Origin of the sequence: Nonomuraea endophytica (genome assembly GCF_014203235.1) — a bacterium.
Taxonomy (GTDB): domain Bacteria; phylum Actinomycetota; class Actinomycetes; order Streptosporangiales; family Streptosporangiaceae; genus Nonomuraea; species Nonomuraea endophytica.
The window spans coordinates 575271-630902 of record NZ_JACHIN010000005.1 but is presented as its reverse complement, the minus strand read 5'-3'; the positions used below and the strand labels follow the sequence as shown (position 1 = coordinate 630902).

At 69.2% G+C, this 55632-nt stretch carries 52 protein-coding genes and 2 pseudogenes (2 of these 54 running past the window's edge); 24 read left to right on the top strand and 30 right to left on the bottom strand.

The features are described from left to right. Positions 1–336, top strand: partial view of an IclR family transcriptional regulator gene (locus HNR40_RS21640; protein WP_184963995.1) — the 3' portion only. The gene continues 447 nt to the left of window position 1, outside the view; the window shows 336 of its 783 coding nt (coding positions 448–783); its start codon lies beyond the left edge, outside the window; its stop codon occupies positions 334–336. 4 nt (positions 337–340) lie between these two features. Here HNR40_RS21640 and eda read toward each other — a convergent pair whose 3' ends face one another. Genes eda through zwf form a run of 4 tightly spaced genes read right to left on the bottom strand, consistent with a single transcriptional unit; the run spans position 341 to position 5381 of the window. After that, entirely contained in the window at positions 341–955 is a 615-nt protein-coding gene (eda, locus tag HNR40_RS21635; RefSeq protein ID WP_184963993.1) for a bifunctional 4-hydroxy-2-oxoglutarate aldolase/2-dehydro-3-deoxy-phosphogluconate aldolase, read from the bottom strand. Beyond that, a complete protein-coding gene (gene glk / locus HNR40_RS21630; protein ID WP_184963990.1) occupies positions 942–1913 on the bottom strand; it encodes a glucokinase in 972 nt (323 codons plus the stop codon). Before glk ends, eda begins: the two co-directional genes overlap by 14 nt. Next, positions 1906–3867 carry a phosphogluconate dehydratase gene (edd, locus tag HNR40_RS21625; RefSeq protein WP_184963988.1) on the bottom strand — a complete coding sequence of 654 codons (1962 nt, stop codon included), beginning with the start codon at positions 3865–3867 and terminating at the stop codon, positions 1906–1908. Before edd ends, glk begins: the two co-directional genes overlap by 8 nt. Further along, positions 3867–5381, bottom strand: coding sequence for a glucose-6-phosphate dehydrogenase (gene zwf / locus HNR40_RS21620; RefSeq protein ID WP_184963986.1), 1515 nt, complete (start codon positions 5379–5381; stop codon positions 3867–3869). Before zwf ends, edd begins: the two co-directional genes overlap by 1 nt. Positions 5382–5522: 141 nt before the next feature. Here zwf and HNR40_RS21615 point away from each other — a divergent pair, with 141 nt between their 5' ends. Beyond that, positions 5523–6692, top strand: coding sequence for an ROK family transcriptional regulator (locus tag HNR40_RS21615; RefSeq protein WP_184963984.1), 1170 nt, complete (start codon positions 5523–5525; stop codon positions 6690–6692). A gap of 38 nt (positions 6693–6730) precedes the next feature. Next, positions 6731–8284 (top strand): OmpA family protein, encoded by a 1554-nt coding sequence (locus HNR40_RS21610; protein ID WP_184963982.1) that lies wholly within the window; start codon positions 6731–6733, stop codon positions 8282–8284. A gap of 23 nt (positions 8285–8307) precedes the next feature. Here the strand turns inward: HNR40_RS21610 and HNR40_RS21605 are convergent, their stop codons facing one another. From HNR40_RS21605 to HNR40_RS21570, 8 genes are all read right to left on the bottom strand, one after another. Next, complete coding sequence (locus HNR40_RS21605; protein ID WP_184963980.1) at positions 8308–8661, bottom strand: arsenate reductase family protein; 354 nt, start codon at positions 8659–8661, stop codon at positions 8308–8310. Positions 8662–8792: 131 nt separating this feature from the next. Then, positions 8793–10085 (bottom strand): Dyp-type peroxidase, encoded by a 1293-nt coding sequence (locus HNR40_RS21600; protein WP_184963978.1) that lies wholly within the window; start codon positions 10083–10085, stop codon positions 8793–8795. After that, positions 10078–10647, bottom strand: a complete 570-nt coding sequence (locus HNR40_RS21595) for a copper chaperone PCu(A)C (protein ID WP_184963976.1) — start codon at positions 10645–10647, stop codon at positions 10078–10080. Before HNR40_RS21595 ends, HNR40_RS21600 begins: the two co-directional genes overlap by 8 nt. Positions 10648–10854: 207 nt before the next feature. Beyond that, positions 10855–11400, bottom strand: coding sequence for an MFS transporter (locus HNR40_RS21590; RefSeq protein WP_184963974.1), 546 nt, complete (start codon positions 11398–11400; stop codon positions 10855–10857). A 70-nt stretch (positions 11401–11470) separates the two neighbouring features. Beyond that, entirely contained in the window at positions 11471–12031 is a 561-nt protein-coding gene (locus tag HNR40_RS21585; protein WP_184963972.1) for a hypothetical protein, read from the bottom strand. Between the two features lie 274 nt (positions 12032–12305). Beyond that, positions 12306–13691 (bottom strand): xylulokinase, encoded by a 1386-nt coding sequence (xylB, locus tag HNR40_RS21580; RefSeq protein WP_184963970.1) that lies wholly within the window; start codon positions 13689–13691, stop codon positions 12306–12308. Continuing rightward, complete coding sequence (gene xylA / locus HNR40_RS21575; RefSeq protein ID WP_184963968.1) at positions 13691–14839, bottom strand: xylose isomerase; 1149 nt, start codon at positions 14837–14839, stop codon at positions 13691–13693. Before xylA ends, xylB begins: the two co-directional genes overlap by 1 nt. A 40-nt stretch (positions 14840–14879) precedes the next feature. Next, positions 14880–15581: a DUF2470 domain-containing protein gene (locus HNR40_RS21570; RefSeq protein WP_184963966.1), complete on the bottom strand. Its 702-nt coding sequence runs from the start codon at positions 15579–15581 to the stop codon at positions 14880–14882. Between the two features lie 78 nt (positions 15582–15659). On the opposite strand from HNR40_RS21570, the gene rpsD reads away from it, so the two are divergent. Next, positions 15660–16274, top strand: a complete 615-nt coding sequence (rpsD, locus tag HNR40_RS21565) for a 30S ribosomal protein S4 (protein ID WP_184964250.1) — start codon at positions 15660–15662, stop codon at positions 16272–16274. Positions 16275–16276: 2 nt separating this feature from the next. Continuing rightward, a complete protein-coding gene (locus tag HNR40_RS21560) occupies positions 16277–17497 on the top strand; it encodes a low temperature requirement protein A (protein WP_184963964.1) in 1221 nt (406 codons plus the stop codon). Between the two features lie 4 nt (positions 17498–17501). Here HNR40_RS21560 and HNR40_RS21555 read toward each other — a convergent pair whose 3' ends face one another. After that, positions 17502–19538, bottom strand: coding sequence for a spermidine synthase (locus HNR40_RS21555; protein WP_184963962.1), 2037 nt, complete (start codon positions 19536–19538; stop codon positions 17502–17504). Between the two features lie 182 nt (positions 19539–19720). Here HNR40_RS21555 and HNR40_RS21550 point away from each other — a divergent pair, with 182 nt between their 5' ends. Both HNR40_RS21550 and HNR40_RS21545 read left to right on the top strand, forming a co-directional pair. Then, positions 19721–21079: a S8 family serine peptidase gene (locus HNR40_RS21550; protein WP_184963960.1), complete on the top strand. Its 1359-nt coding sequence runs from the start codon at positions 19721–19723 to the stop codon at positions 21077–21079. Positions 21080–21084: 5 nt separating this feature from the next. Beyond that, a complete protein-coding gene (locus tag HNR40_RS21545) occupies positions 21085–21351 on the top strand; it encodes a hypothetical protein (protein WP_184963958.1) in 267 nt (88 codons plus the stop codon). Here the strand turns inward: HNR40_RS21545 and HNR40_RS21540 are convergent. Both HNR40_RS21540 and HNR40_RS21535 read right to left on the bottom strand, forming a co-directional pair. Further along, complete coding sequence (locus tag HNR40_RS21540; RefSeq protein ID WP_184963956.1) at positions 21296–22033, bottom strand: ABC transporter permease; 738 nt, start codon at positions 22031–22033, stop codon at positions 21296–21298. The two genes, HNR40_RS21545 and HNR40_RS21540, sit on opposite strands and share 56 nt — an antisense overlap. Then, on the bottom strand, positions 22030–22767 hold the full coding sequence (locus HNR40_RS21535; RefSeq protein WP_184963955.1) for an ABC transporter ATP-binding protein: 738 nt from the start codon (positions 22765–22767) through the stop codon (positions 22030–22032). Before HNR40_RS21535 ends, HNR40_RS21540 begins: the two co-directional genes overlap by 4 nt. 55 nt (positions 22768–22822) lie before the next feature. On the opposite strand from HNR40_RS21535, the gene HNR40_RS21530 reads away from it, so the two are divergent. Next, on the top strand, positions 22823–23458 hold the full coding sequence (locus tag HNR40_RS21530; protein WP_184963953.1) for a TetR/AcrR family transcriptional regulator: 636 nt from the start codon (positions 22823–22825) through the stop codon (positions 23456–23458). On the opposite strand, the gene HNR40_RS21525 is transcribed toward HNR40_RS21530, so the two are convergent. After that, positions 23448–23753, bottom strand: a complete 306-nt coding sequence (locus HNR40_RS21525; RefSeq protein ID WP_184963950.1) for a DUF4190 domain-containing protein — start codon at positions 23751–23753, stop codon at positions 23448–23450. The two genes, HNR40_RS21530 and HNR40_RS21525, sit on opposite strands and share 11 nt — an antisense overlap. 64 nt (positions 23754–23817) lie before the next feature. Between HNR40_RS21525 and HNR40_RS21520 the strand changes: the two genes are divergently transcribed. Further along, positions 23818–24279 carry a nitroreductase family deazaflavin-dependent oxidoreductase gene (locus HNR40_RS21520; protein ID WP_312896460.1) on the top strand — a complete coding sequence of 154 codons (462 nt, stop codon included), beginning with the start codon at positions 23818–23820 and terminating at the stop codon, positions 24277–24279. A 75-nt stretch (positions 24280–24354) separates the two neighbouring features. Then, the gene (locus tag HNR40_RS21515; RefSeq protein WP_184963948.1) at positions 24355–25176 is read left to right on the top strand and encodes an ion transporter; all 822 of its coding nucleotides are present in this window, start codon (positions 24355–24357) and stop codon (positions 25174–25176) included. A 72-nt stretch (positions 25177–25248) separates the two neighbouring features. On the opposite strand, the gene HNR40_RS57280 is transcribed toward HNR40_RS21515, so the two are convergent. Together HNR40_RS57280 and HNR40_RS21505 are read right to left on the bottom strand one after the other, a co-directional pair. Then, positions 25249–26805, bottom strand: a complete 1557-nt coding sequence (locus tag HNR40_RS57280) for an LCP family protein (RefSeq protein WP_312896459.1) — start codon at positions 26803–26805, stop codon at positions 25249–25251. Positions 26806–26936: 131 nt separating this feature from the next. After that, the gene (locus HNR40_RS21505; RefSeq protein ID WP_184963944.1) at positions 26937–27929 is read right to left on the bottom strand and encodes a neutral zinc metallopeptidase; all 993 of its coding nucleotides are present in this window, start codon (positions 27927–27929) and stop codon (positions 26937–26939) included. 644 nt (positions 27930–28573) lie between these two features. Between HNR40_RS21505 and HNR40_RS21500 the strand changes: the two genes are divergently transcribed. From HNR40_RS21500 to folP (HNR40_RS21490), 3 genes are all read left to right on the top strand, one after another. Next, positions 28574–29443 carry a LysR family transcriptional regulator gene (locus HNR40_RS21500; RefSeq protein ID WP_184963942.1) on the top strand — a complete coding sequence of 290 codons (870 nt, stop codon included), beginning with the start codon at positions 28574–28576 and terminating at the stop codon, positions 29441–29443. Between the two features lie 583 nt (positions 29444–30026). After that, positions 30027–31130 carry a tetratricopeptide repeat protein gene (locus HNR40_RS21495; RefSeq protein ID WP_184963940.1) on the top strand — a complete coding sequence of 368 codons (1104 nt, stop codon included), beginning with the start codon at positions 30027–30029 and terminating at the stop codon, positions 31128–31130. 7 nt (positions 31131–31137) lie between these two features. Further along, entirely contained in the window at positions 31138–32043 is a 906-nt protein-coding gene (gene folP, locus HNR40_RS21490) for a dihydropteroate synthase (protein ID WP_184963938.1), read from the top strand. 533 nt (positions 32044–32576) lie between these two features. Here the strand turns inward: folP (HNR40_RS21490) and HNR40_RS21485 are convergent. Further along, positions 32577–32906, bottom strand: a complete 330-nt coding sequence (locus HNR40_RS21485; RefSeq protein ID WP_184963936.1) for a hypothetical protein — start codon at positions 32904–32906, stop codon at positions 32577–32579. A gap of 178 nt (positions 32907–33084) precedes the next feature. Then, entirely contained in the window at positions 33085–33840 is a 756-nt protein-coding gene (locus HNR40_RS21480) for a GntR family transcriptional regulator (protein ID WP_184963934.1), read from the bottom strand. 332 nt (positions 33841–34172) lie between these two features. Here HNR40_RS21480 and HNR40_RS21475 point away from each other — a divergent pair, with 332 nt between their 5' ends. Both HNR40_RS21475 and HNR40_RS21470 read left to right on the top strand, forming a co-directional pair. Then, the gene (locus tag HNR40_RS21475; RefSeq protein ID WP_184963932.1) at positions 34173–34358 is read left to right on the top strand and encodes a hypothetical protein; all 186 of its coding nucleotides are present in this window, start codon (positions 34173–34175) and stop codon (positions 34356–34358) included. After that, a complete protein-coding gene (locus HNR40_RS21470; protein WP_184964271.1) occupies positions 34355–34534 on the top strand; it encodes a hypothetical protein in 180 nt (59 codons plus the stop codon). The genes HNR40_RS21475 and HNR40_RS21470 overlap by 4 nt, the downstream gene beginning before the upstream one ends. Positions 34535–37030: 2496 nt before the next feature. On the opposite strand, the gene HNR40_RS21465 is transcribed toward HNR40_RS21470, so the two are convergent. After that, entirely contained in the window at positions 37031–38608 is a 1578-nt protein-coding gene (locus HNR40_RS21465) for a recombinase family protein (protein ID WP_184963930.1), read from the bottom strand. A gap of 68 nt (positions 38609–38676) precedes the next feature. Between HNR40_RS21465 and folP (HNR40_RS21460) the strand changes: the two are divergent. Then, positions 38677–39432, top strand: a pseudogene (folP, locus tag HNR40_RS21460) (dihydropteroate synthase); the annotation flags it as partial. A gap of 84 nt (positions 39433–39516) precedes the next feature. Further along, positions 39517–42372 carry an AfsR/SARP family transcriptional regulator gene (locus HNR40_RS21455; protein WP_184963929.1) on the top strand — a complete coding sequence of 952 codons (2856 nt, stop codon included), beginning with the start codon at positions 39517–39519 and terminating at the stop codon, positions 42370–42372. 4 nt (positions 42373–42376) lie between these two features. On the opposite strand, the gene HNR40_RS21450 is transcribed toward HNR40_RS21455, so the two are convergent. From HNR40_RS21450 to HNR40_RS21440, 3 genes are all read right to left on the bottom strand, one after another. Continuing rightward, on the bottom strand, positions 42377–42550 hold the full coding sequence (locus HNR40_RS21450) for a hypothetical protein (protein ID WP_184963927.1): 174 nt from the start codon (positions 42548–42550) through the stop codon (positions 42377–42379). Positions 42551–42670: 120 nt separating this feature from the next. Further along, on the bottom strand, positions 42671–44020 hold the full coding sequence (locus HNR40_RS21445) for a sensor histidine kinase (RefSeq protein ID WP_312896458.1): 1350 nt from the start codon (positions 44018–44020) through the stop codon (positions 42671–42673). Further along, positions 44013–44687, bottom strand: coding sequence for a response regulator transcription factor (locus tag HNR40_RS21440; protein ID WP_184963923.1), 675 nt, complete (start codon positions 44685–44687; stop codon positions 44013–44015). Before HNR40_RS21440 ends, HNR40_RS21445 begins: the two co-directional genes overlap by 8 nt. 447 nt (positions 44688–45134) lie before the next feature. Here HNR40_RS21440 and HNR40_RS21435 point away from each other — a divergent pair, with 447 nt between their 5' ends. The 3 genes from HNR40_RS21435 to HNR40_RS21425 are packed head-to-tail and all read left to right on the top strand — an operon-like array spanning position 45135 to position 48110. Next, on the top strand, positions 45135–46226 hold the full coding sequence (locus HNR40_RS21435) for a LolA family protein (protein ID WP_312896457.1): 1092 nt from the start codon (positions 45135–45137) through the stop codon (positions 46224–46226). Then, complete coding sequence (locus HNR40_RS21430) at positions 46223–47170, top strand: ABC transporter ATP-binding protein (RefSeq protein ID WP_184963919.1); 948 nt, start codon at positions 46223–46225, stop codon at positions 47168–47170. The genes HNR40_RS21435 and HNR40_RS21430 overlap by 4 nt, the downstream gene beginning before the upstream one ends. Further along, positions 47157–48110: an ABC transporter permease gene (locus HNR40_RS21425; RefSeq protein WP_184963917.1), complete on the top strand. Its 954-nt coding sequence runs from the start codon at positions 47157–47159 to the stop codon at positions 48108–48110. Before HNR40_RS21430 ends, HNR40_RS21425 begins: the two co-directional genes overlap by 14 nt. 367 nt (positions 48111–48477) lie before the next feature. Here HNR40_RS21425 and HNR40_RS21420 read toward each other — a convergent pair whose 3' ends face one another. Both HNR40_RS21420 and HNR40_RS21415 read right to left on the bottom strand, forming a co-directional pair. Next, positions 48478–49194, bottom strand: a complete 717-nt coding sequence (locus tag HNR40_RS21420; RefSeq protein WP_184963914.1) for a YcnI family copper-binding membrane protein — start codon at positions 49192–49194, stop codon at positions 48478–48480. A gap of 55 nt (positions 49195–49249) precedes the next feature. Continuing rightward, positions 49250–49789 carry an MFS transporter gene (locus tag HNR40_RS21415; RefSeq protein WP_184963912.1) on the bottom strand — a complete coding sequence of 180 codons (540 nt, stop codon included), beginning with the start codon at positions 49787–49789 and terminating at the stop codon, positions 49250–49252. Between the two features lie 121 nt (positions 49790–49910). Here HNR40_RS21415 and HNR40_RS21410 point away from each other — a divergent pair, with 121 nt between their 5' ends. Next, positions 49911–50384 (top strand): hypothetical protein, encoded by a 474-nt coding sequence (locus tag HNR40_RS21410; protein WP_221340630.1) that lies wholly within the window; start codon positions 49911–49913, stop codon positions 50382–50384. A gap of 50 nt (positions 50385–50434) precedes the next feature. On the opposite strand, the pseudogene HNR40_RS21405 reads toward HNR40_RS21410, so the two are convergent. The 4 genes and pseudogenes from HNR40_RS21405 to HNR40_RS21390 all read right to left on the bottom strand — a co-directional run. After that, positions 50435–51115 (bottom strand): annotated as a pseudogene (locus HNR40_RS21405) (ABC transporter ATP-binding protein); the annotation flags it as partial. Positions 51116–51117: 2 nt separating this feature from the next. Continuing rightward, positions 51118–51906: an ABC transporter permease gene (locus HNR40_RS21400; RefSeq protein WP_184963908.1), complete on the bottom strand. Its 789-nt coding sequence runs from the start codon at positions 51904–51906 to the stop codon at positions 51118–51120. Further along, positions 51899–52684: an ABC transporter permease gene (locus HNR40_RS21395; protein ID WP_312896456.1), complete on the bottom strand. Its 786-nt coding sequence runs from the start codon at positions 52682–52684 to the stop codon at positions 51899–51901. The genes HNR40_RS21400 and HNR40_RS21395 overlap by 8 nt, the downstream gene beginning before the upstream one ends. A gap of 108 nt (positions 52685–52792) precedes the next feature. Further along, positions 52793–53179, bottom strand: coding sequence for a DUF3052 family protein (locus HNR40_RS21390; RefSeq protein WP_184963906.1), 387 nt, complete (start codon positions 53177–53179; stop codon positions 52793–52795). A 108-nt stretch (positions 53180–53287) separates the two neighbouring features. On the opposite strand from HNR40_RS21390, the gene HNR40_RS21385 reads away from it, so the two are divergent. From HNR40_RS21385 to HNR40_RS21375, 3 genes are all read left to right on the top strand, one after another. Next, complete coding sequence (locus tag HNR40_RS21385) at positions 53288–54256, top strand: alpha/beta hydrolase (protein WP_246509284.1); 969 nt, start codon at positions 53288–53290, stop codon at positions 54254–54256. 72 nt (positions 54257–54328) lie between these two features. After that, positions 54329–55144, top strand: a complete 816-nt coding sequence (locus HNR40_RS21380) for a siderophore-interacting protein (protein ID WP_184963904.1) — start codon at positions 54329–54331, stop codon at positions 55142–55144. Positions 55145–55332: 188 nt separating this feature from the next. After that, on the top strand, positions 55333–55632 hold the beginning of the coding sequence (locus tag HNR40_RS21375; protein WP_184963902.1) for a serine/threonine-protein kinase. It continues 1167 nt past the right edge of the window; the window shows 300 of its 1467 coding nt (coding positions 1–300); the start codon lies at positions 55333–55335; its stop codon lies beyond the right edge, outside the window.

Below are 55632 nucleotides of genomic sequence, written 5' to 3'. Positions count from 1 at the left end.
GCCATCGGCAAGACGCTGCTCGCCTACGACTCCGGGCTGCGCCAGTCGTTCGCCGACCAGGGCAGCCCGCCACGCCTGACCCGCCGCACGATCACCAGCCTGACCGGCCTGGACCGCGAACTCGCCCGGGTCCGCCACTACGGCGTCGCCTACGCGCAGGAGGAGTTCGCCGACGGGGTGGCCTGTGTGGCGGCGCCGGTGTTCGACGCGGCGGGCAAGGTGGCCATGTCGATCTCGGTGGCCGGACCGGCGGTCGCCCTGCCCCTGGCCCGCCTCGGCATCTCCGTCAGAGGCGCCGCCCAGGCCATCTCCGCCGCCCTGGCCCGCCTCGGCTGACCTTTCAGGGACGCAGCGCGGCCGCTTCAGCCGCGAGCTTCTCCACCCTGGCCCAGTCTCCCGTGGCCAGGGCGTCGGCGGGGGTGAGCCACGTGCCGCCCACGCAGCCCACGTTCGGGAGCGCCAGGTAGTCGGGAGCGGTGGCCGGCTTGATCCCGCCGGTCGGGCAGAACCGCACGTCCGGTAGCGGCCCCGCCAGGCTCTTCAGGTACGGCAGGCCGCCCGCCGCCTCGGCCGGGAAGAACTTGAGCTCCTTGAGGCCCCGCTCCGCCAGCGCCATGACCTCGGAAGCGGTCGCCGCCCCCGGCAGGAACGGCACGCCGGACCCCAGCAGTGCCTCGGCCAGCGCCGGCGTCGTTCCGGGCGAGACCAGGAACTTCGACCCGGCCCCCACGGCCGCCGCGATGTCGGCCGCCGACCGGATGGTCCCGGCGCCGATCACCGCACCGGGAACCTCCGCCGCGATGCGCGCGATCGACTCCAGGGCGGCGGCCGTACGCAAGGTCACCTCGATGACCGGAAGCCCGCCCGCGACGAGCGCCCGCGCGAGCGGGACGGCCGTCTCCACGTCGTCGATCACCACGACGGGCACGACAGGGGCGAGATCAAGCAGGCTCATAGACACTTCTCCTCGAAAGCTGCTGGGTCAGCCAGGCCGCCGCCCCCGTCAGCGCCGGCTGCGGCGCGACGATCAGCGTGGTGGCGATCGACGACAGGTACCCGGACATGCTGGGACTGGCGGCGAACCGCCGGCGGAAGGCGCTGGCTCGCACGCGGTCCACGATACGGGGGAGCACTCCGCCGCCGATGTAGACGCCTCCCCTGGCGCCCAGGGTGAGCGCGACGTTCCCGGCGAACGTGCCGAGCATGGCGCAGAAGACGTCCACGGTCTCGGCGCACAGCGGGTCACCGGCACGGGCGACGATCTCCGAGGCGGTCATCCCGTCCTCGGGGGCGGCGCCGTTGACCAGCGCCAGCGCCCGGTACAGGCGCGCCAGCCCGGGACCCGACAGCACGTGCTCGGCCTCGACGTGCCGCAGCCCCTGCTCGCGCAGCGCGGCGACGATCTCCTGCTCGCGCTCGTCGTGCACCGGGACGCTGACGTGGCCGCCCTCGCCCGGCACCGGGATCCAGCCGTGGTCGCCGGGCACCAGCCCGGCCACCCCGAGCCCGGTCCCCGGCCCGAGCACCGCCTTGATCCCGTCGCCGGGCACCGGCCCGCCGAGCCCGACCAGGTCGTCCGCGCCCAGGTGGGGCAGCGACACGGCCAGGGCCTCGAAGTCGTTGAGCAGCACCGCGTACGGCACGCCGAGGTCGCCGACCGACCCCGACCAGGGCAGGTTCGTCAGCTGGTAGGAGTCACCGCCGATCGGCCCCGCGACCGCCACGCACGCCGCCCCCGGCCGCACTCCGCCCGCGTGGTCCGCGAGATAGGCGGCTACGGCATCCGGAAGGCTCGCGTGATCGGCTCCGGCCAGCACCGCGACCTGCGAGGGAGCCTCGCCCGGCGCGGTGACCAGCCCGAACCTGGCATTGGTGCCGCCGACGTCGGCGACCAGCCACGGCAGCTCAGCCACCGGCGTGCTCCGCGGCGTGACGGGCGTGCTCTTCCATGACCTTCAGCCGGGACGGCGTGGCCTCCGCGTGCGCGGCCCCGGCCGGCGCGGCGAAGCCCAGGCCGGGCCCGTGCTCGGGCTGCTCGGCCCCGCTCACGCCGAAGACGCCCGCCCCGTACTCGGCCGGCCCGGCCATCCGCCGGAAGGCGGCGAACAGCTCACGTCCCGTCCCCACCCACTCGGCGTCGCTGAGCGCCCGCCCCTGCGGCTCGCGTCCCGACAGGTCCGCCAGCACCTCCAGGGTCCCGGCGGTGGAGTCGAGCCGGATGACGTCCCCCTCGCGCACGAGCGCGATGGCGCCGCCGTCGGCGGCCTCAGGCGACAGGTGGATGGCCGCCGGAACCTTCCCCGACGCGCCGGACATCCGGCCGTCGGTGACGATCGCCACGTTCTGCCCCCGATCGAGCAGTACGGCCAGCGGCGGCGTCAGCTTGTGCAGCTCGGGCATGCCGTTGGCCGAGGGCCCCTGGTAGCGGATGACCGCCACGAAGTCCTGCCCGTCCAGCGCGCCGGCCTCGAAGGCGGCCAGCAGTTCGAGCTGGTCGTCGAAGACCTTGGCCGGCGCCTCGATGACCAGGTGCTCGGGCTTGACCGCCGACACCTTGCTGACGGCGCAGCCGAGGTTGCCCTCGACCATGTGGATCCCGCCGTCGGCCGAGAACGGCGCCGACACCGGCGCCAGCACGCCCAGGTCGGAGCTGCCCTCGGTGCGCTCCTCCCAGACCAGCACGCCGTCCTTCAGCGACGGGGCCGAGCGGTAGTGGTCGAGCCCGCGCCCGGCCACGGTCAGCACGTCGCCGTGCAGCAGCCCGTGGTCGAGCAGGTCCCCGATGAGCACCTGCATGCCGCCGGCGTCGCGGAAGTGGTTCACATCCGCCTGGCCGTTGGGGTAGATCTTGGTCAGCGACGGCACGACCTTCGACAGGCAGGCCAGGTCGTCCCAGGTCAGCACGATGCCCGCGGCGGCGGCCATGGCCACCAGGTGCAGCGTGTGGTTGGTGGACCCGCCGGTGGCCAGCAGCGCCACGCAGGCGTTGACGATCGACTTCTCGTCGACGAGCTCGCCGATCGGGGTGTACTCGGAGCCGTGCGCGGTGATCTCCACGGCCCGCCGCCCGGCCGCCTCGGTCAGGGCGTGGCGCAGCTCGGTGTGCGGGTTGACGAACGTGGAGCCGGGCAGGTGCAGGCCCATGACCTCCATGAGCGCCTGGTTGGAGTTGGCGGTGCCGTAGAAGGTGCAGGTGCCGGGGGAGTGGTAGGACGCCGACTCGGCCTCCAGCAGCTCCGTGCGGCCGACCTTGCCCTCGGCGAACAGCTGCCGGGTGCGCGCCTTGACCTTGTTCGGCAGCCCGGAGCCCATCGGGCCGGCCGGGACGAAGATCGCCGGCAGGTGCCCGAAGTGCAGCGCGCCGATGAACAGGCCCGGCACGATCTTGTCGCAGACGCCCAGCAGCAGCGACGCGTCGAACATGTCGTGCGACAGCGCGATGGCCGTGGACATGGCGATCACGTCGCGGCTGTAGAGCGACAGCTCCATGCCGGCGCGGCCCTGGGTGATGCCGTCGCACATGGCCGGCACGCCGCCCGCGACCTGCGCCACGCCGCCGGCCGCGCGCACGGCCCTCTTCAGCTCCGGCGGGTAGGTCTCGTACGGCTGGTGGGCGCTGAGCATGTCGTTGTAGCTGGTGACGATGGCGATGCCGGGCTTGGCCGTACCGCGGAGGAGGGGCTTGTCCTCGGCGGGGGCGGCCGCGAAGCCGTGCGCGAGGTTCGCGCAGCCGAGGTGCGCGCGGGCGGGGCCGTTCGCGCGGGCGGCCTCGCCGTCGCGGCGGACGCGCGCCAGATAGGCGGTACGGCTGGCGGCGCTGCGCTCGGCGATCCGGTCAGTGATCTCCTGGATCTCCCGGTTGGTCATCACGCCTCCTCGTGCCAGGCCCGGCCGCTGCGGCCGAGCAGTTCGTGGGCGCCCGCGGGGCCGGCGGTGCCGGCGGGGTAGGGCTCGGGCGGTTCGGGAGAGGACTCCCAGGCGGCCAGGATCGGGTCGATCCAGCGCCAGGCGGCCTCGACCTCGTCGCGGCGCATGAACAGCGTCGGGTTGCCGGCCAGCACGTCGGTCAGGAGCCGCTCGTAGGCCTCGGGGACGCGGGCGGTGAAGGTCTCGCCGAAGCTGAGCGACAGCGGCACCGGCTTGAGCGTGGTCTCGCCCGCGCCCGGCTCCTTGGCCATGATGTGCAGCTCGATGCCCTCTTCCGGCTGCAGGCGCAGCACCAGGCGGTTGGGCGAGCCGCCGGGGTAGATGGAGTGCGGCACGTCCTTGAACTGCACCACGATCTCCGAGACGCGGCGCGGCATGCGCTTGCCGGTGCGCAGGTAGAACGGCACGCCCGCCCAGCGCCAGTTCTTGATCTCGGCGCGGATGGCGGTGAACGTCTCGACCCGCTTGGAGTCCTCGGTGGGCGGGGTGGAGGCGGGCTCGTCGAGGTAGCCGACCATCGGTCCCGCCGCGCCGGACTCGGGCGCATTGGACGCGCCGGTGTACTGGCCGCGGACGGTGAAGCGGTCGACCTCGCTGCCCTCCTGGATGGGGCGCAGCGCCTGCAGCACCTTCACCTTCTCGTCGCGGATGGCCTCGCGGTCGTTGCGCGCCGGGGGCTCCATCGCGGTGAGCGTGAGCAGTTGCAGCAGGTGGTTCTGGACCATGTCGCGCAGCGCGCCGGCCTGGTCGTAGTAGCCGCGGCGGCCGGGCGTGCCGACGGTCTCGGCGACGGTGATCTGCACGTGGTCGATCCAGAGGGAGTTCCAGATCGGCTCGAGGAAGGCGTTGGCGAAGCGGAGCACGAGCAGGTTCTGCACGGTCTCCTTGCCGAGGTAGTGGTCGATGCGGAAGATCTGGCGCTCGTCGAAGATCGCGCCGACTTCGTCGTTGATGCGCTGGGCGCTGGGCAGGTCGCGGCCGAGCGGCTTCTCCAGCACCACCCGCGACTGCGGGGTGACCAGGCCGGCCTCGTGCAGTTCGCGGCAGAACGGGCCGAACGTCATCGGCGGGCTGGCCAGGTAGAAGACGCGGTCGCGCTGCTCGTGCCCGGCGAGCTGCTTGGACAGCTCGGCCCAGCCGGACTTGTCCGGGTTGCCAGAGGGGCCGCCGACGTCCACCGACACGTGGTGCAGGCGGCCGAGGAAGCGCTGCCAGACGGCCGGGTCGTCGACGGGGACCTGGTCGCGTACCTCGGCGTCGACCTTCCCGCGGAAGTCGGCGTCGGTGAGCCCGCCCCGTGACATGGCGATGACGCGGGTCTCTGGCGCCAGGCGGCCGTCCCTGTCGCTGTGGTACAGCGCCGGGATCAGCTTGCGCATGGACAGGTCGCCGGTACCGCCGAAGACGACGAGATCGGCGGCGTGGACGGCGGCGGGAGACGAGAGGGGGGACACGACACGAGCTCCGATGATCAGCCAAGCAAGGACAGAACGGACATTAGCCAGAGTTTGGGTCTTGCACAACCCGAGTTTTGCTATTTGAGATAAGAAAGTCGGGACTGTTCATGACTTAAGCAGGTGTGGTTCACTAAGTCGATGCCTCGACGTACCGCCGCGCCCCTCGCCACCAGTGGCGAGTTCTTGCGGCTCATCCGCACCGGAGAGGCCGTGACGCGAGCGGACCTCGGCCGGGTCACGGGCCTGTCCCGGCCTGCCGTGCAACTGCGGGTGGGCGAGCTGATCGAGCGCGGCCTCGTGGTGGAGCGCACCGACGCCCCATCCACCGGCGGGCGGCCGCCGGTCAGGCTGGAGTTCAACGCCGGAGGCGGCGTGGTGCTGGTGGCCGCGCTCGGCGCCAGCCGTACCCGGGTGGCGGTGTGTGACCTGTCCGGCGCGGAACTGGCCGCGCGGCGCTTCCACATCGACGTCGAGCAGGGCCCCGACGTCGTGCTGCCGCTGCTCATGGACACCTGGGACGAACTACTCGGCGACACCCCGCGCTCACGGGTGCGCGGCGTGGGCATGGGCGTGCCGGCGACCGTCGAGTTCGCCCAGGGGCGCACCGAGAGCGCCCGGGTGATGGCCTCCTGGACGGGCGTGGTCATCCCGCCGCTGATCAGGGCCCGCTTCGACGTGCCCGTGCTGGTCGACAACGACGTGAACGTCCTGGCCATCGGCGAGCACCGCGGCGCCCACGCGAACGTCACCGACCTCATGTTCGTGAAGATCTCCACCCGGATCGGCGCCGGGATCATCTCCGGCGGCGAGATCCTGCGCGGCGCGCTCGGCGCGGCCGGGGAGATCGGCCACATCCCGGTACGCGACGGCGGCGGCGTGCTGTGCCGGTGCGGCAACATCGACTGCGTCGACTCGGTGGCCAGCGGCACCGCGCTGCTGCGCGACCTGCGCGCCGCGGGCAAGGACGTCAAGACCATCGAGGACGTCACCGCGCTCGTGCGGGCCGGCGACGCCCAGACGATGGCGACGGTACGCGAGGCGGGCCGGCGCATCGGCGAGGTGCTGGCCTCCGCGGTCAACATCCTCAATCCGTCGGTGGTCGTGCTCGGCGGCGACGTGGCCGAGACGTTCGGCCCGCTGGTGTCCAGCATCCGCGAGGTCGTCTACCGCCGCTCCACCGCCCTCGCCACCCGCACGCTGCGGATCGAGGCGAGCAGGATGGGCGCGGGGGCGGGCATCACCGGCTGCGCGGTGATGGTCCTGGACCACGTCCTGTCGCCGGACGCCGTGGACGACGCCCTGAGTTAAAAGTGGTCGGGCGTTTCGGTCATGGCACAATCTCCGCCATGTCTAACCGGATCCTGGCCCTGGCCGCCGTCATGACGCTGGCCGCCACCGGCTGCGGAATGCTGCCCCAGCAGCGGCAGGCCGCACCAGCCACGACGGCCCCCGCCGCCCCCACCACCCCGGCGGCGACGACGCCCGCGGCCACCCCCACCGCCACGCAGGACGACCGCCCAGCCCTGGCGGAGACCCGCAGCACCATGACCCCCGACCTCAAGCTCGAGGTCGTCGGCCTCAACCGGGTCAAGGGCAAGCACCTGGTGGTCCAGATCCGCCTCACCAACACCGGCGACGGCAAGGACCTGCCCTGGACCGGCCAGATGGGCGACCACACCCGCAAGCTCGGTGAGATCAAGTGGGCCTCCGGCATCGGCGTGCTCGACGAGCGCGCCCGCACCTGGATCCTGCCGTACAAGCCGGAGAGCAGCCCCTGCCTCTGCACCGACCAGAAGCGCGACGGCGTCGGCTACTTCATCGACCCGGGCGCCTCCATCACCGTCTACGCCGTCCTGCCCGCCCCCAGCGGCAACCCGGAGACCGCGACCGTCGTGACCCCGGTCGCCGCGCCCATGCTCAACGTCCCCATCAGCGACGAACCGCCGCAGGGCGACTTCCCCGACCCGGACGCCGAGCCCGTCACCCCGGTCACCCGCCGCATCGTGCTGCCGTCGGAGTCCGCCGACCGGACCGAGGAGACCTCCGACGACGGCAAGGACCTCCAGGTGAACCTGTCGGCCGACGTCCTGTTCGCCGTGGACAAGGCGGTGCTGACGCCGCGTGCCAAGGCCGTGCTGGCGCGTACCGCCAAGCTCATCGACGCCTCGCCCTCCACCCAGGTCAAGGTCGAGGGCCACGCCGACTCCTCCGGCACCGACGCCATCAACGACCCGCTGTCCGCGCGCCGCGCCCAGGCCGTGCGGGCCGCCATCGCGCCGCTGCTGTCGCGCGACGGCGTCGCCTTCCAGACCAAGGGGTACGGCTCCCGCCGCCCGCTCTACAGCAACGACACCGACGAGGGCAAACGCCGCAACCGGCGCGTCACGGTCACCTTCGCCAAGCCGGAACCCGCGTCGGCCCAGCCGTCACCCTCCGAGGACGTCGTCTCCACCGTGGGCCCCGACGCCGACCTGACGGGCAGCGCCAAGGCCGACGGCCAGCCCATCGCCATGGAGATCACCGGCCTGCGCCGGCTGCCGGGCGGGCTCGGCCTGCTCACCTACACCGTCGCCAACGAGGGCACGGCCGAGGCGTGGTTCAACGACCTGCACAACGGCCAGGACTGGCAGTCGTACAAGTACCAGGCCGCCAGCGCCGTCGTCCTGACCGACCAGGCGAACCGCCGCCGATACCTGCCCGGACGCCTCCAGGTGCCGACCGGGGACGAGGCCGGGTCGTACTGCGCCTGCACCGACGTCTCCGGGGTCCGGCTGAGCACCGAGAAGTTCGGGCCCGGGCAGAAGAGGGAGTTCTGGGGGCTGTTCGCGCTGCCGGACTCCGCCTCGGCGCTGAGCGTCAAGATCGCCGGGTTCCGTGAGCTGCAGGTGCCGATCCAGTAGCTTCGGCGGTACGGCGGTGATCGTCAGGACCTGAGCACGGAGCGGACCGCCTCCTCCGTGCGGCCGATCACCGCGTGGCCGTCGTCGGCGGTGATGATGGGGCGCTGGATGAGGATCGGGTGCTCGGCCAGCGCCCGGATCCACCGGTCGCGATTGGCCGGATCGCGGGGCCAGGAGGTCAGCTCCTTGGCGGCGTCCTCGCCGGTGCGGGTGATGTCCCAGGGCTCCAGGCCGAGACGGGCGAGCACCTCGCGGATCTCCGCCTCGGTGGGCGGGTCGTCCAGGTAGCGGCGGACGGTGTAATCGGCCTGCTCGGCGTCCAGCAGGGAGATCGCCGACCGGCACTTCGAGCAGGCGGGATTGATCCAGATCTCCATGCCGGAAGAATAGGGCTCCTCCCCGGTCCTCGCGGGGAGTCGCCCTATCCTCCGACCCTGCGCGCCGTTCCTGCGCGGCGGTCTTGCGCCTTTCCTGCGCGTCGGCCTTGTTCCCGTGCGTCAGGGCGGCGTCAGGTCAGCAGGCTCTGGCCCACCCAGCCGGACTCCTCGCAGCCCGGCGGGATGTAGAAGACCGCCGAGCCGATCGGCGTCGTCCACTCGTTGAGCAGATCCGCCTTGGCCAGGCGGCGCTGCACCGGGGTGAACTGCCGGGCCACGTCCGCCTGGTAGGAGGCGAAGAGCAGCCCGGTGTCCCCGTCGTCGTAGTTGTACACGCGGCGGAACATCCGCAGCCCGGGATCCTGGGTGTGGGCCCGCCGGATGTGCGCGTACTCCGAGATCACCGGGAAGCCGATCGCGTTGAGCTTGGCGAAGTCGGCCTCGTCGTGCTCGGCCCGGCCGCTCAGCGGGGCGCCGTTGTCCAGCCGCCGCCCCACCGTGAACTCCTTGGCCACCCGGTCGGCGGCGTCCCAGGAGTCCATGAGCATCCGGATCCGCCGCAGGACCAGCATGGTGCCACCGGCCAGCGGCCCGTCCGCGATCCACACGGCCCGCTCGAACTCCGGCGTCCCCGGCTTGGGGTTGACCGTGCCGTCGAGCTGCCCCATGAGGTTGCGCTGGGTCAGCCCCGGCCGCTGCACCGCCTGCCGGAACCCGCGCTGCACCCACCTGACCTTCGTGAACGACGCGGTGTCCTTCACGATCATGCGCAGCGCGTGGGCCAGCGTGACCGGGTCGTCGCAGCAGATCTGCAGCAGCAGATCGCCCCCCGACCACCGATCCTCCAGCCGGTCCACCGGGAACCTCGGCAACTGCTCAGGCCCGCCCTTGACCTTCGCCGCCCGGAACAGCCCCGGCCCGAACCCGAACGTCACCGTCAGCCGCGCGGGCAGCGCCGCCAGTTCGGGCTCGGTGTCGGCCAGCGCGCCGCGGCCCTGGGTGAGCCGCCGGGCGTCATCGGTGAGCAGCCGCATCAGCCTGCCGAGCGCCTCCCTGCCGACGTCCTCGCGCAGATCGAGCCCGACGAAGGCGGCGTGGGCCTGGGGCGCGGTGGCGACACCCGCCTGCCGTACCCCATGAAACGGCTCCACGGCCGCACCGTCGCCGTAGACGCACTGCCCGGGCGGGGCGGTGGCCGGCCCCGTAGCCGAGCTCGGCTCAGCGGCGGCCTGACCGGTAACGCCCTGCCCTGCTCCTGTTCGCTCAGCCACAGTCTGATCCGAGGGGCCTGAGCCGGCGGCTTGGGCGTCGGTGGGGAGACCGGCGGTGAGAGTACCGGTCGCGACCAGGCCGCCCGCCGCCGCGGCGCCACCGGCGAGCAGGCGGCGGCGGGAGATCCCGGACGGACGCTCGCCGTCACTCATGGCCGGGCTGGTACTTCTCGTTGGCGCCGGCGAAGTCCTTGCCCACGGCCTTGAACTCCATCGTGCCGCCGTCCTTGAACTTCAGCGTGAAACCCACCTCCGAGCCCGGCTTCACCGGGGTGGTGACGTCCATCAGCATGATGTGGTCACCGCCGGGCTTGAGCTCCAGCTTCCCGCCCGCCGGGATCGTGAAGCCGCCCTCCTTGGGCCGCATGGTCATCTGAGTGCCCTCGCCGACCGTCTCGTGAAGCTCCACCGTGGGCGCGCCGGTGGAGGTGGCGGAGACGATCGTGATCGGGGCGGCGGAGGGGTTGGCGATGGTGCCGAAGGCGGCGGTCATGCCGCTCTTCGTGGTCTTGATCCAGGGGTCGGCGATGGTCAGCGGGCCCGTGGTGCCGGGCGCGGCCTCCCCGGCGGGAGCGGTCGCCGCAGCCGTGGGCGCTCCGGAGGCGGTGCCGGTGGGCGCGTCGTTGGCGGGGGCGGCGGAGGTGCTCTGCTGTCCACCACAGGCGGCCAGCGCGGCGGTGGCCACGACAGCCAGGAGGGCATGACGAATACGCATGATGAGGTCTCTCTTCCAGAAGTCCAGAAATTTCGGCAATAAACACCCACGACAGGCGCGCCTGCGGCCTGCCTGTCTGCCGGGCAAGCCGGGCAGCCTGGTCACCGCTGTTGCCGGGTTTGGGCAACGTCAGCTGAGCCCCGGCAGCAGGATGCGTGCGGGGGAGGCGCCAGAGGGCGGGGGCTCCGGACCAGAGGTCCGGGAGGGTCAGGCGGGGAGGAAGAGAGGCGGGCCCCGGCCTGAGAGGGTGTGTTCGAGGAGGGCGGAGCGGGGAGTGGGTGGCTCCGCGTGCCGTACGGGAGGGGCGGGGTCTCGCGTCACGGGGACGGCGGGAAGCAGGCCGAGCCGGACCAGCACCCGGCGGAACAGGCCCCACAGCGCGGCCTCGCCCCGCGACAGCCACAGCGCCGTCAGCACGATCGCCCACCCGTGCATCACGAGCATGCCCAGCCCCGGCACCAGCCCGGAGTGCGCGTGCCCGCCCTGGACGGCCACCGGCGCCGCGCCGTGCAGCATCGAGAACATCACGTGCAGCACGGCCTGCAGCACGACCAGCAGCGCCAGGATCCCACCGGCCGAACGTTCCCGCCCGGTCAGCGGCAACGCCGCCAGCAGCGACAACGCGATGGCCGCCACCGCACCGGGCAGCGCCACGGTGGCGCCGGCCACGACGTGTGCGCCCATGCCCAGCCCCGCGCACACCGCGGCGAACGCCACGGCGCGCACCAGGCGGAACGGCAGGGAGGCAGGCATAGTGCCCGCCATCATCCCAGAGCCACCCCTCACCCGCGACCCCGCCCCGGACCCACGCCTGTTGGGGTGGCTAGCGGTTGTGGGGCTGGTTGCCGGGTTTCTTGCCCGGGGTGCGGGTCTTGGTGGGCTTGGGCTTGGTGGGTTTGGTCTTGCTGGGGGTTGGGGTGGCGGATGGGTGGTGGTCCGCGGGAGGGAGGGTGGCCGGGGGTGGGGCGGCGGTGGTCTGGGCGCTGGGGCCGATGGGGGTGACGTCGGCGGGGGAGTTCGCGCCGGTGTTGGCCGGGCTCGGGGCCACCAGCGTGGGGCGGCGGGATTCGCGGGCCGGCATGGGGGTGCGGGTCGGGGGATGGCCGGCTACCGGCGTCGCGTGCCGGGTGTGGGGCTGGGAGGTGGCCGGGGCGGGGTGTGTGCGGGAGGGGCGGGGCGTGGACGAGGGGGTGGCCTCCACGCGGGCGGTCTTCTGCCCGGGGTCGCCGGGATGGCCGGGGGAGCCCGGCCAGCCCACGGCGTTCAGTGAGGCTCCGCCGAGCGCGCCCCTGGAGAGGATGGCCGCCGTCGCCAGCAGGAGCACCCCTAGGAGTACTCCGGCGATCATCAGGGCCCGGCTCGCGCGAGGACGCGTCTCGTTCACAGCCGCCGATGGTAGTCACTCGCGGGGCGAATGCACACACAAGGCTCACAGCGGGCCGTGATCGAGGGCTGGCATTCTGATAGATCCGCGCGGGCCGGGCGTGGTGCGGACAGGTCCGGCCCGTGCGCCCACCAGCCCATACCGCTCCGTCACCTTCCCTGTCGCCGTGCGTGGACAGGGGGTGCGGCGGGCGGGTGGGGCGTGAGAAGCTCCACGAGGTACGGCAGGCGGTCAGCCGTGACGCCTGCCGTACCCCATGCCTCCCGAAGCCCGCCTAGAGGCCGAGGACCTGCCGGTAGCGGTCGCGGACCGCCGGTTCGGGGGCCGCCTCGTGCTCGGTGGTTCCCGGGGTGGGCCAGTCCGGTGGCTCGGAGGCTCCGGACAACGCCCAGGCGGCCTGGCGGGCGGCCCCCCGGGCCACGTACTCCTGCGGCGCCGGAACCGCCACCGGACGGCCGAACACCGCCGGAGCGATCTCCCGCACCGCACGGGAACCCGCCCCGCCGCCGATCAGCAGGACACGTTCGCCCTTGACCGGCAGCGCCTCCAGCGCGTCGGCCAGGTGGCAGAGCAGGCCCTCGACCGTCGCCCTGGCCAGGTGTCCGGGCGTGGCGGTGCGCAGGGTGAGTCCGTGCAGGGAGCCGGTGGCGTCGGGGAGATTCGGGGTGCGCTCACCCTCCAGGTACGGCACGAGCACCAGCCCATCAGCCCCACCCGGAGCGGACAGGGCCAGCGAGTCCAGGCGCGCGAGGTCGGTCCCGAGCATGGCGGCGGCGGCCTCCAGCACCCGGGCGGCGTTGAGCGTGCACACCAGCGGCAGGAAACGCCCCGTGGCGTCGGCGAACCCGGCCACCAACCCGCCCGGGTCCGCGCCGGGCCGGTCGGCGACGGCGAACGCGGTCCCCGAGGTGCCGATCGACACGACCACGTCACCGGGGCGCAGCCCGAGCCCGAGGGCCGCGGCCATGTTGTCACCGGTCCCCGCCGCGACCAGCAGCCCGCCCGCCTCCCCGGCCGCCTCGGCCGGTCCCAGCACCCGGGGCACCGCCGGGCGGCTCCCCATGGCCAGCTCCAGCAGGTCATACCGGTACGACTCGGTGAACGGCGACCAGTACCCGGTGCCGGACGCGTCCCCCCGATCGGTGGTGAGCCGCTCCAGCGGCAAACCGGCAGGGGACGACCGGCCCAGTAACCGCCAGGTCAGCCAGTCGTGCGGCAGGCACACCGCGGCCGTCCGCCGGGCGTGGTCCGGCTCGTGCTCGGCCAGCCACCGCACCTTGGAAACGGTGAACGAGGCCAGCGGCACGCTCCCCACCGCGGTCGCCCACGCCGCGCCCCCGCCCAGCTCGCCGACCAGATCGCGGGCGGCACCGGCCGAGCGGGTGTCGTTCCACAACAACGCGTCCCGCACGACATTTCCGGACTCGTCCAGGCAGACCATCCCATGCTGCTGCCCGGCCACCCCGATGGCGGCCACATCGTCAAGCCCGCCCGCCTCGTGGACGGCCCGGGTCAACGCCTCCCACCAGGCCGCCGGATCCACCGAGGTCCCCTCCGGATGAGCGGCCCGGCCCTGCCGTACCACCTGGCCGGAGGAGGCGTCGAGAACCACCACCTTGCAGCTTTGCGTGGAGGAGTCCACCCCCGCCACGAGCGGCATCAGCGCACCCCGAGCAGATGCTCCAGCGCGAGCTGGCCGAGGCGCGAGGCGTGCAGCCCGCGCGCCGCGGCGCCGTCGAGGTCGAAGCCGGGATCCTCCAGCGTGGCCAGCGTCTCGCCGGGCGCCAGCGTCGGCTCGGCGAGCTGCTCGACCCGGGCGTCGCGCAGCGCCTCCAGCACCTCGGGGTCGGCGCGGTAGCGGCGCGCCTTCTCGCGCAGGATCAGGTACGTGCGCATGTTGGCCGCGGCCGAGACCCAGACGTCCTCGGCGTCCTCGGTGCGCGCGGGCTTGTAGTCGAAGTGCCGGGGCCCGGTGTAGCCGCCGTGCTCCAGCAGGTCCACCAGGAAGAAGGCGTTCTTGACGTCGCCGTGGCCGAAGACCAGGTCCTGGTCGTAGCGGGGGCCGTGCTGGCCGTTGAGGTCGATGTGGAAGAGCTTGCCGTGCCAGAGGGCCTGCGCGATGCCGTGGGCGAAGTTGAGCCCGGCCATCTGCTCGTGGCCGACCTCGGGGTTGAGCCCGACCATCTCCGGGCGCTCCAGCTCGCCGATGAACGCCAGCGCGTGCCCGATCGTCGGCAGCAGGATGTCGCCACGCGGCTCGTTCGGCTTGGGCTCGATGGCGAAGCGCAGATCGTAGCCCTGCTCGACCACGTACGCGCAGAGCAGGTCGAGCGCCTCCTTGTAGCGTGCCAGCGCCGAGCGGACGTCCTTGGCCGCGTCGGACTCCGAGCCCTCGCGCCCGCCCCAGCAGACGTACACGCCGGCGCCGAGCGAGGCGGCCAGGTCGAGGTTGCGCCGGACCTTGCGCAGCGCGTAGCGGCGGATGTCGCGGTCGTTGCTGGTGAACGCGCCGTCCTTGAAGACCGGGTGGGTGAACAGGTTCGTCGTGGCCATGGGCACCTTGAGCCCGGTCTCGGCCAGCGCCTTGGTGAACGCGGCCACGGCCCGGTCGCGGTCCGGCTCGACGGCCAGCAGGTCGTCGTCGTGGAAGGTCACGCCGTAGGCGCCGAGCTCGGCCAGGCGGTGCAGGCTCTCCACCGGGTCGAGCGGCGCCCGTGTGGCGTCGCCGAACGGGTCGCGGGCCGGCCAGCCCACGGTCCACAGACCGAAGGTGAAGCGGTCGTCGGGGGTGGGGGTGTAGGCGTCCAAGGTGGCCTCCCGATCATGTGCGCTTCAGCACTTCATATCATCAGCAGGCGCAGATCAGCCCTCTCAGGGCGGTCTCCAGGCAGGTGCCGGTGCGGGCGGGCACGGGCCAGGGGAAGCGCACCAGCGTGTCGTCCACGCGCACGGTCGCGCCGTAGCGGTCCAGCTCCCACAACCACGCCTCGCCGACCGGGGTGCCCAGGTGCGCGGCCACGGCGCCCTGGAGCTGTGCGCGGTGCGACTCGTTCAGGTGGGCGAGCACCCGCTCGGCGGTCTCGGCCAGCGGGTCGGGCTCGGCATCCAGGTACTCGTCGGCGTCGAGCACGCCGGAGTCCTGGCCGGTCAGGTAGACGACCTGGGCGACGTCCATTCTCATGAGCTGGGGAGCGCCGGGCTCGCCGTACCGCTCGATCGCCTCGAACAGGTCCTCGTCGGCGCACGCCGCGGCGACCGCGACGGCGGCGGCGCGGGCGTCCTCCTCCGGTACGGCCAGCACCCACCCCTGAACCTCGACCAGACCCCGGGGATGCTCGACGGCGCCCAGCAGCCGGGTGGCGGTGAGGTTGACCGCGATGACCGCGTCGCCCTCCAGGCCGTGCAGGCGCTCGCCCGGCTTGACCAGCAGCACGGGACGGCCCCGTTCGTCCACGCCGCCGCGGGCGGGGAAGGGGACGCCGTCGAGGGTGAGCCTGGCGACGCCGGCTCCGGAGGCGAGGGTGCGGATGCGTTCCGCGATCGGCGGCATGCAGGTCTCCTTGAGTTCACACGCTGTAGTAGGTTAGCCTTGCCTAAGTAAGTATTACCTAACCACATTGAGGTGAACATGCGCTACACCGGGCCGAAGGTGCGGCTGTCCCGACGGGCAGGCGTCCCTCTGACCAGGAAAGCCGTGCGGTACTTCGAGGCGCGGCCGTACCCGCCCGGAGAGCACGGCAGGAAGACCAGCCGCCGCAACACCGGCGACTACGGCATGCGGCTCATGGAGAAGCAGAAGCTGCGCTGGTACTACGACGTCTCCGAGCGCCAGCTGCGCCGCTACTGGGACCTCGCGGTACGCAAGGAAGGCGCTTCGGGCGCCGAGCTGGTGACCCTGCTGGAGACCCGCCTGGCCTCCCTCGTGCTGCGAGCCGGGCTCGCTCCGTCGATCTACGCCGCCCGCCAGTACGTCAACCACGGCCACATCACCGTGGACGGCCGCAAGGTCGACATCCCGAGCTACCTCGTCAAGCCCGGCCAGGTCATCGCCGTGCGCCAGAAGTCGCGCACGATGCAGCCGTTCGTGGCCGCGGCCGAGGGCGTCTACGCCGACGACCGCCCCGCCGGATACCTCTCCGTCGAGCTGTCCGACCTGCGCTTCACGCTGGTGAGCAAGCCGCAGCGCGAGCAGATCGCCATCCCCGTCGAGGAGCAGCTCGTGGTGGAGTTCTATTCTCGGTAGGCGTGACTGACGTAGGCGCGACTGAAACGGCGGACCGCCACGCGAGCTGGCTCGAGCTCTTCTTCGACCTGGTCGTCGTCGTGGCGGTGGCCCAGCTGGCCCACCGCCTGCTCCATCCGACCTGGGCGGACGTCGCGCTGTTCGTGATGCTCTACTACGCGATCTGGAGCATCTGGACCTCCTTCACGATCTACGCCAACGTCCGCGCGGACAAGACCCGCACCCGCGCGATGCTGATCGGCATGTTCGGCATCGCGGTGATGGCCGCCGCCGCGCCCGACGTGGCGCACGCCGTGCCCGGCGGCGGCAACCACGACAACTGGTTCGCCGCCGCCTACGTCGTCTGCCGGCTCAGCGGCTCCCGCTCGATCCAGAGCTCGGGCGCGGTCCTGACCTCGTGGCCCGCCGCCCAGTTCGGCGCCGGGCTGGCCCCCTGGATCATGTCCTTCTGGGCCGTCGCCCCCGTCACGTACTGGCTGTGGGCGCTCGGCATCCTGCTCGACCTGATCTTCACCCTCCAGCACGCCCGCCACCCCGAACAGCTCGTGCAGGCGCTGAAGGCGCAGGCCGGCCGGCTCAAGGAACGCGCCCTGCGGCGCGGCGTCGCCGGACGCCGCCCTTCGCGCGAGATACCGGCGCCCTACGAAGCCGTCCTGCACTCCGCGCACCTCGGCGAGCGGCTCGGCCTGTTCGTGATCATCGTGCTCGGTGAGGCGGTCATGCAGATCGTCGTGGACGCGAGCGGCCAGAACTGGGGCGCCCCGCTGAAGCTCGCCGCCGCGGGCGCGTTCGCGCTGGTCGTGTGCCTGTGGTGGGTGACGCTGCAGTACGGCGTGACCGCCGTGCCCGAGGCGAGCGAGAGGGGACTGCCGGCGTTCGTCGCGCTGCCCGCCCACTTCGTCATGACCGCCGGGCTCGTCGCGGCCGCGGCCGGGCTCGGCGCCGCCGTGGCCCACCCCGCCGCGCACCTGCACCCCGGGATCCGGTGGGTGCTGTGCGCCGGCCTCGCCGTGTACTTCGCCGCCTCCGCCGTGATCGGCGTCGCCACCGGGGCGCGGCGGCTGTGGCTCTGGGCGTGGGCGCTGCCGGCCACCGCGGTCCCCGTGCTGCTGGGGCTGCTGGGCGGACCGCTGCCCGCCTGGGCGGTCGTCGCGGTCCTGCTCGTGGCCGCGCTGTGGCGGGTCGCCTACCGACCGCCCGCCACAGCCCCGTCCCCGGCCTGAGCCCTTACACGAGGGCGGCGTTCTTGCGTGGCAGCAGGGCGAAGGCGCCCAGGTAGATCAGTCCGGCCACGATGAGCAGGCTCTGGTAGCCGATCACCAGCGCCAGGTACTCCATGCAGCCGCCGACCATCGCGCCCAGCAGGTTGGCGCCGAAGGACGTCGTGGCGTCGGCGGAGTCGGCGAACCGCTTGGCGAACACCACGTTCGCCGCGAAGATCGGCAGGAAGGCCACCGTCACCGCCGCCACCGCCCGCAGCGGCGTGGGCAACGACAGCAGCCACGCGTTCGGCACCAGCCAGGCCAGGACGAGGCCGGCGAGCAGCACGCCGTACATCACCTTGAGCGGTGGGGTGCGGAAGCGGCGGGTCACCTCGACGGCGGCGAGCACGGCGACCAGCACCCCGGCGAAGACGACCGCGTTGACCACCCACGTCGTGCCGAACAGCAGCGCGAAGCCCGTCACGCTCTTGGTCTCCAGGAGCAGGAACCCCACGCCGAGCAGGAACAGGTCCGCGTAGGGGCGCATTCTCCGGTACGGCCCCGCCACCACCCGCACGGCCAGCAGGCTGACGAGGAGGATGAGACCCAGCGTGATCAGATAGATCGCCGGGATCGTCCGGTCCTTCAGATACAGGAAGGGCCGGTCGTCGGGCGCCGGAGCGGGTGTACCGGCGGCGGCGCCGGCCCATTCGGCGGCGCAGCGCTGGGCCTGCGGCGTGACGCCCGAGGTGATGACGGCCTGGTGCCCGGCGGTGCTGACCACGTCCACGCAGGGTTTGTGGCCGAAGGCGCTCTGCACGGTGGAGGCCAGCCGGTCCACCAGCCAGCTCTCGCGGTAGTAGTTGTACATGGAGAAGGCCCCGCCCGGTTTGAGCCGTTCACGGGCGGCCTTGATCGCCTCCTCGGTGAACAGGTAGCTCTCCAGCCGCAGCGAGCTGGCCCCGGGCACCAGCGTGAGCGAGTCGGGCAGCGCGAACAGGATCAGGTCGAACTTGCGGTCGGTCTGTTCCAGGAAGGCCCGTCCGTCGGTGATGTGCGTGGTCACGCGTGGATCGGAGTAGGGCTTGTCCGGATGCAGCTCGCCGCCGAGCTGGCGCAGCTTGGGGTCGATCTCGACCGCGTCGACGGACGTGGCCCCCTTCGACAGCGCGATGGCCACGTCGGTGCCGCTGCCCGCGCCCACGATGAGGACCTCGCGCGGCGGCGCGGCGGCCCGCTCGTACGGCAGCGCGTACTGCCGCTCGATCTGCAGCCGGGTCTCGGCCGGCATGGCCTGCTGGTGCGGGATGCCGTTGACCGAGATGTCATAGACCGGCATCTCGTACGGCATCCGCTTGTAGGTCACCTTGTAGTACGGCGACCACAGCGCCCCGGCGGTGACGCTCTCGGCGGCCAGCAGCCCGGCAACGAGCATGGCGGGCAACGCCACCAGCCCCCAGTACGGCACCCACGGCTTGGGCGTCAGCAGCAGCAGGAAGCAGACGGCCGCGATCGTCCCCCAGACCACGGGCGGCGCCGACAGGAACGACAGCCCGGTGAAGACGCCGATGCCGGTGAGGCTGCCGATCAGGTCGTAGCGGTAGGCCTCCAGCCGGGGCAGTTCGGGGAAGCAGCGCCCGACCAGCTCGGCCGGTCCCATGAGCGCCAGCGCGGCGGCCACGAACACGATGGGCAGCGTGACCCAGGCCGGCGGCCCTTCCATGGACAGGCTCGTCCAGTACAGGACGCCCTCGGTGTCGCGGTTGACGGTCACCGGGAACGCCAGCACCACGCTGACCAGCACCGCGAGCACGACCGGCGAATAGTACGGCTGCCGCTTGGTCCGCCCGACCCGGAGGAATCCCAGTCCGATGCCGAGGAAAGAACCAAGCAGGACAAAGTTCGTGAAATAACTCAAATGGACGATATTCGAGCCTGTCCACCGGATCAGCGCGAGTTCGAGGAAAAGCATGAACGCGCTGGCGAGTATGAGGCGCGGACGCACGGCCAGCCAATGCTCGGAAGAGGACTCCTGAGGGGCGGCCTGCACCTGGGTGGTCATGACGACTCACCGTAGTTGACGGACCGAAACCGGGGAAGGCTGACGCCCCAGAACAAATGTCGTCCTGTTAGCGAGTTATGAGGCATTTCAGCAGGTCAAACCTGTGACAATGCGCTGGACGCACCGCGATGGATGAAGGAATGTTGGGTGGTTCGTTCCCTCCAACGTTCGGTGGTGTCCCCATGCGGGTTCTGATTCAGCTCCGCCCTTCCCCCGATCTGGTCGCGGCGGTAGCCGACCCCGGCCAGACGGCCACCACGGCAGACGTCGCCGACGGCCTGCCCGGAGTCGAGCTCGACTCCGCCTTCGTTCCCGTCGCCGTGCCACGGCCCGTCCCGCTGGCCGGCGGCGACCCCCTCTCGCTCAACCAGCCGCTCGACTTCTCCCTGGCCGCCGAGGACGCCTCGGTGCTCGTGCGCGGCACGATCTCCGACGACGAACTGGCCACCCGCGTCACCATGCTGCCCACGATCCGCCCCGACGTGGTCGGCGTCTTCGCCGACCCGGTGATCGAGTCCAGCCTGACCTGCGGCGGAGACCCACCGGTCGGCGACTGGCACGACGTCGAACGGCTGATCAACGCCGCCGGGCTGGCCGCCGAGGGGCTCGACGGCTCCGGGGTGGCGCTGGCCGTGCTCGACACCGGCATCAACGCCGCGCACGTGGCCAGGCACCTCGGTCGTGGCGTCACCCTCGACGCCGAGCGCAGCTGGAACCCCGCCGGAGTCACCGGACGGCCGGGGGAGTTCGAGGTCGATCACGGCACGATGTGCGCCTTCGACACGCTCATCGGCGCGCCGCAGGCCAGCCTCATCGACATCCCGGTGCTGCTGTCGGCCCGGCCGGGCGGCTCAGCGCTCGACGGGCTGCTGTCGGACGCGGTGGCCGCCTTCGCGCACCTGCGCACGGTCCTCGACGCGCAGCCCGCCGACTCCAGGTCGCTGGTGATCAGCAACTCCTGGGGGTCGTTCTCGCCCGCCTGGGACTTCCCCGTCGGCCACCCGGGAAATTACTCCGACAACGCCGCCCACCCGTTCAACCTGATCGTGGCCAGTCTCGACCGCGCGGGCGCCGACGTGCTGTTCGCCGCCGGCAACTGCGGGCGCGACTGCAAGGACGGCCGCTGCGCCTACCCCGACCGGCCCATCGTCGGCGCCAACTCGCACCCGAGGGCGCTGTCGATCGGCGGCGTCGACGTGGGCGGCGAGCGGGTCGGCTACTCCTCGCAGGGACCCGGACGGCTGACCGCCCGCAAGCCGGACATCTGCGCCTACACCCACTTCTCCGGTTCCAAGGCCTTCGGCGACACCGAGCCCGACTCCGGCACCTCGGCCGCCTGCCCGGTGGCCGCTGGCCTGGTGGCCGCGATCCGCACCCGCTGGCCGTCCTCGCGGCTGTCGCCCGCGCAGCTGCGGGCCCTGCTGCGCCGTACGGCCGAGGACCGCAGCGAGGTCGGCTTCGACTACGACTACGGCTACGGCATCGTCGACACCGCGGGGATCATCGCGGCTCTGCAGCGCAGAGCCAAGAGCGTAGCCTGAGGACTATGGTCCTCATCACGGTACGTCTGCCGCCGGGCGCGACGCTGGAGGACGCGATCAGCAGGCTCGGCCTGGCCGAGGAAGACGTCGACACCGCCTACGGGCTGGTGCTCATCGACCCCGACCTCGGCCTGTACGGCCTGCGGGTGACAGAGGAGGCGGGCCGCAGGACCGGCCCGCCCTTCTCCGACCCCAAGATCGAGCCCTATGGCCCGCCTAAGCGTTCTCGCGATGGAAGACCCGGGCCCCGATCACCAGGCTCACCGCCGTGAACACCACGACGACGGCGAGGCCGGTGGCGACCGTCGCGTTCCAGTAGTGCCCGGCGAACAACTCCCGCATGGCCTCCAGAACGTGCCGGAACGGGCTGACGCGCGAGAGCGCCTCCAGCCAGCCCGGCGCCATCGACATGGGCAGGAACGCCCCCGACAGCAGCATCAGCGGCACCACCGCGGTCGTCATCACCGGGGCGAACAGGTATTCGTCGAGCGTGAGCGCGGCCGCGTACGACAGCGCCGCCAGGCTCACCCCGAGCACCACGACCAGCACCATCGCGGCCAGCACCCCGGCGAGCGGCGCCCGCAGGCCGAGCGCGTAGGCCGCGGCCACCAGCAGCACGGTCTGGATCACCAGCGTGAAGGCGTTGTTGAGCACCCGGCCCAGCAGCAGGGCCAGCCGCGAGGCCGGAGTGACGCGCTGGCGCTCCAGCACGCCGGAGCGCCAGTCGAAGACGATGCCGAACCCGGCCAGGCCCGCGCTGAGCAGGCCGAGCTGGACGATCAGGCCGGGCACGAGCGTCTCCCAGTCGCCGAACGTGGCGAAGATCGGCCCGAAGAGCACCAGGAAGAACAGCGGCTGCACGGCGGCGACCAGCAGGCCGACCTTGTGGCGCAGGCTGATGCGCGTCGTGTGATGGAACACCAGCCAGGTCTCGCGGATCGCGGCGGCGCTCACGCGGGCACCTCCTCTCGCAGCGAGCGGCCGGTGATGTCGAGGAAGGCCTGGTCGAGGGTACGCCCGCCGCTCTTGAGCTGCGACGGTGTGCCTTCGGCGGCCACCACGCCGTGGTCGATGATGACGATGCGGTCGCACAGGGCGTCGGCCTCGTCGAGGTAGTGGGTCGTCAGGAAGACGGTCGTGCCGCCCTCGCGCAGGGCGCGGACGTGGCTCCACAGGTTGGCCCGGCTCTGCGGGTCCAGGCCGGTGGTGGGTTCGTCGAGGAAGAGCAGGACCGGGTCGTGGACGAGGCCGAAGGCGATGTCGAAGCGGCGTTGCTGGCCGCCGGACAGGGCGGCTCCCGGCGTCGACTCCAGGCCGGTCAGCTCCAGGCGGGCCAGCACCTCGGCTACCCGGGCGCGGGCGGCGGGGCGGGGCAGGCCGTACAGCATGGCGTGGAGTTCGAGCTCCTCGCCGGCGGGGCTCGCGGGGCTGAGCCCGCCGTGCTGGGAGACGTAGCCGACGCGGCGGCGTATGGCGCGCGGGTCGGTCAGCAGGTCGTGCCCGGCGACGGTGGCGCTGCCGGAGGTGGGGGTGAGCAGCGTGGTGAGCATGCGCATGGTGGTGGTCTTTCCAGCGCCGTTGGGACCGAGGAAGCCGACGATCTCGCCCTCGTCCACGTGCAGGTCGACGCCGCGCACGGCTTCCACCCCGCTCTTGAACGTCTTGCCGAGGCCCTTTGTGGTCAACATATTTTTAGGGTAACTGAAATTTTGGTGTCACTGCAAACTTGGTAGGATTGAAGGCATGGAAGAGGGGCTGCGCGAGCGCAAGAAGCGTGAGACGAGGCTGCGCATCGCGGACATGGCGATGGGGCTGTTCATGATGAGGGGGTTCGACAACGTGACGGTGGCGGAGGTCGCGCGGGCCGCCGACGTCTCGGTCAACACGGTCTTCAACTACTTCCGCACGAAGGAAGACCTGTTCATGGACCGGTGGGACGAGGTCGAGGACCTGCCGAGCAAGGTCGTGCGCGAGCGCCGGCCGGGCGAGAGCGTGCTGGCCGCCTTCCGCCGCGACTTCCTCGACGCCCTCGACACGGGCGACTGGCGCTACGGGCTCAACGAGGGCGCCGAGGAGTTCGGCAAGCTGGTCGGCGACAGCCCGTCGCTGATGGCCAGGATGCGGGAGCTGGAATACGCCACCGACGTACGGCTGGCGCGCACGGTGGCCGAGGACGTCGAGGCCGACCCCGACGACCTGTCACCGCGATTGGTGGCCGCGCAGATCATGTCGGTCACCCGGCTGCTGTCCAGGCTCGCGGTACGCCGCAAGTGGGCCGGCGAGAGCTGGCAGGAGATCCTGGCCGACGTCAGAACGCAGGCCGAAGCCGCCTTCGACCTGCTGGAGAACGGGATCGGCCGCTACGCCGTCAGGAGCTGAACGCGCCGGCCAGCAGGGCGAAGCCGAACAGCAGGATGTACCCGCCGACGATCAGGCCCATGAGGCAGGTGCCGATGATGCCGCAGATGCGGCCGGCGTTCACGTTGCCGCGGTTCTCGTAGTAATAGCCGCTGGAGTCGATCTCGCGCAGCGCCTTGTTGCCCATCGCCCAGGCGACCGGCCCGAGGAACAGGCAGATCACGAGGCTGAGGATGCCCAGCACGAGGATCGTGGTCCCGTTGGGGTGGGTCAGCGGCGGCGGGCCGTAGGGGGAGGGGCCGTGGGGATAAGCCATAGGAGCGTTTTCTACCACATGAGGGCGTTGACCGAGCGCTTGCTTGTGTCCTAGCGTGGGCCGGGTGAAGGCGTTCTTCCAGTGGCTGTCGGCGACGTCGTGGTTCCCCAAGGTCGCGCCCGTGGTCGTGCCGCGCATGGACCGCCTCGTGCACCGGCTCACCCGCGGCCGGCTGGCGAGCGACGTGGTCACTCCCGTGCTGATGCTGGTCACCACCGGCGCCAAGAGCGGCGAGCAGCGCTCGTCGCCGCTGGCGTGCCTTCCCGAGCAGGGCGGAAGCATGCTCGTCGTCGGCAGCAATTACGGCCGTCCGCAACACCCTTCCTGGACCGGCAATCTGCTCAAGACCCCCGAGGCCGCCGTGAGCTTCCGCGGGGCCACCTTCCCCGTGCTCGCGACCCTGCTGGAGGGCGAGGCGCGGGCAGCCGCCTGGCCGGAGCTGCTGGCGATGTGGCCGGTATACGACCACTACACCCGGGTATCGGGACGGGAGTTACGGGTGTTCCGTCTGACTCCGACGCGTTGATCAACTGTTTATCTACCGTCCATAAGTGTTACGTCATCATGGACGGGTCTTGATCAACCTTTGGGGAGCCTGCACGTGCGTGACCGCATTCGCGCCTTTATCGAACATCCGCGCTTCCAGCGCGTCATCATCACCGTCATCCTCGTCAACGCGGCCACGCTCGGCCTCGAGACCTTCCCCTCGATCGTCGCCGAGTACGGCGCCGCCCTGCGCGTCATCGACCACGCCGCCCTCTACGTCTTCGTGGCCGAACTGCTGGCCAAGCTCTACGTGGAGCGTTCCCGGTTCTTCCGCGACCCGTGGAACGTCTTCGACGCCCTCATCGTCGGCGTCGCCCTGGCCCCCGCCAGCGGCAACCTGTCCGTCCTGCGGGCCCTGCGGATCCTGCGCGCGCTGCGCCTCATCTCCGCCGTCCCGAGCCTGCGGCGGGTCGTGTCCGCCCTGCTCCGCGCCATGCCCGGGATGAGCTCCATCGTCGTGCTCCTGGCTCTGGTCCTGTACGTGGCCGCGGTCATGAGTACCAAGCTGTACGGCGCGACCGCCCCCGGCTACTTCGGCGACCTGCAGACGTCGCTGTTCACGCTGTTCCAGACCATGACCGGCGAGGCGTGGCCCGACATCGCCCGCGAGGTCATGGCCGTCCACCCGGGCGCGTGGGTGTTCTTCGTGGTCTTCATCCTGCTGTGCTCGTTCGTGGTGCTGAACCTGTTCATGGCGGTGGTCGTCAGCGCCATGGAGGAGGAGTCGGCCGAGGAGCGGGCCGAGCTGGAGAGCCACGCCGAGACGTCCACCCGGCTGATCCTGGACGAGCTCGCCGCGCTGCGCAGGGAGGTGGCCGAACTGCGCGAAACGAACGGCCTCTGGCCCGACGAGGCCGGCTCCCCGGCGGGCCGCTAGCTTCTGGCCCGCTGAGGGACTGTCCGGCCGGGCGTTAGCCTCTGGCCTGCCGGGGGGCCGTGCGGCCGGGCGTCAGCTCAGGCCGCAGAGTTCCGAGAGGCTCTTGGCGGACTTGTTGGTGTTGCGGGTCGGGGTCTCGGTCGGGGCGGAGGCGGCGCCGTTCCGGGTGGGGGTGGTGGTGGCCGAGGGGGCGGACGAGGCGTTGGCGACCTGGGTCTTGCGGGCCGGCTTCAGCGAGTCGGTGAGCGCCCTGGCCGACGCCTTGCGGATCTTGATCCAGTCGGGGCGGCCCGAGTAGAACTCCGGCGGCACGAACTGCAGGCTGGTGATCCTGGCCCCCTTCACCTTCACGGCCAGGTTGACCAGGTGCTCCAGCAGTTCGTGCGGGATGTTCGTGGAGGCCATGCGCTTGGCGGCGCGGGCGACCTTCTCGAAGTTGGTCAGCACCTTCATGGGCGTGGCCTGCTGGGCGAAGGCGCCGATGACGCAGCGCTGGCGGGCCATGCGGGAGAAGTCGTCGCTGCCCACGCGGGAGCGGCCGTACCACAGGGCCTGCTCGCCGGTCAGGACGCGGGTGCCGGCCTCGATGGTGCCGGCGGTGCCGTACAGGCCGCCCCAGCGGATGTCCTTCTCGACGCGGATCTTGAGGCCGCCGATGGCGTCGACGAGGTACGCGAAGCCGTACATGTTGACCAGGGCGTAGTAGTCGATCTTGACGCCGAGGGTCTGGCCGATGGCGTCCATGAGGACGCGGGGGCCCTTGTTCTTGCCGCCGGCGACCTGCGGGTTGTCGTTGGCGAACTTCCAGACCTCGTTGAGCAGGCCGCCGTTGGGCAGTTCCGCCTGGAAGCCGTTGGGGAAGTGCTTGGCCATCGGGGTGCCGGCCGGGAAGCGCACGTGCTGCAGGTTGCGCGGGAGGCTGAACAGCACCGTGTTGCCGGTCTGCACGTGCACGCTGGCCACGGTCATGCTGTCGGTGCGCACGCCGTCGCGGTTGCCCGCGCCGTCGCCGCCGACCAGCAGGAAGTTGACGCGGTCGCGGCCGTTCCAGGGGTCCTCCTGCTTGACCGGCGCGACGTCGGGGTCCTTCTGCGCGCTGGGGAAGATCTGCTGGAGGGCGTCCTGGCCGCTCATCACGAGCTGGGCGGTCAGGGCGAAGGGCGACATGACTGCGACGCCGAGGATGCCGACGGCGATGCCGGAGACGATCTGCCCCTGCTGGCCGAGCCTGCTGGGGCCCAGCGCGATGTAGGAGGCGAGCATGAGCGCGAACCACGCCAGCGCGCCCACCGCCGCGATGACCGTGATGGCGGTCGTCCAGCCGAGGAAGATGCCCGGCTGGGTCATGTTGAGCAGGACGATGACCAGCGCGGTCAGCAGGACGACGGCGTAGATGCCGATGAGCGTCAGCCCGATACGGCGGCGCCCGGCGCGCAGGTGTGCGGCGCCGGGCACGAGGACCGAGAGCATCGTCCAGCCGAGGACGGAGGCGAGCGTGAATGGCTTGGCGAAGCGGGGGGTGGCGGACTTGGCCGCGCCCTCCCCGGCCGGCCGGGCGCCGCGGGGGCGGCGCGCTGCCCGCCGTTTCCTGTCCGCGGGCACGGTGCCGACCTCTTCGTCCTTCGTCACACCGGCTCCTTCAAGCATTTACCAGGCAAAACCCATGGCTTTGCCCCCGGTTGCACAAGATTGCCAGATTCTAGCCCCCATAAAGGGACATCACAGACAACTGGCCAATCTGAGATGAACGAAGGATGACCTCAGGAGGTCGAGGACGAAGATGCCATCCAGGTGTTGCACTGGAGGGCCTGGTTGCGGTCCCAGCCCTGGCGGAACCAGCGGTGGTTGTTGGCCGGAGAGCCGTGGTCGCGGGGATATCCGGGATGGTCGCCGACCCGGGAGTAGAACCAGAAGAGCTTGGCGCGGTTGCCCGTGCTGATCGGGTAGCTGGGGGCCACGGCCTTCATGAACATGCCGCCGAAACAGGTGGCCTGGAGCTCCAGCCTTCTGCTCAGTGCCAGCTTCCCGCTGCGGCTGGTGGAGTCCAGGGTCTTGGACCACCAGGAGTCCATGACGCCGCTGATGTTCTGCACGTGGTGGCCGTACTCGTGGGCCATCATGCTGATGATCGCCCCGTTCCATGGCACGATCTGGCCGTAGCCGAGTGAGTTGCCGTTCCCCTTGGCCATGGCCGAGGTGGAGGCGTAGATGGTGTTGTTGCGCGGGCAGTAGTACGGCACGATGCTGCCCGGCGACGGGTAGTCGCCGCAGGCGCCCCGGCCGCGCTTGGCGGCGATGGCGTAGCCCGGCGGGCTCCAGCCGACGCCCTGGCGCTTCAGGATCGGGCCCCACGCCTGGTCCATGCACCGGCCCGTCTTCAGGATCAGCGCCTTGAGCTGGCTGTGGCTGAAGATGCTCGTGTTGCCGGCCCGGCAGGTCGTGCGCGGCAGCGCGCCCGCCCGGTACATGGAGTTGGTCCTGAGGCTCGTGTCGAGCTTCACCTGGGCGGGCGGGTTGACCGTCTCGGTGTCCTCGGGCTGGGTCTCGGTGTCTTCCGAGCGCGTCTCGGTGGGCGTCGGGCGCCGGGTGGGCCGGATCGGCTCCCTGGTGGTGCCGCGCGTCGGGGGCGTGTAGGTCGGCACCGCGATCGGCGTCGAGGTCTCGGTGCTCCGCCCGCCGCCCATCAGCAGCGCGGAACCGACCACGAGCAGCACCCCGATCACCGCCACCACGCCGAAGACGGCACCGAGCACGGCGGCCGTGCTGCCGGACTTCTTGCGCTGCGGCTGCGGCCACTGCCGGTACTGTCCCGGCGGCGGAGGCGGCGGCCACCCGCCCTGCGGAGGCCGGGGCGGCTGCGGATATGGCCGCTGCGGTGGCTGCCCATACGGGGGCTGCCCTTGCGGCTGTCCGTAAGGCGGCTGAGGGTAGGGCTGTTGTGCTTGCGGCTGTCCGTAAGGAGGACGGCCCTGGGACGGCGCGGGCGGGCCCTGGGGCGGCTGCCCTGGGGGCGGCGCGGGCCGGCCGTACGGCGGCTGCCCCTGCGGCGGGTACGGCGGGCGTCCCTGTGGCGGAGGCGGCGGGTAGGACGGCCCCTGGGGCGGCGACGGCTGTTCCTGCGGCTTTCGGTACCCCGGGGGCGGCCACGGACGGGACGGTGGAATCTGGGGCTGCCCCTGTCCGTGGGGTGGCGGTGGATGCTGCCCGTTGCCCGTCACCGTGAACCCCCTTCACCCCGTTGCCGACAACACCGGACCTTTGCCGAATTTGGGGCAGAAGCATACTGATTTATCACCCGTCACGGATGTGGGCGTACTCGGTTACGGTCCGAAATCATTCGAGGTGATCTCCGCTATGTGCCGGACCGGGCGGGGCCTGTTGTCCTAGCTTCAGTGGCATGAATCTGCAGCAGCTCCGCTATGTGGTCGCAACTGCGGAGCACCGCACAATGACCGACGCGGCCAGATCGCTCTACATCGCGCAACCTGCGCTTTCGCGGGCGATTCGGGACCTTGAACGCGAGTTGGGCATGACGCTTTTCGCGCGTTCGGGTCGGGGCGTCGTGGTCACGGCGCAGGGCAGGAGAGTCATCAAGCTGGCAAGGGAGGCACTCGATGCCGTAAGCGAGATCGAAGCGCTCGCGAGCCACGGCGGATCCCCTGAGGTGGAGCTGCGGATCGCCGCCACTCCGAGCCTGGAAGCCGGACTGGCGGGCCGGTTGGTGCCCGCCTACACCGCCGAGCATCCAGGGGTTCGCGTGCAGATCGTGCGATGTGAGGGCCGCGACGGAGTCGTCACGGCCATCAGGGAGGCCAGGGCCGACCTCGGCCTGACGGACCTCCCGGTCCCCACGGACCTGATCACCCATCCGCTGGAACGGCAGGAGATCGTGCTGATCTCCCCGCCGGGCCTCGACCTGCCGGATCCGGTCCCCATGGGCCGCCTCCACGGCATGCGCCTGGCACTGCCCGCACGAGGATCGTTGCGGCGCAGGGAGCTGGACGCCATGTTCGGCAAGTTCGCGGTCACCCCGGTGGTGGTGCTCGAGACCGACGAGCGCAACGGCTGGCTGAACGCGGTCAGAACGGGACAGGCATCCCTGCTGTGGTATCGAGGCCTGGCCGAGATGGCCGCACGCGCCGGTCTGGTCGTGCGTTCATTGGAACCCGCGGTGCGGCGCGTCATCGCCGTCGTGCACGCCCGCAAGAGACTGCCGCTGAGCGCCCAGGACTTCCTGGCGACGGCGGAGAAGGGAAGCGCCGCCTAACATCCTGTCCATGACCCGACTACCGACTGCCTTCCCGGACGCACTCGCAACCCACGTCCGTGAGGCAGGCCCGCCACCCGGCCAGGGCGGAGGGCATCCGGTACCCGCGACGGGTCGGGGCGTCAAACCCCGAAGAGCAAGGTTCCAGTTCGAAACAGCCGGTCTGCGCACCGGACTGGACGACCCGGACGCGGCCCCGCAAGGCCTGCCGGTGCACGTAGCCGGCGGTGGACCAGGCCTCGCGGGCCGACGCGCCCGTCCCGGTCGCCACGTCGGCGCACGGCGGAACCTCTGATGGCCGGCACGCTGCGCCTGGGAGAGCGCACCTTCGCCCCCGGCGAGCACGCCATCATGGCGGTGGTCAACCGCACCCCCGATAGTCAAGTCACGACTCTCTATCCGCAGGTCGAAACTGAACGCCCGCCATGCGCTATGACCTGCACATACGCTCCCACAGTCAGCCCGCACCGACCTGTGTGTCTCCCCCGGACTCCCATCGCCGCGCCCTGCATTGCGAGGCCATACGGTCCGTGATTCAGTTGTCCCGATCATCGACATCTACGCTGATGAGGGGTATCGGGACATGACGGACAACGAGTTCGTGGACGGCGAGAGCAACGGCGCGGCATTCGTCAGTTCGTACGCTCAAATGCCTAAGCAGGAACGGCATGAGGCGATTAAGAATGTCCTCAAGCGGCGTATTGGCGATAACTCCTTTGGCTGGATCGCAGACCTAGCGACCATTGCTACCGAGACACCCCTAGAGCTGCCTGAGGTTCGGTCCCTGGTCGCTGACCTGGCATGGATCAGCCGCGAGAGCGGTGAGCGCATACCCGACTTTCAAGGTACGGGGGCCCCAGCAAACGCAACGCTTCACCACTACCTGCTTATTCAGGCGTACGTCATCGGGCAGCGTCTAAGGTACGACTTCCGGTTTGAGGCCCTGCATGACAAAACGCAGATCTGGCTTAGCGAGTTCGAGGGCGATGCGCTGATCCTAAGCTTCGCTGCGTTCGGCGCGCTTGGACTCCGCCTGCCCCAAGGGTTGAGTATCTACAAGCAGGCGATTGCTTCGCCTAACGCGGACAGGCGTTCACGACACGTATGTCTCTCCGGCATGTGGCATGCCTCGCACATAGCGGACCAGCCCAACGAACTCCTAGCGCTGTCCGATCAAATGCTCGGTCGGGGAGAGTCGGACAGCAATGTATTCTTTCGGCGCGCATCGGCCCATCGCCGTCTGGGGAACTTCGAGGAAGCCCTAGAAGCTATCGACCACGCCATAGACATGTTAGAGCCGGGGAACAATCGAGTTCATCAGGATTACGCGAGAGAGCGCGAGTTCGTATCAGCGATGCAGGACATGCGCGGGTATGCGAAGTCCCTAACGTCGGGCATCGGCAGGGAGGTTCTGGAAGTCACAGAAAGACGAATCGAAGAGGCGTCAGAAGCTCTCGATAGACAGGTGGAGGCGGCTCAAAAGGTTGTCTCTGACGCGCTTCTAAAGATCGTAGAGATCCTTGGTCTCTTCGTAACCTTGCTGGCCTTCCTAATAGGCTCTGGCGCGGTTGCACTCAAGGCAACCACTTTTGGGGAAGGTGCGCTTGCCATGACACTAGCTGTGGTTGGCGCAATCATCTTCTTCGTTCTCATCCGGATAGTAGTTAGCTTTAGAAGGCGACGGTAGCTAGAGCATGGACCAACACGGACCGGCATTCATTCCGGACTTCATCGTGCCAGTCCGGCAGATGGGCTCACGCGAATTCGACTTCCGGCGACAGGTGGCCGTAGTCGCGATCGTAAATCGAACGCCAAATTCCTTCCACGATCAGGGACGGACATACGAGCTTGATCGCGCAATAGAAGCGGTGTTGCAGGCGTCGGAAGAGGGAGCCGATTGGATCGATATCGGCGGACTCGCCTTTAGGCATGATCAGAGCGAGATCCCGGTTCGCGAAGAAATCGAACGTGTCGTGCCTCTTGTGGAGGCAGCAAAGGCGCAAACGGACCTGGTTATTTCGGTCGATACACACCGGACAGAAGTAGCGCGCGCCGTGCTAGGCGCTGGTGCCGACGTAATCAACGACACGAACGGACTACGGAGCGAAGGAATGGCTGAGGCAATCGCAGAAGCGGGGGCAACAGCCGTTATTGTTCACAGCATCGGAGGGCCACGGAATTTCATCCACGGTCCCACCTATGAGGATGTCGTGGACGACGTGCGGACATTCCTAGCCCAGCAGTGTCTACATGCAATTGAACGCGGGGTACCAGCCGAACGGATCATCATCGACCCTGGGCATGACCTCAATAAGAACACATATCACTCGCTGGAAATTACGGAGCGTCTGTGTGAAATCACGGCTCTTGGATATCCGACATTCGTAGCGGTTTCCAATAAGGACTTCATCGGGGAGACCCTAGATGTGCCCCGAGAGAAGCGCTTGGAGGGCACCATTGCAGCCAATGTCTTTTGCATCATGCATGGTGCCCGCATGATTCGCGTCCACGACGTCAATGCAGGCGTGAGAACCGCAAGGATGACAGAGGCATTGTTGGGTTTTCGTGAGCCAATCAATCCCAAGCATAATCTTCCGTAAGCTGGCATCGATGCAGGTCACGAGGCGTGAACGGTGAGCCGGGCCGTCCCAACCGTCCACGCCTCGCTTTCCTTGGGAACCGCTGCCTGATGCGATACGGGAAGCTCCCCATTGGGGGGAGTGGAAACATCAGGGTGCGGAACCAAGTTAGCGGTCTGCCTGGCTGCTCGCTCTCAGCGTGAATAGGGATTCTTTTGTTCCCCAATTGGGATCGAGGCGCGCCACTGGTCTGCCCTACGGGCTGTTTCAGCCCCTTCTAGCATACTTTTTTCGACTATGTCGTCCGGCTCGCCGACTCTTTTTGGGTGCGCGGGTAGTCGGGCGAAGACTTCTACCAGCCATTGTCCTTGCCATGTTCTCTCGGCTCTTTCAATAGAGCCAAAGTGAAAGCCGATAACCCAGGCAACCCACTCACGGCTTGGCAATATGGCCGCGTTGTTGGCTACCCATCTCTCTGCTACTTGTGCGGGACTTTGGTCCACCGAAACCCCTCCTCCTGTGATTCGATGTAACAGGTCTGTGGTGGATTTTGTTCAACGTTTTAGTAGCGTCCAAACAATTCGGTTGTATTCAAGTCTTGCAACAACAGCGCGTGTCTCAATACGAGGCTCCGGCCGCGCGGTGACTAGAACTTCCTCAATTTGGCCCTCAACCGTTGTCCCGAGTGGAAGGGCAGTCAAAAGGCCGTACACCGCCGAAAAGAGCGTTCCGGCGTCATCGGTAATGCCCGAGTGAGTCTGTGATTTCCCTACGGAAAGCAGAGGACCAGGAAGAGTAATGGTTAAGCGCCATTGCCAAGCAATGGGGTGTTGATCTCCGTAGCCGGTCGCGCTGCGCTTACGAATCTGAGCTTCACGGTCCATCGGAACTATTCCTCGCTTCTGTCGAATCGTTGTAAGCACGGGCTAGCGTCCTCCGGAAAAGGGCGTAGTGAAGTCGAGAGCCATGGTTCATGACTCCCTAGCTTGTGTGAAGTTGTTAGCGGATTGCCTGGCTCACGACCCTCAGAAAGACGTCATGCATAGGTATCTCCCGACGTTGTCAGGCGGACTCATTTTCAACAGGCACAACCTGATTGTTGCGGAGAACCCACTTGTCGCCGCGCAACACGATGATTGCTGTCTCTACTGGAACAAATGAAAGATGTGTTCGCTGAATCTCAAAGACGGGAACCCCTACGGGAATTCTCATCTCTTGCATTTCTTCAGGCGTAGGCATTCGTGTGCGAATCTCTTCTTTGACTTCATCGACGTGAATGCCGATGCTGTCGAATCGAGTCAGAACGTCCGGCTGGTTTATATCGCCAGAAGACGGAGTTTCAATGGGAGTTCCTTTGATAAGGTTGAGTGGTTCCCATTGGATGCTCTTTTCTGTAACTTCGCCATCAGTGAGCCATCGATAGATTACCTGCGTCACCATTTCGCCAGGCGATAGGTCTAGGCGAGACGCGATGTAATCAGTTGCCTGAATCTGGCTAAACTCACTTGTGACATGAGTTGTCCAGCCGCCTTCTTCTGATTCCCTCAGATTCGGCTTGAAGCCGCGCCCATAGCGGCTTCCGATATTGCGGAAGTATTCACGGCGCTCGCTAACAAAGCTGCCCTTTCCTTGGTGAGAAACCGCCAATCCCTGCTGCCGTATGTAGGCGATGGCCTGACGCGCTACGGCGTGACTGACTCCGTACCGCTCGCAGATCTCTCGTTCGCTGGGCAAGCGATCTCCGGGAGCTAGGTCGCCGGAAATGATCATCTGGCGCAGATCGTCTGCGATCTTGCCGTACAGCGGTGTGACGCTCATCACATTCCTCCTTGGGAACCATCGTAGACTCACCCTAGTTAGCAGGTTATCCGAATAAGTCGTATAAGTAGAGGAGGTGGTCTGTTGAACGATCCTGAGTTAGCCCCATGCGATCAACCCGACAGTCCCGCAGCATCCACCGGCCCCCGCCCCCGGAAGGCGCGACGGAGGGCGGATCTCACCCGCATTCCGAAACCCCCGACCCACAGCGGAACGTGCCTGTGTCAGGCGCTCACAGAGAACGGGGCAGGGCGGTGCGCGAAATGCTCCGCACGTGCCCGATGGCGTAGGCGCAGATTCTTCGTCGGCCCCGATTTCTCTGCGTGATGGCCATGGAGATCATTCTCGGCGCGCTGGCCGTCTGCGCGATCTTCGTAGCTCTGCTCGGATCCATCCTGGTCGCAACGATCAAGGAGGAAGATCGAATTCGCAAACTCCCAGCTAGGCCGGCCTCGACCATGATCAAATTCACTCGGTGGATTAGCGGTCTGCACATCCGGGACGGGGGGCAAGAGTGAGCATCGTTCTAGGTATCCCGCTGATCATCCTGGTCGGGGTACTCCTGGCGCTGGCAGTCCGTTACGGACGCCTTAATCCACTGCACGCCATTCTGGCGGCTCTCTTCGGATTTCTGCTGGCCAAGACAGCCGCAGCTCCCGAGATCGAACGGATTCTGTCCGCGATCCTGAAGTAGCGGGCTGTCTCAAATCGCCTACGGAGCGAGTCCGCTGGGCTCGCTCCCTCTACCCGAAAGAGGGTGATATCTCACGGAAAACAAAGTCGAAAATCCGCAGGACCTAGAGGAGGCTATTCGCGAGTTGGCGCGAATGCGCCGCGCACAAAGAAGAATCGTGCGCAACTATGAAAACCTGGTCGCAGCAGGTTTCGCGGCCCTTGCAGCAGAGCAAGAGGGCGAATCCGATCCGCTTTACTATCTTCGCGACGAGTTAACGGCCCAGGGTGCATATCGGCACCCGTACGGGAGTGGTGCTCGTTGACACGTAGGCGCTACTCGCGCCACCGCATGCGGCGCACTGCGCGCCGCATGCGGCGCGCAGGTGTCAATCCGGTCATGTACGTTGATGACGATATCGATTTCGGAGGTATCGCGTTCTCAGCGATAGTGCATTTCCTCTGGCGGTATCGGTCGGAACTCGCGCCAATCTGGGTGATGGTGTCGTGCGAGGCATTGGCGCTCGCGCTTCACTTGCAGTACCCGGATTCGTGGACGCGAGTCCCCGTGGTGTCTGCCGTCCTCACTCTAGCCATTCTTCTTGGCGGAAGATGGTTGGGTCTACGGCTAGCGCTAGAGCGAGCCTACGGGGCTCTCATCTCTGTCTCAGTCGGCGTATGGCTCACATTCGCCGCAAAACTCGGCCCAGGGAAACCGCCCCTGCCTGCGTTCCTTCTCATTGCGGGACTAGTCCTCGCAATCCCTTGGTGGGTGCACAGGAGGCGAAGAGCGCGCGTTCGGGTTGAGCGAACTCTGGCCGCGTGGCCAGAGATAAGTTCAGCGATCGAAATGGTTGGATCCCGAGTTCAATCCGCGATCGTTGACCCATGGGGCTATCGCGCTCGCATCAAACTCGCAAGAGGGCATACGGTCGAACAGGCCATAGCCAAGACGGCTGAAATCGAATCCGCGCTGGGAACACGCCGGGGGGCTGTTCGCATCCTGCCAGTAGCGGAAAAGGCCAACAGGATGGATCTGAGAGTCATTGAGAATGACCCTCATGCAAATTCTCTCGTGTGGCCTGGTCCCTCGATTACCAGCATCAAAGACCAGATCGAGCTGGGTCTATTCGAGGATGGTTCACCGATTCTGGTTTCCCTGCTGCGCAGGCATGCGCTTGTGGGGGGAATCGCTGGATCTGGAAAGAGCGGCGGGCTCAACGCGATCATCGGAAACCTCAGTGCCTGTGAGGACGTGGTTCTGTGGGGCATCGACTTGAAACGGGGCATGGAACTAATGCCCTGGGCATCGTGCTTCGATCGGATAGCTACGGATGCCAGGGAAGCTGAATTGCTTCTCAACGATGCAGTGCGCATTCTCGACCACAAGGCAGAACTCCTTGCCAAGCGGGGTGAGAGGCTGGCCGTTCCTAGCCGCGAGGAACCTGCGCTGATCGTAGTAATCGACGAATTCGCGGAACTCGCGGAAGAGTCGCCAAACTCGGTCGCAGGCACCGACTCCATAGCCCGTCGTGGGCGGGCTCCCGGCACGCAACTGGTGCTTGCGACCCAACGGCCTTCGCAGAGCGCCATGGGGGGTAGTTCAGTGCGCTCGCAGATGGATATCCGCCTCTGCTTTCGCGTTCGCGAAAAGCGCGATGCGGACTTGACGCTAGGGGCTGGCATGCACAAGGCGGGGTGGCATGCGGACCGCCTAGACGCTCCCGGCAAATTCTTTATCAGCGCCCCAGGCCACGACTACCCACGGCGGGGTCGCGCATATTTGCTGTCCGATGAAATCGTGCAGCAAACAGCGAGTGCACATTCTGCGGGAATGCGCACCATTCAGCCTCCTCCTCAGCCAGCAGCGACGGCCAACCCGGACGGAGAGCTCTCAGATGGCCCTAGCAAGGACGTAGACCGCTCTCCGGTATCCAGTGGGGAGAAGCAAGCGCGAGGCGCTCACAGGCGCTCTCAGCGCCCTCTAGAGCTATGCCTGCGCGATGCACCGGCCGACGGGGCCTCGATCTCCGATCTTCTGAGAATGACCGGCATGGGGCGTACCACCCTTCACAACCACCTCAAGGCGCTAGAACGCGCAGGTAGGGCACGCCGAGTAGGCCGGGGGCGCTGGGCTCCAGCGCGCCAAGGCGATGACTGTGGGTGATGTTCCGAACGTTCCGCTGGCTCGTGCGCGCCTGCACGTTGGGGCACGGTCGCAGGCTCGCGGAACATCGGCAGCACATCACGTTCGGTAGTCAGCGGCGCGATCATGAGAGGAGGTGATGCCGGACGGCGAACTCTGCCCGGAAAGCGAAAGGTACGAAGGGAGCGGATAAAGAGCGGAAAGAGGACTTTGATTCTATCGCCGAAGCTCTGGTGTCCACGTGGCAACCACTGACCAAAGAGGAGGTTCGTAGGCTGATGACGATACTGTCTTCAGTGGATATCTAGGGCAAACGCAAAGCGCCCCGTGGTCGCTGATGCCGACCACGGGGCGCTTTATGGTTTCATTGCCCTATGTGTTCTGCCTAGGCTTTGGGCGAATGCCTTTTACGGACTTTTTGGTGACGAGTACTCGGGATTTAATTGATCGGAAGTTTCTTCCTTTTCCCCTGCCGGTTGGAAGCAAGGTGACCTTAAAGAGCATGGCCACGATTGAGCGTTGTTGACCGAGCGTGAGTTTATCCCATATTCGAGCGACGTTTTCCGTGTGGGCGAAGGGCGCTAGGTCGTGATCTCGTGTTCCGTCTAGGGCGGCTTCCAGTTCGCTGATTCTGTTGGTAGTTTGCGCGGTGATAATTAGCATTTGGTCTTCGTCTATGTCGCCGTTGGCGAAGTTGATTGCTGCCCGATTCTTCCTTTGTTCTAGAATGGCGAGCTCTTGTCCTGCCGCGTCTGTGTTTATGGTGTCGCCTCTTTGCGTGAGCGCTGAGAGGTCGAGTTGGGATATGCGCTTGATTGCCACGGATCTAACGTAGTCGTCAACGAGGGGAGCCGGTTGATAACAATGACCGCGCTTTGAGCATTTGTAGGTGGGATTGCCTGAGGGATCTCCGCTGACTGCCATCTTCGTCCCATCGTGGCACTGGCCGCAGTCATAGACCCCAGTGCCTAGCCATTTAATTTTGTGATTTTGGTATTTATTGGGACGTGTCCGCGTTAGGTCTACGAGGATTGTCCTGACTGCTTCCTGAACCTCCTCGCTCAAAATTGGAGGGTAGATTCCGCGCTGGATGATTTGGCCTCTGTATGTGGAGTGACCCACCGTTCTAGGGTTTAGGAGAATATATTTGATTACCTGACCGGTCCATCCTTTGATTTGCAGGCGCGAGCCATTGCGTTTGATGATGCGTCCGTCTGCTTGACCGGCAGTCGGGACCTTTCTCGCCTTCAGGTCCCTGAGAATCTCGTTGATGCTAACTCCTGCGAGAATCTTCTTTGCCCAGTCTTGGATTTCCTTGGCTTCCTTGTGGTTGTGCTTTGTCATGTCGAGAATTGGGCTATATCTGTACTCGCGGTCGGCAGGGCGGGCTTTCGGGTTAAGACACCTTCTTTGTACGAGTCCGGTGTCGAGGCCCCAGCCGAATGGCCTGATCCCCCCGCCATAAACGCCTTCCTCTGCCTGCGTGCGTCTGCGGAGGATTAGCCGTTCGCTCTTGTCGTCGCTTTCCGTCTGCGCCCGCAATGTGTCGGAGAGGAACTCGTTTCGACCTGCCGCCGTTTGGAGGTTGTAGTAAGAACCTTTGCTCGTGCTGTAGAGCAGTACATCCGCTTCGCGTGCGAGCTTCATAAATACGAGTGCTTCTTCGAGTGTGCGATGCAGTCGATTGGCATGCCAGATGATGAGTAGGCGGATTATCCCCGCTACTAGATCCGCTACTAGACGGTCGTATTCGGGACGCGATATGCCCTTCCAGGCAGAGATGCTGCTGTCCTGATAGCTGGCCTGGATTGGATGGCCGATTTCTTGCCCGGACTTAGTATTCGCGGCATGTTGCGCGGCGACGCCGGTAGCCACCCCGGACTGGTCATCACTGATACGGCAGTAGTCGACCGTAAGACGAGAGTCGGTTTTGTCATGCCGCTTGACCATGGCGTTGTCCCTTCTACCTGCTTGTTTGTACCCTGAAAGGAAGAAGGTCTCAACGTAAGAGTGGGCCCCCTGACTCCTTCTACGACAAAGGCCGCACCTACGGCTTCTCCGCCGCGCTCGACGCCGTGGACCAGGCCGTGGCCGGAGGCGCCGACATCGTCGACATCGGCGGCGTCAAGGCGGGCCCCGGCGACGACGTCGACGCCGCCGAGGAGATCCGCCGCGTGGCCGACCTGGTCGAGGCGGTCCGCGAACGCCATCCCAGCCTGCTGATCAGCGTCGACACCTGGCGCGCCGAGGTCGGCGAGGTGGTGGCCCGCGCCGGAGCCCATCTGCTCAACGACACCTGGGGCGGCGTCGACCCCGGCCTCGCGGAGGTGGCCGCCCGCCACGGCACCGGCCTGGTGTGCGCGCACGCCGGCCGCGTGGAGCCGCGTACCCGCCCGCACCGCATCGCCTACGCCGACGTGGTGGACGACGTCATCGGCTACACCGTCGAGCTGGCCGAGCGCGCCGTGGCAGCCGGTGTGGCCCGCGACGCGATCCTCATCGATCCGGCCCACGACTTCGGCAAGAACACCTTCCACTCGCTGGAGGTCAGCAGGCGCCTGGACGAGATGGTGGCCACACGCTGGCCCGTCCTTGTCGCGGTGTCCAACAAGGACTTCGTCGGCGAGACGCTCGGCGGGCTGCCGGTGGACCGGCGACACGCCGGGACCATCGCCACACTCGCCGTTTCCGCGCTCCAGGGAGCCCGGGTCTTCCGGGTGCACGACGCCGCCTCCGCCCGCTCCGCACTCGCCGAGATAGCTCGCCTCGCGTAGTATCCCCGTGCCTAGCTGGGTTGCGATCGGAGTGCAGATCTTGTGCAACACCCGCTTGGAAGCATCACCGGCAGAGGAGAGCGGATGCGATTCAAGATTCTCGGACCGCTGCTGGTCGAACACGAGGGACAGGAGCTCCATCTCGGGGGCAGCCTCCAGCGGGTCGTCATGGCCATGTTGCTGCTCGAAGCGAACCGGGTCGTACCGCTGGAGCGGATGATCGAGGCGGCCTGGGGGGAGAACCCGCCGGACACCGCGCGCAACCAGGTGCAGATCCGGATCTCGCAGTTGCGCCGCGTGCTGCGCGACACGGCGCAGCCGTACCAGACGCTGATCACGCGCTCGCCCGGCTACCTCGTGAAGGTGGAGCCGGCGCGGCTGGACCTGGCCGAGTTCGACGACCTGATCACGCGGGCGCGCGGCGAGGAGCCCGAGCGGGCCGCGCGCACGCTGCGCGCGGCGCTGGCGCTGTGGCGCGGGCCCGCGCTGTCCGACGTGGACAGCGACCTGATCCGGCCCATGGTCCACGACCTTGAGGAACGCCGGCTGCTGGCCCACGAGCAGTGCGTCGAGCTGGAGCTGGGGCTCGGGCGGCATCTGGAGCTGGTCGGCGAACTGCGGCGGCTGGTCGAGGCCCACCCGCTGTGCGAGCGGCCGCACAACCACCTGATGCTGGCCCTTTACCGCTCGGGACGGCAGGCCGAGGCGCTGGACGCCTTCCGCGCCTACCGCGAGATGCTCCTCGACACGCTCGGCCTAGAGCCCAGCGACGAGCTGCGCCGCCTGGAGCTGGCCATACTCAACCAGGAGGACGAGCTCGACCGGCCCGCGCCGCCCGCCAGGCTCACGCCGGTGCCGCGCCAGCTCCCGCCGATGATCTCCACGCTGGCCGGCCGCTCCGCCGAGCTGACCAGGCTCACCGGCATGCTGGCCGGTTCCGGCCAGGACGGGCCGCTGCCCATGGCCGCCGTCGTGGGCCGGGCCGGCGTGGGCAAGACCGAACTGGCCGTGCACGCCGCCCACGAGCTGTCCTCCCACTACCCCGACGGCCAGCTCTACGTGGACCTGCGCGACGGGCAGACCGAGGCCACGGACGTGCTCAGCATGTTCCTGCGCGCGCTGGGCGTCAGCGCCATCCCGCGCTCGGCCGAGGAACGCGGCGCCCTGTTCCGCTCCACGGTCGCCGGACGCAGGCTGCTCGTCCTGCTCGACAACGCCGGATCCTTCGAGCAGATCTGGCCGCTGCTGCCGGGCGGCGCGCCCTGCGGCGTGCTGGTGACCGGCCGCGAGCGTCCCATCGGCATGGCCGAGCACTGGGTGGTCAGGCTGGAGGTCCTGGACGACGCCGGTTCCGTCCGGCTGCTCATGGGCGACGTCGGCGAACGGCGCGCCGCCGCGGAGCCCGACGCGCTCAGGAGGCTCGCCGCCCAGTGCGGCGGCCTGCCCCTGGCCCTGCGCATCGCCGGGGCCCGGCTGGCCGTGCGCCCCCAGTGGACGATCGAGACCCTCGTCGGCCTGCTCAGCGACTCGCGCACCATGCTCGACGTGCTCAGCCACGGCGACCTGGAGGTCCGGGCCAGTCTGGAGGTCTCCTACCGGGGGCTGTCCGCGCGGGCGCGTACCCTCTTCCGGCGCATCGGGCTGGTCGACAGCCCGCAGACGACCGCCTGGATGGCCGGCGCGCTGCTCGACGGCGACGCCGAGCGGGCGCTCGACGAGCTCGTCGGCGCGTCCCTGCTGACCGTCAGAGGCGGCCACTACGCCATCCACGATCTCGTACGCGCCTTCGCCGGCGAGCGAGCCCAGACCGAGGAACGCCGCGAGCAGCGGCTGGCCGCCCTGGAACGTGCCTGCTCCGCCTTCGTCCGCCTCAGCGAACGCGCCCACGAGCGCTACTACGGCGGCCACTTCACGCTCCTGCGCGGCAAGGCGGGACCCGGTCCCTTCGCGCCCACGCTGGCCGACGCGCTCATCGGCGACGACCCGCTGACCTGGCTCGACGGCGAGCGCGCCACGCTGCTCGCGCTCGTGCGCCAGGCCGCCGCGCACGGCCTGGACGAGCTGTGCTGGAGCATCGCGATGACCGCGATCACCCTGTTCGAGACCCACGGCTACTTCGACGAGTGGCGCGCGGTCAGCGAACTCGCGCTCAAAGCCTGCCGCGAGGCGGGCAACATCCGCGGCGAGGGCGCGATGGTCTACTCGCTGAGCTCACTCGCCGTCTTCCAGCAGAGGTACGGCGAGGCCCACCCCATGCTGACCGAGGCGCTCGACCTGTTCGACGAGATCGGCGAGACCCACGGCCGCGCCCTCGCCCTGCGGAACATGGCGATGGTCGAGCGGATGCGCGGTGACGTCGCCGCCGCCAGGGACCGCTACGAACAGGCCCTGCCCCTGCTGCGCGCCGTCGGCGACCGGGCCGCCGAGGCCCACGCGCTGGTCAACCTGGCCGTCATCCACCTGGAACGCGGCACGCTCGACGAGGGCGGCCCCATGCTGGAGCAGGCGCTGGAGATCTTCCGGGAGGAGGGTGTGCCACGGGGCGAGGCCCAGGCGCTCAACTCCATCGGCCGCCTGGCGCTGCTGAGGGGCGAGGGGCGGCGGGCCCTGGAGGCGTTCGAGGCGGCGTCCGTGATCGTGCGCGACGTACGCGACCGGATCGGCGAGGCCTACGTCATGCAGGGCATCGCCGAGGCCAGGATCGCGCTCGGCCAGCCCGACCAGGCCAAGGGGACGCTGGCGGCCGCGCTGGACCTGGCCGAGCGGCTGGGGGAGCGGCTCATCGCCGGCCGGATCCGGCTGAACCTCGGGCTGCTGATGATGGAGGGCGGCGAACGGGCCGCCGAGTCGCACCTTCAGGAGGCGTACGCGTTGTTCGAGGAGATCGGCGCCGAACCCTGGCGGGCGAAGGCCGCCGAGGCCCTCGCCCGCGCGCGCTGAGCGGTCAGTTGCTGGGGGTGGGCGTGCCGATCGGGTTGGGCCAGTGCATGTCGTCGTCGTCGCACAGCGGCTTGCCTTCACAGCCGGGGACCGGCTTGGCGACCGCGGTGGCGGCGACCGCCACGGTGCCGCCCACGAGGGCCGCGGCCAGGCCCAGGGCGATAAGGATGTTGCGCATGGTGTTTCCTTCACGTTCGTTGATCACGGACGGCACGCGTCCGTCCGGGGGAGCGTAGGGGACGGCGCTATCGATCCGCTTTATGCGCTTTTTTTCGCTCTTACGGGGGTTCGCAGCCCCTTATGTGTTGCGGGCGGCCGGGAGCTCCACCACCACGCGCAGGCCGGGCAGCGCGTCTTCCAGGTACACCCGGCCGTCGTGCGCGCGTACCGTCTCCCGCACGATCGCCAGGCCCAGCCCCGCGCCGCCCTCGTCGCGGCCCCGGCCCGAGTCCAGCCGGGTGAAGCGGTCGAAGACCCGCTCGCGGTCCTCCGGCGGAATGCCGGGGCCGTCGTCGGTCACGGTCAGCACGCCGTCGGCGGTCAGCGCCACCTCCACCTTGGAGGCGGCGTGGCGGACCGCGTTGTCCAGCAGGTTCGTCAGCACCCTGGTCAGGTCGAGGGCGTCGCCGGTCACCAGCACCGGGTCGCAGGCGACCAGGTGGGCCTCGCCGTATCGCTCGACGCAGCGCCGTACCACCTCGTCGAGGTTGACCGGCTCGCGGCGGGCCGGACGGCCGCCGCGCTCGTCCAGGCGGGCCAGCGCGAGCAGGTCCTCGGCCAGGCGCGACAGGCGCAACGTGTCCTCCAGCACGCCCTCGGCCGTCTCCTGCCAGTCGGCGCCCTCCGGATGGCCCAGCGCCACCTCCAGCTGCAGCCGGATGCTGGCCAGCGGGCTGCGCAGCTCGTGGGAGGCGTCGGAGACCAGCGAGCGCTGCCGCTTCTCCGCCTCCTCCAGGCGGGCCAGCATGTCGTTGAGCGTGAGCGCCAGCGCGTGCACCTCGTCGCGGGCCTGCGGCACCGGCAGGCGGCGCGAGCGGGCGGTGTGGGTGATGTCGGCGGCGCCCCTGCGCAGCGCGGCGATCGGCCGCAGCGTCCTGCCGATGATCAGCCAGCTCGCCGCTGCCAGCAGCACCACCAGCGCGGGCGTGCCCACGAACAGCACCTTCCCGGCCACGCCCAGGCTCCGCACGATCTCGCCGATCGGGCGCGCCGCCAGCACCGTGCGCCCCCGGTCCGCGCTGACCGCCACGACGTGCAAAGGCCCCGGGATCGCGTACGGCCGGCCGTCCAGATAGAGCGCCTCGCCCTTGAGCGCCCGCTGCCTGGCCGGGGCGTCCAGCAAGGGAACCAGCCGGTCGGCGCCGTAGGTGACGTTCGCGATCCGCCCGTCGCGCTCCAGAACCTGCACGATCGTCCCGTCATGGGTGACGATCGGGCTGGTCAGCATCTCGTTGTCGGCCTTGACCCGCACCGTCTGCGCCTGCCGGCGCAGCGAGTCGTCCACCGTGCCGAGCAGCGCCCGCTGCAACACGCTGAGCAGCACCGACGCCGAGATCGCCAGCGCCAGCGCGAGCACGGCGGCGGCCACCATGGTCAGCCGGAACCGCAGCCCCTGCCGCCGCCACCAGGCCAGCGGCGAGTCAGCCACCGTCGCCTGCCAGGCGGTAGCCCGCGCCGCGCACGGTCTGCAACGCGTTCCTGCCGAACGGGACGTCGATCTTGCGCCGGAGATAGCCGACATAGACCTCGACGACGTTCGGATCGGTGTCGAAGGTGTCCCAGACGTGCTCCAGGATCTCCGACTTCGAGACGACCTCGTCCCGCCGCCGCAGCAGGTACTCCAGCAGCGCGAACTCCCGAGGCGTCAACTCGACCTGCGCCTCACCCCGCTCCACCCGCCGCCGGGCCGGATCCAGCGACAAATCCCCAGCGGTCAGCACGGCCGGCCGCCTCCCCGCATCCCGCCGGAGCAACGCCCGGAGCCGCGCGACCAGCACCACATAGGAGAACGGCTTGGTCAGATAGTCGTCGGCTCCAAGATCAAGCCCATCGGCCATGTCGTACTCGCCGTCCTTGGCCGACAACATCAGGATCGGCACCCAGTTCTCCTCGGCACGCAGGTGCTTGCACACGTTGTAGCCGGACAGGCGGGGCAGCATGATGTCCAGGACGACCACGTCGTAGTCGCCGTTGCGGGCCAGGTGCAGCCCTTCCTCGCCGTCGTGGGCCAGATCCACGGCGAACCCCTCCGCCTGCAGCCCACGCTGCAACGCCGCCGCCATCCGCCGCTCATCCTCGACGACCAGAACCCTCATGCCCTGGAGTGTAGGGACTCCCCCCTGAGAACCCTCTCAGCCCACCCAACCCCCAGTCCGCCAGCCCCGCACTCCCGGCACCTCCGGGACGCCCGCACCACACGCCGCCGCCACGACGGGCACCCCAACGCTTTTAGCGCCGGTGCGGCGGGACGGGGTGCGGTGGAGCCCGGCGCAAGGTGTGCGGCGCCCGGCCGGGGCCGGGTCGGCTGGGCAAGGGGGCCGTTGCGGCGGGGAGTGGCCCGACGTGAGAAGCGATCCCCCCGACCTGCGCCGACGCACGTCGGCGGGTGGCGTGGGCGGCGGCTTCGCCGTAACGGACAAAGCAACGAGAGGCCGAGAGAACTGAGAGGACTCTCAGACGCTCTCAGGATCACCTAAGGCGGGATGCACCACGGTGGGGACATCCGCATACCGTGAAGGAGTGAGATGCGCAGAGGAACGATCGTGAGGTGGGGGGTCCCGATCGCGGCCGCCGCCGTGATCGGGGCGGCGGTCGGCGCCGGTCCCGTGATCGCCGCCGTCAGCGGCGAGCCCGTCCTGCCCGAACGTACGGCCGCGCAGTTGCTGGCCGACGCCGCCGCGGCGGTGAAGAAGGCTGGTGGGCCGCCGGCGATGTCGGGCACGGTCCAGCAGACGGCTTCGCTCGGCCTGCCCGCGCTGCCCGCCCAGGGTGGTACGGCCTCGCCGCTGGCGTTGTTGTCCGGTTCGCACGAGGTCAAGGTCTGGTACGGCGCGCAGGACCGGCTGAGGATCGCCCTGCCCGGCCAGATGAGTGAGACCAACCTGATCGTCAACGGCGACCAGACCTGGTACTGGGACAGCGGCACGAACACCGCGACCAAGGTGAAGCTGCCCGCCAAGCCTGAGGGGGACCAGCCGCTGGCGACGCCGAGCCCGACGGACCTGACGCCGCAGCAGGTGGCCGAGACCTTCCTGGACCGGGTCAACGAGGACACGGGCGTCTCGGTGACGAACACCGCCGAGGTCGCCGGCCGCTCCGTCTACCAGCTGGTGCTGACGCCGAAGGCGCAGAGCTCGCTGGTGAAGGAGGTGCGTCTGGCCCTGGACGGCGAGAACTACGTGCCGCTGCAGGTGCAGGTGTTCGCCAAGGGCTCGGCCGAACCGGCTTTCCAGGTCGGGTTCACGCAGGTGACGTTCAGCCCGCCGGCCGAGGAGAACTTCGCCTTCACCCCGCCCGCGGGCGCCAAGGTGGAGGAGAAGGAGTTCGGTCAGCTGCAAGAGCCGGGCGCCGACCACAGCAAGGAGGCCGAGAAGGCCGCCGAGCAGGTCAAGGTGGTCGGCAACGGCTGGACGAGCGTGGCTGTGCTGCCGTTCAAGCAGGACGGGCAGGCTCAGGAGTCGCGCGAGGCCCAGGCGGCGAAGCTCATCCTCGACCAGGCGACCCCGGTGAGCGGCGCGTGGGGCTCCGGCAAGATGATCAAGACCAAGCTGGTCACCGCCCTGCTGACCGACGACGGCCGCCTGCTGGCCGGCGCGGTCACCCCTGACGAGCTCGTCAAGGTCGCAGGTCAGTGACATCCGAGGTCCTGTTGGAAGCGGGGGCGCCCTCCGGGGCGGCCCCGCCCGCCGCCATCACCACCAGTGGCCTGACCAAGCGCTTTCGCGGTGGCCAGGTCGCGGTGGACGCGATCGACCTGGACGTGCCGCGCGGCTCGGTCTACGGCTTCCTCGGGCCGAACGGCTCGGGCAAGACGACCACGATCCGCATGCTGCTCGGGCTGATCACGCCCACGGAGGGCACCTTCACGATGCCGCCCCTGACCACGGTGGGGGCGTTGGTGGAGGGGCCGGCCTTCTATCCGTACTTGTCGGGCGAGGCGAATCTGCTGCGCTTCGACGCCGCCGACCCGAGCGCGCCACCCAGGACCGCCAAGGCGCGGGCCGCTGAGGCCCTGGAGCGGGTCGGTCTCGCCGCGGCCGCCGGCAAGCGCTACCGGGCGTACTCGCTGGGCATGCGCCAGCGCCTGGCCATAGCCGCCGCGCTGCTGCGGCCCCGGCGGCTGCTGGTGCTCGACGAGCCCACGAACGGGCTCGACCCGCAGGGCACCCGCGAGGTGCGCGCCCTGGTCAAGGACGTCGCCGCCGAGGGCACGACCGTGTTCGTCTCCTCGCACCTGCTGGCCGAGGTCGAGCAGATGTGCACCCACGCCGGGATCATGAGCGCCGGGCGGCTCGTCGCCCAGGGCACCATCGCCTCGCTCAGCGGCGGGCGCGCCGCCAGGATCAGGATCGACACGCCCGACCTGGAGGCGGCCGCACGGGTGCTGGCCGCGCTCGAACTGCCCGACGTGCGCGTGGGCTCCGACGTGACCGCCGAACTCGGCGGGCATGCGCCCGAGCGGATCAACGCGGAACTGGTCGTGGCCGGCGTGGCCGTACGCGGGCTGTCGGTGGTGCGCACGAGCCTGGAGGACGTGTTCGTGGGACTGACGGGGGAGGGGTTCGATGTCGACGGCTGACACCCAGACCGGCGCCCGCCGGACGCCGGGATTGGTTCCGGTGAGCGAGACGCGGCGCAGCGCCGAACGCGCCGCCGCGCCGCGGGAGCCGTCCGTGCTGTCCGAGCCCGAGCCGTCCGGCGGGGTGGTCGCGTTCTGGCGGTTGCTGCGTTCCGAGCTCGGGCTGACGTTCCGGCGGCCGCGCAACCTCATCATGCTGGGCGTGCTCGCGCTGGTGCCGGTGATCATCGGCATCGTGCTGAAGAGCATCGGCACCGAGGACGCCGACGGCGGCATGGGCGCGCTGCTCGCGGCGACCGCGGGGAACAGCCTCATGCTGACGTTCGTGGCGCTGTCGGCGCTGGTGCCGTTGCTGATGCCGATCGCGGTCGCGGTCGTCGCCGGTGACTCGATCGCGGGCGAGGCCGGGACCGGGACCCTGCGCTACCTGCTGGCCGCGCCGGCCGGGCGGGGGCGGCTGCTGGCCGTCAAGTACCTGAACGCGGTCGCCTTCTCCGTCGCCGTGACCGCCGCCGTGGCGGTGTCGGCGCTGGTCGTGGGGGTTTTGTTGTTCCCCGTCGGGCCGGTGACGCTGCTGTCGGGGACGACCGTGAGCTTCGCGGACGGGCTGCTGCGCATCCTCATCACCGTCGGGTACGTGAGCGCCGGGATGGCGGCGCTGGCCGCCGTCGCGCTGGCGCTGTCGACGCTGACGGAGGTGTCGATCGGAGCGATCGCGGCGACGCTGGTGCTGATCATCGTCACGCAGGTGCTTAGGGCGTTTCCGCAGCTGGACTGGCTGGCGCCTTATCTGCTGCCGACACACTGGTCGGGGTTTGACGGGGCTTTGCGGGATCCGATAGGCGACATGTCGGGCGGGCTGCTTGCCTTCACCGCCTACATCGCCCTGTTCCTCTCCACCGCCTGGGCGCGCTTTTCCGGCAAGGATATTTCTTCCTAGTCTTTTCTGTTTTCTTTTACGGCGGGCCCGGTGGGCGCCACCCGCCGACGTGGGCTCGCGCAGGTCGGGGGGATCGCTTCTCACGTCGGACGTGGCGCCCACCGTCACGGCCTTTCGTATACCGGGGACCGTTGGGCTGGTTTCCGCCGTCAGCACTTGTGCTGGGCCGCGCGGGGTTTTCTGGCTGGGCGCCGTTCGTGTTGCGCCGGGCTCCACCGTGACGCGACCCGCCGTACCGGCGCCGACAAGCCTGGGTAGCGCGTCGCCTAGATGTCCGGGCCTACGTGTCCGGGCCTACGTGTCCGCGCTGGGTGGTCGGTCCTGGGCCCGAGCTTGGGGGTCGGGCCCAGGGGTTGTGGGGTTGGGGTTAGGAGGGGCGGCGGCGTAGGGCTAGGGCGGCTACTACGAGGCCGATGATGCCTACGGCCAGGCCGGCGCCGCCCAGGAGGCGGGCGGTGTTGTCGGAGGACGACGTGGCCGCCACCGGGGTCAACGTCGGCTTGGCGGCTGGGGCCGTGGTTGCCGGGGTTGAGGGGGTGCCGTGGGCGTCGGCTGTCGCGGGGGTCAGCTTCAGGACGGGGGCCGGGTGTTCGGCTTCGGTGCCGTCGGTCTTGGGGGCGTCGGACCACTTGACCACCTCGCCGCCCGAGTACGTCTGGGTGGTGGGGAAGACCAACTGGTCTACGTCCTTCGGGAGCTGGCCCATGGAGACCTCGAACTCCTGGAACTCGCCTGGGTTGATCTTGCCGCCGGACCACTCGACCTTGGTGACGGCCTCTTCCAGGTCGCCGAACTCCGTCTTCACCGGCTGGGGCAGCTTGCTCTCGGTGACCTTGACGGTCCAGCCGGGCACGGGCTTGACGCTGACGAATGCGAGCGGGTGGTCGGTGGGGAAGGCGACCTCGATCTTGGTGGTGCCGGCGTCGTCGCGCTCGTTCGGCACGCGGAAGGCGACCTTGGTGAACCCGCCCTGCTCGGCGGTGCCCGGGTTGATGGTGACGTGGGCCAGGGCCGGGGCGGCCAGGGCCAGGGTGAGAGCTGAGGCGGCCGCGACCACGGTCGCGGCACGTCGGAGGAAGGACATGCGGAAATCTCCACTTTGCGATCAGGTAATGGGGGGGATGGAAGGTGTCAGATGGTCAGGCGGGGAGTGGAGGACCGCGCCTGCTGACGGTGAGCGTGACGGCCGGGCAGACCGGTACGCGGCGGGAGGTGAAGAAGGCGGCCTGCCGTACCCGGGCAGGAGCCGTGCACACGAGCAGCAGCACCAGGCGGCGGCCCAGGCGGCGCAGCAGCGACCACAGCGCGCCCTCGCCGCGCGCCAGCCACCAGCCCGTGAGCAGGGTGGCGATGAGGTGCGTGAGGAGCATGCCGGTGTTCTGGCCGAGGCCGTGCTCGGGGTCGGTGAGCGGCGACAGGACCGCCGGGCCGGAGTCGTAGCCGAAGGCGGTGTGCAGGGCCAGCTGGGTGGCGATGAGCACGGTGTTGATGGTGGCGGGGGTGCGTTCGCGGCCGGACAGAATCGTGCCGAGTGCCATGACCGCCGCGAGGCTCAGGCAGAAGAAACCCGGGGTGGGGGCGGCGCCGCCGGCCATGGTGTGGGCGAGCGCGGCGAGCCCCACGCCGACCGCGGCGAAGGCGGCCGAGCGGGTGAGCCGGAGCGGGAGTTGGGCGCGCATGGGTTGCCTCATGCTCTCACGGGGCAGGGGTCGTGGTAGTCCCAAGGTGACCAATGCCTGGCTGATTTGTGGCTTTTGTCGCTAGGGTCTGTGCCGATCGCGTTGACATGAGGTGATGACGTTGCGGCACTTTGCTGGCTTACTCCTCGGCGTGGTGGTGACAGCCGCCGTGCTGGTTGGTGGGGGCTGGGCTGTTCAGCAGGCGTTCGTCGCCGGCATGGGCACGCCGGTGAGCGGGCAGCGGTTGTGGATCGCGCTCGGGGCCATGGGGGCCGTCGGGCTGGTGGTCGGGCTGGTGGTGGCGGGGCGGGTCTCGCCCCTGGCCACGTTCGTCCCGTCGCTGGTGCTTTTGGCGTGGACGGTGGTCTATGCCCTCGACGCGGTACGCGCGCTGTCGCTGATTCCCGACCAGCCCACCATGCACTGGCTGCTCACCGAGGCGGGCGCGGGCAACAAGGCGATGCTGACCTCGGGCTTCTACGCCCTGCTCGGCGTCGCGATGTTCATCCCCGTGCTGATCCCCTCCCGCTGGGCCCGCCGCTACGACGACATGGAGGAGGAGTACGAGCAGTCGCAGGAGAGCTCCTACTACTGAGCGCCGGCGGTGTAGAGGCGGGTGACGACCTCCTCCAGGGAGCTCTCGCCCGCCATCAGCTCGTCCAGGGTTCCGTCGAACTGCATCCTGCCGTGGTCGATCACCATGACCCGCTTGCACAGGCGTTCGATGTCGCCGAGGTCGTGGGTGGTGAGCAGCACGGTGGTGCCGCGTTCGGCGTTCACGCGCTGGAGGAAGGCGCGGATGCTGTTCTTGCTGACGACGTCCAGGCCGATCGTGGGCTCGTCGAGCACCAGCACCTCGGGCGCGTGCAGGAGCGCGGCGGTCAGGTCGCCGCGCATGCGCTGGCCCAGGCTGAGCTGGCGCACCGGCGTCTTCATGAACGTGCTGAGGTCGAGCGTCTCGACGAGCTCGTCCAGCCGGACCCGGAAGTCCTTGCGATCTACTTTGTAAAGGAGCCGGATCAGTTCAAAACTGTCCTTGAGCGGCAGGTCCCACCACAACGTCGTGCGCTGGCCGAAGACCACGCCGATGCGCCGGGCCACGACCGTCCGTTTGCGGGAGGGGTCGAGCCCGGCCACGCGTACCGTGCCCGAGGTGGGGGTGAGGATGCCGCAGAGCATCTTGATGGTGGTGGACTTGCCCGCGCCGTTGGGGCCGAGGTAGCCGACGAACTCGCCCGGCGCCACGGTGAAGGACAGATCGTGTACGGCATGCACGACGTTCCTCTTCACCTTGAAGGAACGCCCGGCCCGGTCCAGCTCGATCATGGTCAACTCCCGGTGGATCGGTAGCGTCGGATGCCCTGGCGCCAGGCCAGCCCGGCCAGCAGGGCGAGGACGAGGGCCGCGACGGGCCCCAGGAAACGCATGAACTCCGGCGTGCCGAAGGGATCGGGCAGGCCCAGGACGTAGAGGCCGGGCTGCCAGTTGACGAAGGCCAGCGGCAGCACGTACGTCACCCCGCGCACCACTTCCCTGCCGTAGATCGCGAACGGGTACTGGGTGAGCTGCCCGCTGCCGTAGGTGAACGCGCTGGACACCTCCGGCGCGTCGGTCAGCACGAACTGCAGCGCCCCGGCCAGGGTCCAGAGCGCGGAGAAGATGACGAATCCGCAGCCGATCATGACCGGCACCATCCACAGTCGCGACCAGGGCAGGTCGAGCGCGGTGACGGCATAGCCGAGCACGAGCAGCGCCTGGAGCACGCGGCCGATCCGGGTGATCAGGAAGCGGTCGGTGGCGGTCTGGATCCAGGTGCTGACCGGGCGGATCAGCATGGTGTCGAACGTGCCGGACTTCACGTGCAGGCTGATCCGGTCGAGGTTGCTGACCAGCATGTCGCAGAGCGCGAAGGCCACGTTGGAGGTGCCGTAGAGGAACAGGACCTGGTCGCGGGTGAAGCCGGCCAGCGTGGTCGTGTTGGAGAAGATCACCAGGATGGCGGCCACGTCGAGCCCGGCGACCAGGAAGCCGAGCACGGTCATGATCGCGAACGAGACCGGGTACGCGGCCGCGGCGCGCGTCCAGGTCCAGGCCAGCAGCACGTAGGTTCTAACCACCCTGGATCACCACCCGGTGGCGGATCAGGCGGGTGCCGAGCGCGCCGAGCCCGAGCATCACCGCCACCCAGAGCGCCTGGACGCCGAGCGCCTGCCAGATGTCGGCCTTGCCCAGGTAGACGTCCATGGGGATCTGGACCATGGCCGCCCACGGCAGCGCCGCGGCCAGGTCGCCGAGGAAGCCGGGGAAGATGCCCAGCGGCAGCATCATGCCGCTGAAGAACGTGGTCAGCACCAGGGAGACCGCCATGGTGCCGCGGTCGTCGAGCAGCCAGCACACCGACAGCGCCACCAGGTAGCGCCAGCCGAAGCTGACCACCACGCCGAGGGTGAAGCTGACCAGGAAGGCGCCCGGGTTGTCCGGCGCGGTGATGCCGAACAGCAGGGCGCCGAGGATCGTCGGCGGCAGGCCGCGCACGACGAACAGGTAGCCGGCCCGCCCGAGGTCCTCCGCCAGCGAGCAGAGCTGCAGGGAGGCGGGGCGGACCAGGTCGAGGGCGATGTCGCCACTGCGGATGCGTTCGGGGATGGTCAGGCCGCCGCCGAACAGCTGCATCGGGCCGATGAAGGCCTGGGTGATGAAGCAGAACGTGACGGCGTCGAGCACGTCGTAGCCGGCCAGGCCGGGCCTGGCCTGCCACAGGGCGATGAGGACGTAGGCGCGCAGGATGCCGAAGACGCTGTTGGTGAAGGCGCCGGCCAGCGCTGCCGCTACATAGGTGGCGTGTTTGCGGAAGCCGTACCGGACGAGCCGGGCGTAGAGGAGAATGGTGTGCACCTCCGGAGAGTGAGGGCACGACAACAGCCCGTGCGCGGGGATGCGCACGGGTATGCCGGGCAAGCCATGTATTATGCGCCGCCGATCCGGTGGTGGCAACGGGTTTTTCTAGCGGTCGGCCAGCCGGTAGACGAAGCGCAGGGCGGACCAGGTGGCGTCCACGGCGGCGACCTTGTTGTCGACCAGCCCGTTGGCCAGGCCGTACTCGCGGATGAGGTTCTCGCCGAGGTCGGTCTGGCGGCCGCTGGCGCGTTTGGGCCAGCAGACCCACAGCCCGCCGTCGCTGACCAGCCGTCCGGCCGCGGTGGCGAAGCGCCGCCGCAGGTCGGCGAAGTCGCCGCAGAAGATCAGGATCACGTCGTACGGCTCCCGCCCCGCCCGGGTGTGCACCGGCGCCCCGAGGTCGAGGTCGTCGGGCAGAGCGGTGGCCAGGACGCGGTGGCCGGGCTTGATGCCGAGCTTCTGCGGCAGGGGCGTCCCTGAATATCCAGCCATACCCCCTAGCGTCGCATGTCGCTCCGAAATATCCGCGTAAGCGAGTAGATACTTACTGGTGGGTAGAGCGATGTTCCAGAAGGGAACGGGATATATCGGAGGCCTTGTATGCACATCGACAGGGACGTCTATCCCGACTACCCCATGAGCTGGCAGGCCCGCACGCTCATCGGCCTGATGCGCGGCACGCTGAAGCCCGCGTCCAGCCTGCTGCTGCGCCACCCGCTCGCGCTCGACGCCGCCGCCCGGCTGGGCACGCTGTCGCGCCTGCTGCCGATGACCCCGCCGAGCCACGTCGGCATCGTCCCCGCCCGCTTCAGCGACTGCGGCGGCGAGTGGATCCGCGCCGGTGACGGCCTGGACGAGCGCAAGGCGCTGCTCTACTTCCACGGCGGCGGCTACTTCTCCTGCTCGCCGCGCACCCACCGCCCCCTCACCTGGCGGCTGTCGGTCGTGGCCCGCCGCCCCGTGCTGGCCCTGGACTACCGGCAGGGGCCGGTGCACCGGCTGGCCGAGTCGCTGGCCGACGCCCTGGACGCGTACTCCTGCCTGCTGGCCCGCGGCCACGCGGCCTCGGACATCCTGCTGGCCGGGGACTCCGCCGGCGGTCACCTCTGCCTGGCGACCCTGCTGGCCCTGCGCGACCGCGGGATGCCCCTGCCCGAGGCGGCCCTGTGCCTGTCGCCGTGGGCCGACCTGACCGACGTGCCGCGCCGCGCCAACCGCTGGCAGGACCCGATGCTGCCCGCCGGGCGGGTGCGCTGGCTGGCCCGGCACTGGACCGCCGGGCTCGACCCGCGCGACCCGCTCGTCTCCCCGGTGAACGGCGACTACACCGGTCTGCCGCCGTTGATGATCGTCACCGGCTCGACCGAAGTGCTGCGCGACGAGGCCCGCCGGGTCGCGGTCAAGGCCCGCCGGGACGGTGTGCCGGTGCGCTACGAGGAGTGGCCCCGGATGCCGCACGTCTTCCCCATCCTGGCCGACGTGCTGCCCGAGGCGCGGATGGCGTTCCGCCACATGGCGGCCTTCCTGGCCGACGTGCGGGGGCGGACTTTTCTGGAAGATGCCGCCTGACGGCGCATTGCTCCTGACGCGGAGTGTAGGTTAGGTGTACCTAACTTAGCTCCCGAGGGGGATGGGGCCCGGATGTCGAAGAGCGAGCACAAGGCGACCGTGCTGCGTACCGAGCAGCTGACGCCGCACATGATCCGCGTGGTGGTGGGCGGGGAGAGCCTGCGCGGCTTCGCCACCTCCGGGCTGACCGACCACTACGTGAAGCTCGTCTTCCGCCATGAGGACGTGAAGTATCCCGAGCCGTTCAGCGTGCAGACCTGTCGTGAGGAGATGCCCCGCGAGCACTGGCCGAGGCTGCGCACCTACACCGTGCGCGCCTGGGACCCCGACACGCTGGAGCTGACGATCGACTTCGTCCACCACGGCGACGAGGGCCTGGCCGGCCCCTGGGCGGCAGCCGCCAAGCCCGGCGACACCCTCTACATGCTCGGCCCCGGCGGCGGCTACACCCCCGACCCGGCCGCCGGGTGGCACCTGCTCGTCGGCGACGAGAGCGCGCTGCCCGCGATCGCCGCCGCCCTGGAGGCGCTGCCCGAGGACGCTGCGGCGCACGTGTTCGTCGAGATCGACGGGCCGGTCGAGGAGCAGAAGCTGGAACGCCCGGTCACCTGGCTCTACCGCGGCGACCGGCCGGTCGGCCAGCTGCTGGTCGAGGCGGTGCGGGGGCTGGAGTTCCCCGAAGGCGACGTGCACGCGTTCGTCCACGGCGAGGCCGGTTTCGTCAAGGAGCTCCGGCGCCACCTGCGGGTCGAGCGCGGCGTACCCCTGGAGCGGTTGTCGATCTCCGGCTACTGGCGGCTCGGCGTCGACGACGAGGGCTGGCGGGCGGTCAAGCGCGACTGGAACCAGGCGGTCGAGGCCGAGGAGGCCAAGGAGCTGTCGTCGTAAAACGCCACTTCAGGCCGTCCAGTCACACCCCTTACTAACCGAAAGGTAACACCCGCCTTACCCGCGATACCCCTTGGGAAAACCATGCGGAAACCCTCCGCCTGTTGGGGCCACAGTGTGCTTGCCAGGTCCCAGACAGGAGAGGCGATATCCGGATGGCGCGTGGTGCGAGCGACATGCCCCCGGGCGTGCGACCGCTGACGGTGGGCGACCCGGTCATCATCGGCCGATACCTTCTCCTGGGCCGGCTCGGCACGGGCGGCATGGGCGTCGTCTACCTGGCCGAACACCCCCGCGGCGGGCTCGTCGCGCTCAAGACCCCGCACGCGACGCACCTGGGCGACCAGACGCTGCGCGCCCGTTTCGCCGAGGAGGTCGCGTTCTCGCGGCGCGTGGTGCCGTTCTGCACCGCCGCCGTCATCGAGGACGGCACCGACCGCGACCGGCCCTACCTCGTCACCGAGTACATCCCCGGGCCCGCGCTCTCG

What these genes read in the sequence shown, in the direction of transcription:
- HNR40_RS21605 (WP_184963980.1), bottom strand. Translation starts at nt 8,661, where the DNA reads ATGGAGATCTGGATCAATCCCGCCTGCTCGAAGTGCCGGTCGGCGATC.
- HNR40_RS21610 (WP_184963982.1), top strand. Translation starts at nt 6,731, where the DNA reads ATGTCTAACCGGATCCTGGCCCTGGCCGCCGTCATGACGCTGGCCGCC.
- HNR40_RS21530 (WP_184963953.1), top strand. Translation starts at nt 22,823, where the DNA reads ATGGAAGAGGGGCTGCGCGAGCGCAAGAAGCGTGAGACGAGGCTGCGC.
- HNR40_RS21555 (WP_184963962.1), bottom strand. Translation starts at nt 19,538, where the DNA reads ATGACCACCCAGGTGCAGGCCGCCCCTCAGGAGTCCTCTTCCGAGCAT.
- folP (WP_184963938.1), top strand. Translation starts at nt 31,138, where the DNA reads ATGGACCAACACGGACCGGCATTCATTCCGGACTTCATCGTGCCAGTC.
- HNR40_RS21550 (WP_184963960.1), top strand. Translation starts at nt 19,721, where the DNA reads ATGCGGGTTCTGATTCAGCTCCGCCCTTCCCCCGATCTGGTCGCGGCG.
- HNR40_RS21525 (WP_184963950.1), bottom strand. Translation starts at nt 23,753, where the DNA reads ATGGCTTATCCCCACGGCCCCTCCCCCTACGGCCCGCCGCCGCTGACC.
- HNR40_RS21570 (WP_184963966.1), bottom strand. Translation starts at nt 15,581, where the DNA reads ATGCCGCCGATCGCGGAACGCATCCGCACCCTCGCCTCCGGAGCCGGC.
- edd (WP_184963988.1), bottom strand. Translation starts at nt 3,867, where the DNA reads ATGACCAACCGGGAGATCCAGGAGATCACTGACCGGATCGCCGAGCGC.
- HNR40_RS21600 (WP_184963978.1), bottom strand. Translation starts at nt 10,085, where the DNA reads ATGAGTGACGGCGAGCGTCCGTCCGGGATCTCCCGCCGCCGCCTGCTC.
- HNR40_RS21475 (WP_184963932.1), top strand. Translation starts at nt 34,173, where the DNA reads ATGGAGATCATTCTCGGCGCGCTGGCCGTCTGCGCGATCTTCGTAGCT.
- HNR40_RS21465 (WP_184963930.1), bottom strand. Translation starts at nt 38,608, where the DNA reads ATGGTCAAGCGGCATGACAAAACCGACTCTCGTCTTACGGTCGACTAC.
- HNR40_RS21385 (WP_246509284.1), top strand. Translation starts at nt 53,288, where the DNA reads ATGCACATCGACAGGGACGTCTATCCCGACTACCCCATGAGCTGGCAG.
- HNR40_RS21500 (WP_184963942.1), top strand. Translation starts at nt 28,574, where the DNA reads ATGAATCTGCAGCAGCTCCGCTATGTGGTCGCAACTGCGGAGCACCGC.
- rpsD (WP_184964250.1), top strand. Translation starts at nt 15,660, where the DNA reads ATGCGCTACACCGGGCCGAAGGTGCGGCTGTCCCGACGGGCAGGCGTC.
- HNR40_RS21440 (WP_184963923.1), bottom strand. Translation starts at nt 44,687, where the DNA reads ATGAGGGTTCTGGTCGTCGAGGATGAGCGGCGGATGGCGGCGGCGTTG.
- HNR40_RS21425 (WP_184963917.1), top strand. Translation starts at nt 47,157, where the DNA reads ATGTCGACGGCTGACACCCAGACCGGCGCCCGCCGGACGCCGGGATTG.
- HNR40_RS21535 (WP_184963955.1), bottom strand. Translation starts at nt 22,767, where the DNA reads ATGTTGACCACAAAGGGCCTCGGCAAGACGTTCAAGAGCGGGGTGGAA.
- HNR40_RS21590 (WP_184963974.1), bottom strand. Translation starts at nt 11,400, where the DNA reads ATGCCTGCCTCCCTGCCGTTCCGCCTGGTGCGCGCCGTGGCGTTCGCC.
- HNR40_RS21595 (WP_184963976.1), bottom strand. Translation starts at nt 10,647, where the DNA reads ATGCGTATTCGTCATGCCCTCCTGGCTGTCGTGGCCACCGCCGCGCTG.
- HNR40_RS21450 (WP_184963927.1), bottom strand. Translation starts at nt 42,550, where the DNA reads ATGCGCAACATCCTTATCGCCCTGGGCCTGGCCGCGGCCCTCGTGGGC.
- HNR40_RS21545 (WP_184963958.1), top strand. Translation starts at nt 21,085, where the DNA reads ATGGTCCTCATCACGGTACGTCTGCCGCCGGGCGCGACGCTGGAGGAC.
- eda (WP_184963993.1), bottom strand. Translation starts at nt 955, where the DNA reads ATGAGCCTGCTTGATCTCGCCCCTGTCGTGCCCGTCGTGGTGATCGAC.
- HNR40_RS21420 (WP_184963914.1), bottom strand. Translation starts at nt 49,194, where the DNA reads ATGTCCTTCCTCCGACGTGCCGCGACCGTGGTCGCGGCCGCCTCAGCT.
- HNR40_RS21485 (WP_184963936.1), bottom strand. Translation starts at nt 32,906, where the DNA reads ATGGACCGTGAAGCTCAGATTCGTAAGCGCAGCGCGACCGGCTACGGA.
- HNR40_RS21495 (WP_184963940.1), top strand. Translation starts at nt 30,027, where the DNA reads ATGACGGACAACGAGTTCGTGGACGGCGAGAGCAACGGCGCGGCATTC.
- HNR40_RS21455 (WP_184963929.1), top strand. Translation starts at nt 39,517, where the DNA reads ATGCGATTCAAGATTCTCGGACCGCTGCTGGTCGAACACGAGGGACAG.
- HNR40_RS21480 (WP_184963934.1), bottom strand. Translation starts at nt 33,840, where the DNA reads ATGAGCGTCACACCGCTGTACGGCAAGATCGCAGACGATCTGCGCCAG.
- HNR40_RS21390 (WP_184963906.1), bottom strand. Translation starts at nt 53,179, where the DNA reads ATGGCTGGATATTCAGGGACGCCCCTGCCGCAGAAGCTCGGCATCAAG.
- HNR40_RS21380 (WP_184963904.1), top strand. Translation starts at nt 54,329, where the DNA reads ATGTCGAAGAGCGAGCACAAGGCGACCGTGCTGCGTACCGAGCAGCTG.
- HNR40_RS21415 (WP_184963912.1), bottom strand. Translation starts at nt 49,789, where the DNA reads ATGCGCGCCCAACTCCCGCTCCGGCTCACCCGCTCGGCCGCCTTCGCC.
- HNR40_RS21615 (WP_184963984.1), top strand. Translation starts at nt 5,523, where the DNA reads ATGCCTCGACGTACCGCCGCGCCCCTCGCCACCAGTGGCGAGTTCTTG.
- xylB (WP_184963970.1), bottom strand. Translation starts at nt 13,691, where the DNA reads ATGCCGCTCGTGGCGGGGGTGGACTCCTCCACGCAAAGCTGCAAGGTG.